The following is a 57,470-nucleotide window of genomic DNA, read 5'->3' as shown; positions in this document are numbered from 1 at the left end:
TGGTAAAATAGCGAATACATAAGTTTTTTGCAACATGGGATGGCGAGACATGATACATAACGCAGGTGCGATTTTGTTAGCAAGGGGTGAATGACATGTTTAAATTTAATGATGAAAAAGGGCAGCTAAAGTGTTCGTTTTGCGGCAAAACGCAAGACCAAGTGCGCAAGCTCGTCGCCGGCCCGGGCGTTTACATTTGTGATGAATGCATTGAATTGTGCACGGAGATCGTCGAGGAAGAGCTTGGAAACGAGGAAGAATTTGAATTTAAAGACGTGCCGAAGCCGATGGAGATCAGGGAAATTTTAGATGAATACGTCATCGGCCAAGATGAGGCGAAAAAATCGCTCGCCGTTGCGGTTTACAACCATTATAAACGGATCAATTCCGGCAGCAAAATCGATGATGTCGAGCTGTCGAAAAGCAACATTTTGATGATCGGGCCGACCGGGAGCGGGAAAACGCTGTTGGCGCAAACATTGGCGCGCATTTTAAACGTGCCGTTTGCCATCGCCGATGCGACATCGCTCACGGAGGCAGGCTATGTCGGCGAGGACGTCGAAAACATTTTGCTGAAGCTCATCCAAGCGGCCGATTATGATGTGGAACGGGCAGAAAAAGGCATTATTTATATCGATGAAATCGATAAAATCGCCCGCAAATCGGAAAACCCTTCCATCACCCGCGATGTTTCCGGTGAAGGGGTGCAACAGGCGCTGCTCAAAATTTTGGAGGGAACGATCGCCAGCGTTCCACCGCAGGGCGGCCGCAAACATCCGCATCAGGAGTTCATCCAAATCGACACAACGAACATTTTGTTCATTTGCGGCGGGGCGTTTGATGGCATCGAGCCGATCATTAAGCGCCGCCTCGGCAAAAAAGTGATCGGATTCGGTGCGGAAATGAACCAAGCCGATGTTGATGAGAAAAACTTGCTGTCGAAAGTGCTGCCGGAAGACTTGCTCAAGTTCGGGCTTATTCCGGAGTTCATCGGCCGTCTGCCGGTCATTACGACGCTTGAGCCGCTTGACGAACAGGCGTTGATCGATATTTTGACGAAGCCGAAAAACGCGATCGTGAAACAATACCAAAAAATGCTGGAGCTTGACGGCGTTGAACTCGAGTTTGAAGAAGCGGCGCTCCGGGAAATCGCGAAAAGAGCGATCGAACGGAAAACGGGTGCGCGCGGCCTCCGTTCGATCATCGAAGGAATTATGCTCGATGTCATGTTTGAGCTTCCATCGCGCGAAGATGTGCAAAAATGCATCATTACGCTCGATACCGTGCGCGGCACAAAACCGCCGAAACTCGTCCGCCACGACGGCACGGTCATTGAGCATGAACGGAAAACATCCGCTTAATCAAGAAACCGCCATAAACGGCGGTTTCTTTTTTTGGCCGGCGCCATGCCCCGGGCGCCGGCCGGCGCTTTTTTGTTTATTCCCGACAGTTCGCGGGGATACTATCATACTACATACTAAATCGAAGTCAGGAGGATGTCGGGGCATGGACTGGACAAACATCGTGCTTGTCATTCAGCTGTTTTTCGGCGTCATTATCGGCCTTTACTTTTGGAACTTGTTAAAAGGACAGCGCGTACAAAAGGTATCGATCGATAAAGAGTCGCGCAAAGAGATGGAGCAGCTCCGTAAACTGCGGTCCATTTCCCTTACCGAACCGCTTGCTGAAAAGGTGAGGCCGAAAAGTTTTGACGATATCGTCGGCCAGGAAGACGGCATTAAGGCGCTGAAAGCCGCGCTATGTGGGCCGAATCCGCAGCATGTCATCATTTACGGCCCGCCTGGCGTCGGCAAAACGGCAGCCGCCCGGCTCGTGTTGGAAGAAGCGAAAAAAAACCCGCTTTCTCCGTTCAAAAAAAATGCGGTGTTCGTCGAGCTCGATGCGACGACGGCGCGTTTTGACGAGCGCGGCATTGCCGATCCGCTCATCGGTTCGGTGCACGATCCGATTTACCAAGGGGCCGGGGCGATGGGCCAAGCGGGCATTCCCCAGCCGAAGCAAGGGGCGGTGACGAACGCCCATGGCGGCGTTTTGTTTATTGATGAAATTGGCGAACTTCACCCGATCCAAATGAACAAGCTGCTAAAAGTGCTCGAGGATCGGAAAGTGTTTTTTGAAAGCGCCTATTACAGCAAAGAAAACCCGCAAATCCCAAGCCATATTCACGATATTTTTCAAAACGGGCTGCCAGCCGATTTCCGTCTTGTCGGGGCGACGACGCGCACGCCGAACGAAATTCCCCCGGCTATCCGCTCCCGTTGTTTGGAAGTGTTTTTCCGTGAACTCGATCAAGACGAGATCGCCTTAATCGCCAAAAAGGCGGCGGAAAAAATCCGCCTGAACGTGTCAGAAAGCGGAATTCGCCTGCTTGCCGCCTATGCGCGCAATGGGCGGGAGGCGGTGAACATGATGCAAATCGCCGCCGGTCTTGCCATTACGGAAAACCGTGACAAAATTTTGGATAAAGACATTGAATGGGTCATTCATTCAAGCCAAATGGCTCCGCGCTATGAAAAGAAAATTGCGTCCACCCCGGCGGTCGGCGTCGTCAATGGCCTTGCCGTGTACGGCCCGAACACCGGCGCGCTTCTTGAAATTGAAGTGACAGCCTTGCCGGCGAAAGGAAAAGGGACGATCAACGTCACGGGCATTATTGAGGAAGAGAGCATCGGCAGCGCCGAAAAATCGGTGCGCCGCAAAAGCATGGCGCGCGGTTCAGCAGAAAACGTCATCACCGTGCTGCGGGCGATGGGGGTGCCGGCCGACCGTTACGACATTCATGTCAACTTCCCGGGCGGCGCGCCGGTCGACGGGCCGTCAGCCGGGGTGGCGATCGCCGTTGGCATTTATTCAGCCATTTACCAGCTGCCGGTTGATCATACGATCGCGATGACGGGGGAAATCAGCATCCGCGGTTATGTCAAACCGGTCGGCGGTGTATTTGCCAAAATCAAAGCGGCAAAACAAGCGGGGGCGAAAAAGGTGATAATTCCGCTTGAGAACATGCAGTCGCTGCTGCGGGAAGTGAGCGGCATTCAAATTATTGCTGTCCGCCGTCTTGAAGAAGCGCTGATGCACGTGTTCGGCGAGGAGGCGCTTCGCCGCGGGCCTGCCTTTTTGCCGGCGGCGGCCGACCGTCCAGGGAAAAAGCTTGTATAAAGGCAACGCGCCAACGGAGGGTTGATGGCGAATAGAAAGCGGCTGTTTTTTAGGTGGTCCATGTACGGCTTCGGCGCCGGCGAATCGCCGCCGAAGTCGGTTTTTGTTTGCCTGCAAACGTCAAATTTTACAAACCCCGCTACCGTACTATACAATAAACGAATAGAAGCGAGAGATGGAGGTGTTCGGCGTGAACGGAAAGAAAAAGGAGACGGTCGTTCCGCTTTTGCCGCTGCGGGGGCTGCTCGTGTTTCCGACGATGGTGCTCCATTTGGACGTCGGGCGCGAGAAATCGGTCAAAGCGCTCGAACAGGCGATGGTGGAGGATCATATGATTTTGCTGACGTCGCAAAAAGATGTCGCCGTCGACGATCCAGACATGGACGACTTGTATAAAATGGGGACGATCGCGCGCGTCAAGCAGCTGCTCAAATTGCCGAACGGCACGTTCCGCGTGCTTGTGGAAGGCATCGCGCGGGCGCTTATCACTGAAGTCGTCAGCGAGGAGCCGTATTTTTCGGTCAAGTTTGAGAAGTTTGCCGACCGGTCGGTGAAAGACTTGGAAGATGAGGCGCTCAAGCGGACGATGCTCGAATACTTTGAGCAGTACATAAACTTGTCGAAACGGCTGTCGGCCGATATTTACGCGTCGATCGTCGACATTGACGAGCCGGGGCGCATGGCCGACATCATCGCCTCGCATTTGCCGCTCAAACTCGAGGAAAAGCAGCGCATTTTGGAAACGATCGACGTGAAAGAGCGCCTCAATAAAATCATTCAAATTTTGCACAACGAAAAAGAAGTGCTTCAGCTCGAGAAAAAGATCAGCGCCCGCGTCAAGCAATCGATGGAGCGGACGCAAAAAGAATATTATTTGCGCGAACAAATGAAAGCCATCCAAAAAGAGCTCGGCGAAAAAGAAGGAAAAACGGGCGAAGTGGAAGAGTTGAAAGAAAAAATTGAGGCGGCCGGCATGCCTGAACATGTGAAAGAAACGGCTCTCAAAGAGCTTGACCGGTATGAAAAAATTCCGGCGACCTCAGCGGAAAGCGCGGTCATCCGCAACTACTTGGATTGGCTTCTCGCCTTGCCGTGGTCGAAGGAGACAGAAGACATTCACGATATTAAGCGGGCGGAAGCCATTTTAAATGAGGAACATTACGGACTCGATAAGGTGAAAGAGCGGGTGCTCGAGTTTTTGTCGGTGCAACAGCTGACGAAATCGTTAAAAGGTCCGATTCTTTGCCTTGCCGGACCGCCGGGGGTCGGCAAAACGTCGCTTGCCCGCTCGATCGCCAAAGCGCTCGGCCGTCGCTTTGTCCGCATGTCGCTCGGCGGCGTGCGCGACGAATCGGAAATTCGCGGCCATCGCCGCACATACGTGGGGGCGATGCCGGGCCGCATCATTCAAGGAATGAGAAAGGCGGGCACGATCAACCCGGTTTTTTTGCTCGATGAAATCGATAAAATGTCAAGCGATTTTCGCGGCGATCCGTCGGCCGCTATGCTCGAGGTGCTCGATCCCGAACAAAACCATGCGTTCAGCGACCATTATATTGAAGAGCCGTACGATTTGTCGAAGGTAATGTTTATTGCGACTGCCAACTATTTGGCGGCGATTCCGCAGCCGCTGTTGGATCGGATGGAAGTGATCGAGATTCCGGGCTATACCGAAGTTGAAAAGCTCCATATTGCGAAGCGGCATTTGCTGCCGAAGCAGCTCGATGAGCACGGCTTGAAAAAAGCGGCGCTGCAAGTGCGCGATGATGCGATGCTTGCCATCATCCGCCATTATACGCGCGAAGCTGGAGTGCGGGAGCTGGAGCGACAGTTGGCGGCGATTTGCCGGAAGGCGGCCCGCCTCATTGTCTCCGGTGAGAAAAAACGGGTCGTCATCACAGAAAACAATCTCGAAGAATTTTTAGGAAAACGAAAATACCGCTATGGACAGGCGGAAGCGGAGGACCAGATCGGCGTGGCGACCGGTCTTGCGTACACCGCGTTTGGCGGCGATACGCTCGCCATTGAGGTGTCGCTCGCGAAAGGTAACGGCAAACTTGTGTTGACCGGAAAACTCGGCGATGTGATGAAAGAATCGGCGCAGGCGGCGTTCAGTTATGTTCGATCGCGCGCTGAGGAACTCGGCATCGATCCGAAATTCCATGAAATGTACGATATCCATATCCATGTCCCGGAGGGTGCGGTGCCAAAAGACGGGCCGTCTGCAGGCATTACGATCGCCACCGCACTCATTTCCGCGCTGACGGGCAAGCCGGTGAGCCGCTTTGTTGGCATGACCGGCGAAATTACGCTGCGCGGCCGCGTGCTTCCGATCGGAGGCTTGAAAGAGAAAACGTTAAGCGCCCACCGCGCCGGGCTGAAAACGGTCATTTTGCCAAAAGACAATGAAAAAGATTTAGCGGACATTCCGGAAACGGTGAAGCGCGACTTGCGCTTTGTGCTCGTCTCCCATCTCGATGAGGTGCTGCCGCATGCGCTCGTGGGGTGGAAGCGATGAACGTAACAAAAGCGGAGCTCGTCATCAGCGCTGTCAAGCCGGAGCAATATCCGGACGGCGGGCGGCCGGAAGTGGCGCTCGCCGGCCGCTCAAACGTCGGCAAATCGTCATTTATCAACAAAATGATCAACCGGAAAAACTTGGCACGCACCTCATCGAAGCCGGGCAAAACGCAGACGTTGAACTTTTATTTGATTAACGATTCGTTTTACTTCGTCGACGTGCCCGGCTACGGCTTTGCCCGCGTTTCAAAGCAGGAGCGGCAAAAATGGGGGAAGATGATGGAAACATATTTTACGACGCGCCAGACGCTCCAGGCGACGCTCTTGCTCGTTGACTTGCGCCACCCGCCGACAAAAGACGATGTGATGATGTACGAGTTTTTGAAGCATTATGACATTCCGGTCGTCGTCATCGCCACGAAAGCGGACAAAGTGCCGCGCGGCAAGCAGGCAAAGCATGCGAAAATCGCGCGTGAAACGCTGAACATAGCAGACGGCGACCCGCTCATTTTGTTCTCCGCCGAGACCGGACAAGGAAAAGAGGAAGCATGGGCAGCGATCATGCCGTTTTTAGCTGGATGATGGAAAAAAGGCGTCCCGTTTTTTGGAGCGGGACGCCTTTTTAGAAGGCTGATGACGGAGGGGAGACACGGTCTCCCCAAACGGTTTTTTCGGGTTGAACCGCTTGGCGGCGCTATAGCGTCATTTTCGTGCGATGTTGACAAATTCAGCGAGTCTATTGTTCTTCACCAGCCTTTTCCGCCCGCGGGCTGGCCGTTCTGTTGGCGGAAACCGCTTTTTCGCCTGCTTACTTCCGTTTGGCCCATAGCACATACACTCCAACGGCGATCAGCCCGAGCGGCCAAAATGTCCAGACTGAAGAAAGCCCGGTCTGCAACAGTTGAAAGAGCGGCTGGCCGCGGCCGGAAAACGTCAGTACAACGGCGAGAAAGAAAAAAAAGACGCCAAAGCCGGCCCCGCCTTTTTGCTTGCGGCTGCTGGCCAAAAAGGCAAGCGCCGTAATGAAAAAAAACACGTTCATCCCGTGCGGCCAGGACGGAAACGCCTCAACGAGCAGCAGTTCGACGCCGAAGCCGAGCAAAAGGAAGCCAGGGAAGACATACTGGTATTCGCGCGCGGAATACGCTTGGCCGAGCAGGGCGGCGCCGCAAATGGCAAGCAAAGCCGGCCAGCCTTGAAAAAGGCGCAAAAACGGGATTGACAGCTGCCCGGCGAGGAAATACAGCCCAAGGCCGATGAACAGAATGCCGGAGAAAGCGGCTTTTTGTTTCATAGTCATATGTCCCCCGTTTCCCATATAGACATGTTTATGGTAGAATGGTCACTGTATACAGTTTATCATAGCTTTCGACGGATGTTCACAATTTTTTCAAACTGGAATGACTGACAGCCATGATATAATAGTAGAAGGGATTTGGCTAAAAGGGGGGATGGCATTGTGCAAGTCATCGTTGTCGGCGTGAATTACAAAACCGCCCCTGTAGAAATTCGTGAAAAGCTGGCGTTTGGCGAGGCAGAGCTTGGAGAGGCGATGCGACGGCTCGCCAAGCAAAAAAGTGTGCTCGAAAACGTCATCGTGTCGACATGCAACCGGACGGAAATTTACGCGGTCGTCGATCAACCGCATACCGGCCGTTACTATATTAAAGCGTTTTTGGCTGAATGGTTTGGCCTTGAGGCGGAAGCGATCGCTCCGTATTTGCTTGTCTTTGAAGGGGAGGCGGCCGTTGGCCATTTGTTCCGCGTCGCCGCCGGCTTAGATTCGATGGTGCTCGGGGAAACGCAAATTTTAGGACAAGTGAAAGACAGCTATTTGCTCGCCCAAGAGATTGGGACGACTGGCACGATTTTCAACCATCTGTTTAAACAGGCGGTGACGTTCGCCAAGCGCGCCCATTCAGAAACAGGCATCGGGGCGCATGCGGTATCGGTCAGCTATGCAGCCGTTGAGCTGGCAAAGAAAATTTTCGGTCGTCTGGCGGATAAGCATGTGTTGATCATCGGCGCCGGCAAAATGGGTGCGTTGGCGGCGCAAAACTTGTATGGCAGCGGCGTTGGCAAAGTCACAGTCGTCAACCGGACGCTCGAAAAAGCGAAGCAGCTCGCCAAGCAGTTCGCCGGCGAAGCAAAGCCGCTCAGTGAGCTGTCGTGTGCGCTTCTGGAAGCTGATATCGTCATCAGCTCGACTGGATCAAAAGGCTATATATTGACGAAGGAAATGGTGGCGCCGCTTGAGAAAATGCGCAAAGGCCGTCCGCTTTTTATGGTTGATATTGCGGTGCCGCGCGATTTGGATCCGGCGTTGGCCGAGTTGGAGACGGTCTTTTTGTACGATATTGACGATTTGCAAGATGTGGTGGCCGCCAATTTGGCCGAGCGGCAAAAGGCAGCGGCCCGCATTGAAACGATGATGGAGGCCGAACTCGTTGCGTTCAGCCAATGGCTGCAGACGCTCGGAGTCGTGCCGGTTATTGCGGCGCTGCGTGAAAAAGCGCTCGCCATTCAGGCGGAAACGATGAAAAGTTTGGAGCGGAAATTGCCGCACTTGTCGGAGCGCGACCGGAAAGTGTTGAACAAGCATACGAAAAGCATCATTAACCAGCTGCTCCGCGACCCGATTTTGCAGGCGAAAGAGCTTGCCGCCGGCCCGAATGCCGGGGAAGCACTCGAGCTGTTTATGAAAATTTTTAATATCGAAGATGCGGTGAAAGCGCAGCAGCAAGGGATGAAACGGGAAGAAACCGTGCGGAACGACCGGCAGCAAGCGGAAGCGGCCCGCCCATCGTGGCAGCTGTAAGGTGGGATTGGTTGTGGCGCCGTTGTACGAACTGTCGATTTTGCTTTACATTGCGTCCATCCTGCTATACTTCATTGACTTTTTGCAGCAAAACCGGAAGGCGAACGAAACCGCCTTCTGGTTGCTTTCTGTTGTCTGGCTGCTGCAAACGCTGGTGTTCGCCTTTCGTATCATCGAAACGAAGCGCTTTCCGATTTTGACGATGTCGGAAGGGCTTTATTTTTACGCTTGGCTGCTCATCACGCTGTCGCTCGTGATCAATCGGCTGCTGCGCGTTGATTTTATCGTTTTTTTCACGAATGTTCTTGCCTTTTTTATTTTGGCCATTCACACGTTCGTGCCGTCGTCGCAGTCGCCGGCCATCGCCGAACGGCTCGTCTCGGAGCTCTTGATCATCCATATTACGCTCGCGCTCGGAGCATACGCCGCGTTTTCGTTGTCCTTTATTTTTTCGGTGCTGTACATGTTGCAATACAGTTTGCTGAAAAGAAAAAAATGGGGGGCGCGCCTATGGCGGATGGCCGATTTGGCGAAGCTCGATTTTTTGTCGTATGTTTTAAATTTGCTCGGTTTGCCTATGTTGTTACTAGGGCTGATTCTCGGCGTCATCTGGGCGTACATCCAAATTGACCACTTCCATTGGTATGACGCGAAAGTGCTCGGATCGTTTGTCGTTCTTCTTGTTTATGGCATCTACTTTTACAAACGGGTCGTCCGGCAGATGCAAGGAAAGGCGATCGCGTTATGGAACATCGGCTCGTTTTTATTTTTGCTTGTCAACTTTTTCTTGTTTGGCAGTTTGTCAAAATTTCATTTTTGGTATGCGTAACTGGGGAGGAACGAAATGCGGAACATTGTCGTTGGCTCGCGGCGCAGCAAGCTCGCCTTGACCCAGACAAACTGGGTCATCGCCGAATTGAAGCGTCTCGGGGCGCCGTTTACGTTTGAGGTGAAAGAAATCGTCACAAAAGGGGACCGCGTCCTTGATATCACGCTTTCCAAAGTGGGCGGAAAAGGGCTGTTTGTGAAAGAGATCGAGCATGAACTGCTCACCGGCGGCATCGATATGGCGGTTCACAGCATGAAAGACATGCCGGCGGTGCTGCCGGACGGATTGGTGATCGGCTCGGTGCCGCGCCGCGAAGATGCGCGCGACGTGCTCGTGAGCAAGGGAAAGCGGACGCTGTCTGACTTGCCCCCGGGAGCGGTCGTCGGCACGAGCAGTCTGCGCCGTTCGGCGCAGCTGCTTGCCTATCGTCCGGATTTGACGGTCAAGTGGATTCGCGGCAATATTGATACGAGGCTGGCGAAGCTGGAGAACGAAGATTACGACGCGATCGTGCTGGCGGCCGCCGGCCTGGCGCGCATGGGCTGGAGCGATGAGGTGATCAGCGACTACTTGTCGCCGGACATTTGCGTCCCGGCGGTCGGCCAAGGGGCGCTCGCTGTGGAATGCCGTGAAGACGATGAGGAGCTGCGCGAATGGTTACACCGCCTGAACGATGAGCGAACCGAACGGGCGGTGCGGGCGGAGCGCGCCTTTTTGCAGCAAATGGAAGGCGGCTGCCAAGTGCCGATTGCCGGCTATGCGGAAGTGCAAGGGGAAACGGTGCGTCTCACCGCGCTTGTTGCCTCGCCGGATGGCAACGAAATGTACAAAGAAATCGTGGCCGGCGTTGATCCGGAGGCGGTCGGCCGGCAGGCGGCCGCCATGTTGAGCGAGCAAGGGGCGAAGGCGCTCATCGAGCGAGTGAAAAAGGGGTTGGACCATAATGCCTGAGAGCCCGCTTGCCGGCAAAACCGTGCTCGTGACCCGCGGGCAGGAGCAGGCAGCGCCGTTTTCCGCCAAGCTGCGCGCTGCCGGCGCTGTGCCGGTGGAGATTCCGTTCATTGCCATCAGGCCGGCCGCCGCGCCGGAAGACATCGCCGCTGCAGCCGAACGGCTCGATTGTTACCGTTGGCTTATTTTTACAAGTGCCAATGCGGTTCGCTTCTTTTGCCCGCATATCGCTTCGCCGGCGCCCGTGCCGGACATCGCTGTTGTCGGTCGGAAGACGGCGGCGGCGCTTGCTGAGTTCGGCTTTTCGCCTGCGCTCATGCCGGACGATTTCACTGCCGAACAGCTGGCAGCCGCCCTTGCGCCCCGCCTCCGCCATGGAGACCGGGTGTTGTTTGTCAAAGGGGATTTGGCCCGCCCGACGTTGCCTGAAGCGCTAAGGGAAGCGGGGGCGTTGGTCGATGAGCTGACGGTGTACCGCACGGTGCCTGATGCAAGCGGACGTGAGCGGCTGTTGGCGCTGCTATGCGAGCGGAAAATCGATGTGATCACGTTGATGAGCCCTTCGGCCGTCCATAGTCTTGTCCGTCTTCTCGGCAGCAACGCGCCGACTCTTCTTGAAGGCGTCACCATTGCCTGCATCGGGCCGGTGACGAAAAGAGCAGCTGTGCAGGAAGGGATCACCGTACATATTTGTCCAACCGATTATACAACTGATGGTATGATAAAAGCGATGGAACAATATTTTTCAGTGGAGGGACGATAAAATGCCGTTGACATTTGACCGTCACCGCCGCCTGCGGCAAACGGCTGCCTTGCGGGCGATGGTGCGCGAGACGCATCTTCGCGTCGAGGATCTCATTTATCCGCTGTTTGTGGTCGAGGGAAGTGGCATTAAGCGGGAAGTGCCGTCGATGCCAGGGGTTTACCATTTATCGCTTGACCGTTTATCCGAGGAAGTGGACGACATCGCCAAGCTTGGCATTCCCGCCGTCATGGTGTTTGGCGTGCCAAATGAAAAAGATGAAGTCGGTTCGCAGGCGTATTGCGAAACAGGGATTGTGCAGCGGGCGATCCGCCAAATCAAAGCTGAACACAAAGATCTAGTCGTCATTGCGGATACGTGTTTATGTGAATATACGAGCCACGGCCATTGCGGCGTCGTCGAAAACGAGCGCGTGCTGAACGACCCGTCGCTCGAGCTCCTCACCAAAACGGCGGTGAGCCAAGCGCAAGCCGGCGCCGACATCATCGCGCCGTCGAACATGATGGACGGCTTTGTCGCCGCCATTCGCCGTGGGCTTGATGAAGCAGGGTTTGAGTATGTGCCGATCATGTCGTATGCAATCAAATACGCTTCGGCATTTTACGGCCCGTTCCGCGATGCGGCCAACAGCGCGCCGCAGTTTGGCGACCGGAAAACGTATCAAATGGATCCGGCCAACCGCCTTGAGGCGTTTCGCGAAGCGGAGTCGGATGTGAAAGAAGGCGCCGATTTCTTGATGGTCAAGCCGGCGCTTGCCTACATGGACATCATCCGCGACATCAAAAACCGCTTTCCGCTGCCGCTTGCCGCTTATAACGTCAGCGGCGAGTATGCGATGGTCAAGGCGGCGGCGCAAAACGGCTGGATTGATGAAAAAGCGGTCGTCATGGAAATGCTGACCGGCATGAAGCGGGCCGGCGCCGATTTGATCATCACGTATTTTGCGAAAGACGTCGCCCGTTGGCTGGCAGAATAAAGAGAGGAGGCGGAACGGTGCGAAGCTATGAACGGTCAAAAGGCGCCTACAGCGAGGCGCTCAAGCTGATGCCGGGCGGGGTGAACAGCCCGGTGCGCGCCTTCAAGTCGGTCGGCATGACGCCGATCTTTATGGCGCGCGGCCAAGGTTCGAAAATTTATGATATTGACGGCAACGAATATATCGACTATGTGTTGTCGTGGGGGCCGCTCATTTTAGGGCATGCCCATCCGCACGTTGTGGAAGCGTTAAAGCGCGTGGCGGAACAAGGGACGAGCTTTGGCGCCCCGACGCTGCTCGAAAATGAGTTGGCCAAACTCGTCATCGAGCGGGTGCCGTCGGTTGAAATCGTGCGCATGGTCAACTCCGGAACGGAGGCGACGATGAGCGCGCTTCGTCTCGCGCGCGGCTACACGAAGCGCAACAAAATTATCAAATTCGAAGGCAGCTACCATGGCCATGGCGATTCGCTGCTCATTAAAGCCGGCTCCGGCGTGGCGACGCTCGGCCTGCCGGACAGCCCGGGCGTGCCGGAGTCGGTCGCCCAGCACACGATCACCGTTCCGTATAACGATTTAGACAGCGTTCGCTACGCGTTTGAGCGGTTTGGCGAAGACATCGCCGCGGTGATCGTCGAACCGGTCGCCGGCAACATGGGTGTCGTGCCGCCGGTGCCTGGTTTTTTGGAAGGGCTGCGGGACGTGACGAAACAGTATGGCGCCCTGCTCATTTTTGACGAGGTCATGACCGGCTTCCGCGTGGACTACCATTGCGCCCAAGGGTATTATGGCGTTGAGCCGGATTTGACGTGTCTCGGCAAAGTGATCGGCGGCGGCCTGCCGGTTGGAGCTTATGGGGGAAAAGCAGAAATTATGGAGCTCGTCGCACCGAGCGGGCCGGTGTACCAAGCAGGCACGCTGTCCGGCAACCCGCTTGCCATGATCGCCGGTTACGAGACGCTTCGCCAGTTGACGCCGGAAACGTATGAAGAGTTCAAGCGCAAAGCGGCGCGCCTTGAAGAAGGGTTGCGCCAGGCCGCCGAAAAATATGACATTCCGCATACGATCAACCGTGCCGGGTCGATGATCGGCTTGTTCTTCACGAACGAACCGGTGGTCAATTACGAAACGGCGAAAACGTCCGACTTGGAGCTGTTTGCCGCTTATTACCGGGAAATGGCGAATGAAGGCATTTTCTTGCCCCCGTCGCAATTTGAAGGGCTGTTTTTGTCGACGGCGCACAGCGATGAGGATATCGAGTACACGATTGCCGCAGCGGAGCGGGTGTTTGCCCGTCTGCGCAAGGAGTGAACCAAATCAGGCTGCTGATCGACGGCAGCCTGATTTTTTTATCATACCGTCTCTTTTTCACTCATACAATGGATAATGTCATAGAATCCATTAGGCGAAGGGACGGAAGGAGGAGGCCCGGTTGGAGCAATCGTATTTGCGGTTTTCATTGGAAGAATCGGTCTGGTTTAAAAACGGACAGGAAGTCGCCGAATTTTTGTCGATTTCTCTTGATCCTGTGATCTCTGTCGACGAGTACGATCAATATATTACGATTCGCGGGGCGCTGGAATTAAACGGAGAGTTTCGTCCGGGGGACGGGGGAGAGGCCACGGAAGCAGACAGTGATGCGTTCGAATTTGCCAGCTACCGCTACATCCAGCATATTTCCGTGCGCGAGGATGGCATTAGCGAGCTGTCGCACCGGTTTCCGATCGATATTACCATTCCGCGAAACCGCATTCGCGACCTTGACGATGTATATGTCACAGTGGAATCGTTTGACTATGATCTTGGCGACAACGGCAGGCTGCTTGTGACCGCCGACATTTCGATCAGCGGCATTAGCGAAGCGCCGCTTGTCGATGACTTGCCTGCTGATGACGAAGAGGAAGAGCTGCTTTTGGCCCCGTTTGAGTCGATCGCCCGCAAGGAGGCAGCCGGCGACGAAGCGTTCATACCCGAGGATCGTCCCGCCGCTGCAGGCGAGGAACTGCCGGCTTCCGCCTTTGAACCGACGGCTGTGCGTCATGAAGAAACGCCGCCTGATGAAGAGGCGGGTGTAAAAGAGCCGTTTTTGCCAATCGAGACGGAAACGAAAGCGGTGAGTGCGGAAGCGGAAGAAGACATGGCGACTTTGCTGCCGCCGACCGAGGCGAAAGTGTCGATCGGCGCCGCGAAAAAAACCGCCGAGGAAGACAAGGAAGAGCAAGCAACGGAAACGAAAAGCGAAAACGCCCTGTATTTAACAAAGCTGTTTGCGAAAAGCGAGGCGGAAGAGTTTACACAAGTCAAAATTTGCATCGTCCAGCAAGGGGACTCGTTGGACAAGATTGCCGAACGATATGATGTCACCGTTTCCCAACTTTTGCGCGCCAACGATTTGGAAAGCCCGGATGATGTGCACGAAGGGCAGCTGTTATATATTCCGGCCATGGCGGGAAGCCGTCCTTTCGCCTGAAAGGAACGCTTTCCGTTTCTTTTGCCGGTGAGGGGGCGTAACGATGGCCATACGGTCTGAAACGTACCGCGCTGTGCTCAGGCAATATGGGCTTCGGCCGCGGCATATCGAGCAGTGGGGCAAAGCGGCTAAAGTATACACCGACAGCGGGCTGTTTGCTTTAAAGCCGCTTGAGAGCGAACAAGAGGCAGCCGCCATTTGGCAGTCGCTCCATTATTATGGCCGCCACTGCCCCCCGCTTTATGGGACGAGGCAGCGGTCGTTGTTTGCAGCGGAGGGAGGGCGCCTTTATTACTTGCAAGCATGGCGTGAAGATGAAGCGGGGTCGAGAGAGACCGCTGTTCGCCCTTTTTTTCGCGAACTCGCCCGCCTTCACCGCATGACGGTCCGCACCGTGCAAGCGAGCGAAGAGGAGATCGACGCCTACCAAAAACAAAAAAAAGACGAATGGCAACGGGCGCGGGCCGTTTGGGAGGAGCGGGTCGAACGGTACGAGACAGCGTGGTACATGTCGCCGTTTCAGCTGCAATGCTGTACGTATTTCCATGAAGTGATGCGCGCGTATTGGTTTGCCGAGGAGCAGCTTGCTGCTTGGGAGGAAGCGGTGAAGGAAACGAAGCAATGGCGAATCGTCTGGGTGCACGGAAAGGCGCGCCTTTCTCATTACGTGGCGCCGTATTGGATCAGCTGGGAGCGGGCGCATTGGAATTCTCCGGTATACGATTTAGTTTCTATTTTTCGCAACCATGTGCGCACAATTTCACCGCTTGAACGGGAATGGTTCGATGGGCTTGCTGAGTATGAAACGGAACTGCCGTTGTCCGCCGCAGAACGGGCGTTTCTCTACAGCCATTTGGCCGAACCGTGTGGGTTTGTCCGCTGCCTCGAACGCTATGAGGCCGTTTCACATAAGGAACGGAACGAGCGTGAGCACGTTGCTGCCCTGCTGCGCTGCTATATGGCTTTTAAAAACATGGAGGCCGTTGTCATGCATCTTGTCCAACGCGATGCTGCGCAGCCGCAGGATGAAACGGCCGGCTCTGAAACGCCAGCGGAAGAGGACGGCAGCGGTTAAATCCATTCCAAGTGGAGCGCCACAGCGAGCAAAACAAAAACAGCCAGCAAAATGACGTCAAATGTCGTCGGCAAAAAAATGGTGCGAATGGCTTGAAAAATGGTGAGCGGGATGATCACTTGGGCGCAGACGGCGCGCACTTGCCTCAGCCAAGGCGGCCATGAATACGGGTTGAATCGCCGCATCGGTGTTCCCTCCTTCCCGGGTTTACTATACAATATGAAACAACAAAATGTTTGTCACCAACCGCCGGCCAATGGAATAAATAAATAAAAACTTGGCAAAGATGATGGACAATGGTAGTATAATAATCGAATCATGACGACAAAAGCGAAGACGGGGAGGAGTACAGCGGTCCGCGCCTGCAGAGAGGGAAATCGGAAGCTGCGAGATTTCCTAGGATGACGGTTGCTGGAAGGTCGCCCTTGAGCTGCTTCTTTGAAAGGCGCTGCTGCCGAGTAGAGGAAGCCGGCATCATGCCGTTATGCCAATGAAGCGCTTAAGCTTCTAGAAGGCCGGTCAACCAAACTGATTGTGGGCTCGCCAGCCGATGTTTCACCGGTGGGTTGGCCGTGTTGCGGTTCTCTTCATCACCAGCCTTCTAGGCTTAAGAAAAAAGGTGGTACCGCGAAAGCAGCTCCTTTCGTCCTTTTTGGATGAAAGGGGCTTTTTTGCTTGCCGGCTGTGCGGCATTGCTTAGTGGGAAGCCGCCGTCGGCCGCATTGTCCATCATGTTGAAGGAGGGAAATGAAACATGGCACAGCACGAAGTGTCGATGCCGCCGAAATACGACCATCGCGCCGTTGAAGCGGGGCGCTACGAATGGTGGCTGAAAGGAAAATTTTTTGAAGCGACCGGTGATCCGAACAAACGACCGTTTACGATCGTCATTCCACCGCCCAACGTCACCGGCAAACTGCATCTGGGGCACGCGTGGGATACGACGCTGCAAGACATCATTACGCGCATGAAGCGGATGCAAGGGTATGACGTTTTGTGGCTTCCGGGAATGGATCACGCCGGCATCGCCACCCAGGCGAAAGTCGAGGAAAAATTGCGCCAGCAAGGGCTGTCGCGCTACGATTTAGGCCGGGAAAAATTTTTAGAAGAAACGTGGAAGTGGAAGGAAGAATACGCCGGCCATATTCGCAGTCAATGGGCGAAGTTAGGGCTTGGGCTTGATTACACGCGCGAGCGGTTTACGCTTGACGAAGGGCTTTCCAAAGCGGTGCGCGAAGTGTTCGTCTCGCTCTACCGGAAAGGGCTCATTTACCGCGGCGAATACATCATCAACTGGGATCCGGTGACGAAAACCGCGTTGTCGGACATTGAGGTTGTTTATAAAGAAGTGAAAGGCGCGCTCTACCATATGCGCTATCCGCTCGCCGACGGCTCCGGCTTCATCGAAGTGGCGACGACCCGTCCGGAGACGATGCTCGGCGATACGGCCGTTGCCGTGCATCCGGATGACGAGCGGTACAAGCACTTGATCGGCAAAACGGTCAAGCTGCCGATCGTCGGCCGTGAAATTCCGATCATTGCCGATGAGTACGTCGACATGGAGTTCGGCTCCGGGGCGGTCAAAATTACGCCGGCGCACGACCCGAACGACTTTGAAATCGGCAACCGCCACAATTTGCCGCGCATTCTTGTCATGAACGAAGACGGCACGATGAATGAAAACGCCATGCAATACCAGGGGCTTGACCGGTTTGAATGCCGGAAGCAAATCGTCCGCGATTTGCAAGAGCAAGGCGTTTTGTTCAAAATCGAAGAGCACGTGCACTCCGTCGGTCATAGCGAGCGGAGCGGCGCGGTCGTTGAGCCGTATTTGTCGACGCAATGGTTCGTGAAAATGAAGCCGCTCGCCGAAGCCGCCATCAAGCTGCAGCAAACGGACGGCAAAGTGCAGTTCGTGCCGGAGCGGTTTGAGAAAACGTATTTGCATTGGCTTGAGAACATCCGCGACTGGTGCATTTCACGCCAGCTTTGGTGGGGGCACCGGATTCCGGCGTGGTACCATAAAGAAACAGGCGAAATTTACGTCGACCATGAACCGCCAGCGGACATTGAAAATTGGGAACAAGACCCGGATGTGCTTGATACATGGTTCAGTTCGGCGCTTTGGCCGTTCTCGACAATGGGATGGCCGGATGTGGAATCGCCGGATTACAAGCGCTACTACCCGACCGATGTGCTTGTCACCGGCTATGACATCATTTTCTTCTGGGTGTCGCGCATGATTTTCCAAGGGCTTGAATTCACCGGAAAGCGTCCGTTCAAAGACGTGCTCATCCACGGCCTCGTCCGCGACGCCCAAGGGCGGAAAATGAGCAAATCGCTCGGCAACGGCGTCGATCCGATGGATGTGATCGATCAGTACGGCGCCGATGCGCTCCGCTATTTCTTGGCGACCGGCAGCTCGCCGGGGCAAGACTTGCGCTTCAGCACCGAAAAAGTCGAAGCGACGTGGAATTTTGCCAACAAAATTTGGAACGCCTCGCGCTTTGCCTTGATGAACATGGGCGGCATGACGTACGAGGAGCTTGATTTGAGCGGCGAAAAAACGGTCGCCGACCATTGGATTTTAACACGTCTCAACGAAACGATCGATACGGTGACGAAGCTCGCTGAGAAATACGAATTCGGCGAAGCGGGGCGTACGCTGTACAACTTTATTTGGGACGACTTGTGCGACTGGTATATCGAAATGGCAAAGCTGCCGCTGTACGGTGATGACGAGGCGGCGAAAAAGACGACGCGTTCGGTGTTGGCGTATGTGCTCGACAACACGATGCGCCTGCTTCACCCGTTCATGCCGTTCATTACCGAGGAAATTTGGCAAAACTTGCCGCATGAAGGCGAATCGATCACCGTCGCTCCGTGGCCGCAAGTGCGCCCTGAGCTGTCGAACGAAGAAGCGGCTGAAGAAATGCGGATGCTCGTCGACATCATCCGCGCCGTCCGCAACGTCCGCGCCGAAGTGAACACGCCGCCGAGCAAGCCGATTGCGCTCTATATTAAGACAAAAGATGAACAAGTGCGGGCGGCGCTCATGAAAAACCGCGCCTATTTGGAGCGGTTCTGCAACCCGAGCGAGCTCTTGATTGATACAAACGTTCCCGCGCCGGACAAAGCGATGACGGCGGTCGTCACCGGCGCCGAGCTCATTTTGCCGCTTGAAGGGTTGATCAACATCGAAGAAGAAATCAAACGGCTCGAAAAAGAGCTCGACAAATGGAACAAAGAAGTCGAACGCGTCGAAAAGAAACTGGCGAACGAAGGCTTTTTGGCGAAAGCGCCGGCCCATGTCGTCGAAGAAGAGCGGCGCAAGCGGCAAGATTACATCGAAAAACGCGAAGCCGTCAAGGCGCGCCTCGCCGAGCTCAAACGGTAGACAAACGATCTGGCGGTTGATTATGATGAAGACGAATCCGCTTGCGGGCGGGTTCGTCTTTTTCGATAGGGATGATGATGCCGAAGGAAAATGCCTTCGACATATACGATCGAGTCTTGGCCCCGATTGCCGCATGAAACCGGAAGCAGGACAAGACAACAACGAACAAGGAGGAGGATGAACATGGTTCGAACTTATGACGAAGCGGTCTCCTGGATTCACGGGCGGCTGCGGCTCGGCATGAAACCGGGATTGAAACGGATGGAATGGATGATGGAACAACTCGGCCACCCGGAACGCCGCGTCCGCGCCGTCCATATCGGGGGAACGAACGGAAAAGGGTCGACCGTCGCCTACCTGCGCTCCATTTTGCAGGCGGCGGGCTATTCGGTCGGCACGTTCACCTCGCCGTATGTCGAGCAGTTTAACGAACGAATCAGCATCAACGGCGAACCGATTTCCGATCAAGAGATCGTCGAGCTCGTGCGAGTCATTCAGCCGCTTGCCGATGAGTTGGAACAAACAGAGTTTGGCGGACCGACCGAGTTTGAAGTGATCACGGCGATGATGCTGTATTATTTTGGAAAACAGAACATTCAAGACATCGTGCTCGTCGAAGTCGGGCTTGGCGGCCGCTTGGACTCAACCAACATCATTTATCCGCTCGTTTCTGTCATTACAAACGTCAGCTACGATCATATGAACATTTTAGGCGATACGCTTGGGCAAATCGCCGCGGAGAAAGCCGGAATCATCAAATCGGGCGTGCCGCTTGTGACGGCGGTGAAGGAACCGGAGGCGTGGGAAGTGATCGCCAAAACGGCGGCGGAGCGGAAGGCGAAAACATATCGTCTCGGCGTCGATTTCACCGTTTCCGACCGGCAGGCGACGGTGGAAGGGGAGCAGTTTTCGCTTGTCACGCCGTTTGCCGAATATCGCGATTTGCGCATTCAAATGCCCGGCGCCCATCAAGTCGAAAACGCGGCGGTGGCGGTGATGGCGGCAGAGTTGTTGCGCCTTGGCTATTCGTTTTTGATCGATCCGGAGCATATCGCCGATGGGCTGGCCACTGCTGCTTGGCCCGGCCGGTTTGAGCGGGTGAGCGGCAAACCGCTCATCATTCTCGACGGCGCCCATAACGAAGCCGGCATTCGCGCCCTTGTCGAGACGGTGCGCGCTCATTATCCCGACAAGCGCGTCCATGTCTTGTTCGCCGCGCTGACAGACAAGCCGCTTGAACGAATGATCCGGCCGCTTGACGAGCTGGCTGAGACGATCACGTTTACGACGTTTGATTTTCCGCGCGCGGCGGCGGCGGAACAGTTGTATGCTCTTTCATCCCATCGGCATAAGGCGACTGTTCATCGTTGGAAGAAGTGGATCGGTGAGCAGAAAACACGTTTGTCCGCTCAAGAAATGTTGCTGATTACGGGGTCTTTATACTTTATTTCCGAAGTGAAAAAAAGCTTGTGTAAGAAAAATTTGCTATCAACAACGTCTATGAAATGGTATAATGAAGATAAAGAAAAATAGGTAATTTGTCATGAAACGGGGAGAGGAACATGAGGAAAAGGAGGTTTTTCCAAGCTCTTACAGCGTTGATCTGGGCATTTTTGCTCATGTTTTGCACAGGTGGGAAGGAGGTTGCCGTTCAAGCCGCTTCTTCCTCTCTGCCATCGCTTCAATTGCAGTTTTCTTCGTCACAATCAGAGTACGCCAAGCCGCCAAACGGCGATGCCCAAGGCCGGCTCGATGTGACGCTCGTTCCACAAGGGGCTGTTTCAGGAATCATCCGCCCGCCGATCGATGTCGTGTTTGTCATGGACGTGTCGGGGTCGATGACGGCAATGAAGCTGCAAAGCGCCAAATCCGCTCTGCAAGCGGCGGTCAACTACTTTAAGTCCAATTACAACCAAAATGACCGCTTTGCTCTTATTCCGTTTTCCGATGGAGTGCGGGAAGCAAGTGTGGTTCCGTTTGGGAAGTACTCGAATGTTGCAAGTCAGCTTGATGCCATTCTCAATACCGGCAACAGCTTGACCGCCGGCGGCGGAACGAACTATTCGGCTGCTTTGTCTCTTGCTAAATCGTATTTCACGGACCCAACGAGGAAAAAGTATATCATTTTCTTAACCGATGGCATGCCGACGGTGTTGAATACAGTCGATACGATTACGTATCGGGAGGTCAAGCAGAATTTTTGGGGTGGATATTCCTATACAAGGAATAGAGTAACCGATTCTCTTTCGGTCACATACGAATTGTACAGCGATGGACGGACTGCCGGTATCCGTTTTACCGACAACAAAGGATATTCTCGCCAATTTTACAGCGACGGGCAAGATTATGTCAATGGATGGTGGGTGTCTTGGGATAACGGCTATTCGTTCACTTACAGCAGCATCGAAGGGAAAATCCGAGCCGATGCCACAGCGGTGGCGAAAATGCTTGGAATGAACAATATTACCCTTTATTCGATCGGTTTTGGCAGCAACACTGAAGTCGATATGAGCTTTTTGCAGACGCTGTCCGCGACTGCTGGCGGCGAGGCACGGCAAGGAACGATGCAAAATTTGACCGCTTTGTTCCAACAGTTTTCCCAGCTTGCCACCACGCCAGCGATCACAGGAACGATCCGCATCCCGCTTTCGTCGTTTGGCGGCAATGTCGCCGTTGCGGAAAACGGCCAAGTATGGCTGGATGAAAACAAGCAAAACGCGTATATTTCGTTTTCCATCCCATACCAAGTTGGTCAAGGCACTCCGGCGCCGGTGACGATTCCGATTCCCGTGTCATTTAAAGCAAAAGGGATATATACGTTCAATGCTGAACTGACGTATCGGGATGTGTATGGCCAACCACAGCCGGTTGTGACGAAAACGGTGACCGTCACGGTCAAAGACGAAGCGCCGCCGTCGTTTACTGGAACGGTGAAGCTGCAAGGGCTGACCAATGATGTCACAAGCTTAATCAAACGGGGGGCAACCGATGGCGACGACAACCGCTTCCGTGCCACGTATTCGTTGTCGCTTGTCGGGTATGTCGGCAATGCGACCGGGACGATCAGCAATGTGAGCATTGTCCAAGAACTGCCCGATGGCATCTCCGTTGTTCCCGATGGCAAAGTCACAACCTATGTGGAGAATGGCAAGCGTTATGCCAAATGGTCTTTCACCAATCAAACGTTCGACTACAGCCAGCTCAACAAACTGACGCTCTCGGCGCAATGGGTGATGCAGGCTGATTTTGCCATGAACAGTGTTCAATTGCCGCCAGCTTTGGTGACATTCACCGACAGCCGTTATGGTACCAAAACATCGACGCTCGTTCCGCCGGCGGAACGGATCGGCATGACAGTTCGCTTGGATGATTTTCCGAACGTTTACTATGAAGGGAATGGAATGGGGACTATTACCAAACACAAATTTTCTGCTTTATCAGACGACATCGTCGGGCGGGCGGATCCTAATGCAAATGGATTATTGCCGTTGCCTGTCAAAGCGCTGCAATATGACCCAAATGATGACGGCGTGCTGCTTGTCACGTACAGCAATGGCCGGACGGTGCGCGTCGCCTTGAAACCGCAGCTGTCGATCATAACGGAAAGCGGTGTGGCGGAAAGCGGCGCTGTGATCACGGAAGCGCCGACTGTCAAAATGGTGGGGCTTGTCGCTGGCGAAGGGGTGAAGTACGAGTACCAAGTCGTACGAAATGGCGTGGTTTCAGACTGGCAGCCGCTCGCTTCGCCGTATATGATTTCCATTTCCGATGACGGTGAGTATACTGTCGCGGTGCGTTCGGCTGGGGGGCTGACGCGCGGTGACGGAACGACGAAGGTAGCGTTCCGTTATAAGAAATTAATCCGCCGCTTAGTGCTTGGCGATTACGACCCGACGATGAATGTCGGAGATACGCAGAAGATTTCAGTGACGATCGTTCCGAGCGATGCGACGAACAAAACGCTTGCGTGGACATCAAGCGACCCGAGTGTCGCATCCGTAGATCAAAACGGCATGGTGACAGCGCGAAAGCCTGGAACGGTGACGATCACCGTCCGCGCGACTGACGGCAGCAACGTGCAAGAGTCGGCGACGATTACGGTCATTGTGCCGCTCGAACGGATGGCGTTCCGCAATCCAATTCTATACATGAATGTCGGCGATCCACTACTCGAAGTGGCGCCAGAACTCCATTTCATTCCGGAAAATGCAACGGACAACAAGGCGCTTCGCTCTGTTGTAACGTCTGACGATCGGTTTGTCAAAGTGGTTCAAGAAAACGGGAAATGGTATTTGCAAGCGGTTGATGTCGGATATGCCATCATCACGGCGACAGCCGAGGTGAAAGCGCTGGATGGCCGGGATATTCAAGCTGAGGCGACCGTCATTGTCCGATCGCCTTCCACCAACCAAAATGGCGGGAACGGCGGCAAATGGTAGCCATGAATAAAGCGCGGCCTCCCTTTCGGGAGCGCCGCTTTCCGTTTTGAATCAAAAATGCCTCCTTCATTCTACTTCCAATCGGTCGACCACGAGCGAAATGCGATTGACAAAAGGAAGTCCTGTCCCTTGTTCAACAAGCATTTCAGGACGATAGCGGATGACGAGGCGTGAGGATAACGGATCACTTCCTGGCGTAAACCGGTCCGGTTCTCCGTTTTCCCCATTGACTTGACCGCGGAATGCGTTGACGACAAGCCCATTGATGTCTGTGTCTGGAGCTGTTGCTCTGTTTCCGTGGGCGAACAGCCCGCCTTCGATATACAAGTAGGATCCAACGGCATAAATCGTGGCGCTGCTGTCTGTGTAAAAGTATCCTTTCAAATTCGGTGTCGGAATGGTTGGGTTATTGAATTCATTAATACGGGAAATATCGAGCGGACCTTTCGACAGCAACACAACACCTTTGTTGTTTAGCGCCCGTTCGATCCGGCTTTGGTAAATTTTCGTGCTCCCGGTGACGTAGATGCTTGCGTCAAGCCGCAAGTTGCCTGTCAAAGTTAAATCACCGAGGACGATAAAATTTCCGCGTACGCTGACAAATGTACTGGGATTTGTCGGCCCATCAAGGCGAAGATCGCCGTTGACAATGAGCCATTGGTTGACTCCGCTGTTCTGAATATCGACATCTCCTCTCAAAACGCTGTTTCCATCGAGGTAGAGCGGTTTGGTTTTGGACTGCTCTTTGATCACTTCTTCAAGCGTTTTACGTGGATCGTTTGGATCCGGTTGATTCGATTGGATCGAGGTCCATTGATTGGACAACTCTGCCACTAACGTGTGAAGTTGGCTATTTTTGTCCCCGGCTTCTTGAATGGATTCCATTCGCTCAATGTAATCGGATGACGGGGGCAAAATTCCCGATGCTTGCAACAGTTTGTCGGCCACAGTAAGGTCAAAATCGACATCGATAAAATCTTCGTTTTCTTGCCTGATGGTTGGCGCCGGTTCTGGCACATCCGTCGACCAACGAGGCGCCCAATTGGTCTTCATGCGAAAACGGCCTTGTGATGCTTCCCAGCAACCGGTCGTTTGCCCGCATGCATTCAATTGTCCGTCGTTTGTATACCAAATCGAGGAAGAGGATAAAAGCGGCATGCCGGCGTTAGACGAATTGACGGTCAGCTGTCCGTTTGCCTTCACATAGTTGGTCGCGTTGCTGGCATAGGCGTTTTGCCCTGTGTATACATTCCCGTTTTCGACATAAACCCCGCCGTTGAGGACCACTGTTTCCTTTGAGCCAAGCGCATATTTCAAAAAGCTTGGCGTATTGGTCACAAAGACGAGCCGCTTGACGGTTCGCGTCCGATGGCCGTCATTGAACGTTTTCGTTAAACGAAGGGCGCGAAGAAACACTTGGTTTTTGGGAATATCATATTGCTCGCTTTCATCTTCCATGATCACCCCGTAGCGGTCGCGCAGGCGGCCGGCGATCGTGTCTTCTCCAGGAGACGAGCTGCCAAGCCCGAGAAACTGATCCCATTGGTCAGGCGCAAAAATACGATGGCGGACCAAAAAATTTGGATCCGATAACTCTGCTTTCAGATCGGCGACTGCCTCGTTGACATCCGTCTTCGCCTCATGCAGCGATTGTACGTCATCCACGCGCACGGTGGTGAATTGGGCGTGCTCGACGGCGGTGGTGACAATGGTTAGACCTAGCAATAAAAAGACGGTGATGACCAACAATGTTGTAATCAAACTATATCCTCGCTGATCTCGGCGCATAGGGCCTCCCCCCTAAAAACCGAATTCCGTCTGTAAAGTGAAAGGTTTTATCGAAAGCATCCCGTTGTTATTCCCATCTTTGATCGTTAAGATGATGGTGATCACCCCACTTCGGCAAATTTCTCCGTCTCTGCGCGCGCAACGGAACGAAAAGGAGGAAGAATCGTCCAGCAAAAGGCGTGTGGATGTAATCGCTTCCCCGTCCATCATCAGTTTTCCGTCTTTAATCGAAATGATTTGATGGACCGATTGCGCCGCGGTTTCGCGGGAAACAAGACCGACTTGGTTGTTCGTTTTGAATTGCTCGTTTTTGACAAACGACAGTTGACTAAGCGTTTTGTTTTCTTGGCTCCGATCGGCTTCAAGGCCGTCCGGCGAGAACATGTATAAGGCATTCATGATGCGTGCCACCGCGTAATCCGCCTCGCTCCGTAATTCACTTTCAATGCCGATGTGCTGATAAACGCGAATGCCCGCTAGAAAAACAGTATAGATGGCGCCAATGATCAACATGGAAATGGAAATGGCGGCCAACAGCTCGACAAGCGTCATCCCATCTTGGGTGTTAACGGATCGTCTCATCGGTCACCACTCCTTCCACCCATGTGATGTCGCCGTTTCGTTCTCCCCAACGGACAACGGCGTACAGTTTCGCCATGTAGGTGCCGGCTTCGGAGGAGATCATGTTGTTTCGTTCACGACGGATCTCTTCTTTGAGCCGCTCCGGCAATGACGCAAATTCAGAGGAGGTGAGGAATCCGTCCCATCCTTTTTGATCGCAGCGGATGATGTACACCGTTGTTTCGTATTGAACATCATTGATTGTTGGGGCGAGCTGGGCGGTGCATGATTGTTGAGAGCTTATCGTTTCGCCCTGATTTCCGCTTGGAAACAATAAAGAGGACAAGGCTTCATGGCTGCAGCTGTTTTTCTCTACTTTAAGAAATGAAAGATTGTTCTCTGTCATGTAATTCGATAAGGAAGAAAAGAGAACATTTTTTTCAAAGTACGCCATCGTTCCACGCGCCACGTTGATGGCCACCGTTCGTCGTTCGTTATCGGCTGTATACGTCATAGCGTGGGTGAAAAAGGAAAACAAGCCGATCGCCACCGCAGACAACAGCGTGATGGACAACAATGTCTCGATAAGGGTGAACCCTAAAGTGCGTCGGCAGGAAAAAAAATTCTTGTCCGTCATTGATCACAACCTTCTTTCAAAATATGTAACTTTATTATACAATAAGTAAGAGTCGAATGTTGCAGATTTTTAGTATAAAAGAGGTCTTTTGTCATAGAAGAAACGGGGGGGCATGATGAAAGAGGCGCTCATGTATGCCGGTGCTTTTGTCGTGGCGCTGCTGCTGATTTGGCTTCTTCCGCTTGGCTTCAGCCGGCTTGGGGGGCTTACAGCGGTTGTTATGGCGCTGTTGGCTGCGCTTTTGGCCGAATTTGCTAGTTCGATCATTCCGCTTTGGCAGGCCGGGCTTCTTGTTCTTTTGTTGTTGGCGGCTGCATCGTATTTGCTTGACCGCCGATTTGGCGCTGCTCTTTACCGCGCCGGGGCTTCTCGTGAATCAAGTTTTGTAAAAGAAGAAAAAGAGGAGCGGTCGGCGCCGGAATCTTTGGCTTCTGTCCCTGTTTTGCCAAAGGCGCCGTTGCCGTCGATCCAGTTTGATCAAGCGCCGCCCCTTTCTGAACCTAATGAATCATCATCGATAGAGCAGACAGCAGAACGGTCGGAAGAAGTGAACCATTCTCCCGCTGACTTGTTGATGGAGGCAGCGGCAGAAACTGTTCCACCGTGGGAGCAAGCGGAAGAAATCGTTGGAGCGTCCGAACCGCTGCGGCGTGTTTCCGATTGGTTGGATCAGTGGCCGGGCGCTGTGACGCCGGACCTTGAGACAGCGGTGCTTGATGAAGTGTCAAAAGAGAGCGGAAATGAAGGATCGCAAGCCGATGAGCCGGTTCTGAATGCAGCAGAAATCGTTAAGGGTGAGAGCCGCGGCGAGAATGAATGGGATGCATGGATGAGCATGGATGATCGTTTCTCAGAGCGCGTGGAAGGCGGAGAATACGAGTTCTCTTCAACGGACAGCGTCAAACGGGAGCACGGAGGCGTCTTTTTCGAGGCGGCCGTGGCTCCGGATGAGGATGGATTTGCCGGAATCCATGACATCTGGCATCATAAAGAAGGACAACGCGTGGAGGCGGAAAGCTTCGAGGACGATGGCGTGATGTTTGCTGATGGCCTTGAGATTGGACATGATCAAGACAGCGGTGCGGTCGATTGGATGGATCGGCTCGTGGATGATGCCGTTTCGTTGAGATCAGCTGCTGAAGCGATGGTCAGCGAAAAAACAGCGGACGCTTCCGAGCAGCAAGAGGAACAAAAGGCGGATTCCGAAGAGAATCCTCAATATGAAGAATGCGTCGAGGCGGCAGATGAGCCGTTTGCTGAAGAACCAATGCATTTGGTTGCTTCGGAAAAAGCGCAAATGGCGGCAGCGGAATTGATGCTGAGCCGCCGCCGTTTGACGGCCGATGCGTATGAACAATGCCTGCATCAATGTTTGCAAGCCCCGCTTTCCGATCGCGATTACTACGTATTCGCCCGCCTGCTGTTGGAGCATTATGCACTGGAACAAAATGGCCAACAGCTTCGTGCGTGGGTTGACCAGCTCGAGCGACGTTTTTCAAACTATCCAGCTATCGCGGCTGAACTGGCATTCTGGCGGGAAATCGCCGCTACATTAGCAAATGGTTGAGGTGAAGAGGATGAAAGCGAGCGCGCAAATCATCGGATTGCCGATCATCAGCATTGCGGATGGGATGCAAATCGGCGCCGTGAAAAGCTTTGTCATTAATCCTGATAAAGGTTCCATCGATTTTTTGACTGTCGAGCAAGAAGATGTGCAACTCAGTTTAAAAGCGATTCCGTTTAAAAAAATCGTCGGAATCGGCGAATTCGCCGTTACGGTGGCAAGCAGCCATGATGTCATTGATTTGGCGGAAATTCCGATTGCCAACCAGCTTGTCAACAAGCAAATCCGCATCAAAAATACAAAAGCCATCACGCGCAAAGGACAGCTTTTGGGGGAAGTCCATGAGTTTTTCCTAAACGAAGAGACAGGGGATATTATCGGCATCTCCCTTCGCCTTGAAAGTGGAGAAGCGGTGTTGCCATCCGCCCAAGTGTTGACTTATGGAAAGGATATATTGATCGTCAGCGACGACGCTTCGGGAGCTCTCCTTTCCGATGCGTCGATGCTCATTCAAAAGAATGAAAAAGAAACAGAGGCCAGCAACATTCCTGAACAGATCCAAGCTATGTCGGAGACAGCGGAAAATGTCGAAGCGCTTGAATCGCTCCGTGAAAAGCAAGTGGCGCTTCTTGCGGGGAAACGGGTGACCAAGGATATTTATGATTTGAACGGCGAACTTCTGTTTCCAGCGGGAACGACGCTTCGCGAAGAAGATGTGAGAAAAGCGCAAGAGGCGGGTCCAAGCGTCATTGTTGATGTGTCGATGAATATCGAAGCTGAGTGAAAAAGGGGGAGCTCGAGGTGAGAGCGGCTTCCATAGGAAAACTGTTTATCGTGATGGCGGTTTGCACCGTTTATTTCCTCACCTTTGCCCGCTTGGGCGTTTTGGCTTATGAGTCGTTTGGCCCTGATCAAGACCGCTATCGCTCCGGGACGTACGTCGGGCCGATTTCGCTTGCTGGGATGACGAGAGCGGAAGCCCAACAGGCGGTGGCAGACAAGGTGAGCGACTGGCGATCGACAGCTTCGATTTCGGTCAGCTATCAAGAAAAGAAAGCCGAGCTGCCGGCTGACATCTTTACATTTCGCTTGTCGGAAAGCACAAAAAACGTGGTCAACGGCCGTTCCTCGCCGCTTCTTGTGTTGGCTGACATGAGCGCTTGCATGGAAACCGTTGAACGCCTTCTCCCGCCGGCGGCAGTCCCCGCCTTGGATCTCAAAGCGTTGGAAGCGGATTTGGAGGCGGCGGCGTCCCAGCTTGCCGTTCCGAACAAGCCGCTCGACTTGGCCCATTATCTTCCCTCTTCCGGGAAGGGGCAGACGGTCGTGAGTGAAGCGGCTGTTGCCATTCGCGATCAAAGTCTCTCCCGTTTTCTTGCTTCGGAACGCCGTGTCGTCCTCCGCTCCAATCAATTGGTCTCGTTGCGCGCCGTGATTCAGCAGGCTGGTGGCGGGCTGTCGAATCAGGCTGTCGACGCATTGGCATCAGCGGTGTATCGTGCTGTGCTGTCGACGAATTTTTTGTTGATGGAACGGTATGCGGGAAGTTCGCTTCCAGATGGCATTCCTCCGGGATTTGAGGCCAAGGTGGATGACAAACGCGATTTACAATGGTTGAATCCGAACTCGACGGACTATACGCTCATTCTTCGCTACGATGGCCGCCAAGTGAAAGCGTTAGTGTACGGTTGGCCGTTTGCGTATCAATATATCGTGCGCACGAGCGGGCTAGAGCGGATCGAACCGCGCAAAATCATTCAATACGATGCCCGGTTGGCGCCGGATGAAACCGTGACGAAACAAGTCGGCCGTTCTGGATTGCTTGTAAAAGTCGAACGCGAAGTGCGCGATGGCTCCCGGCTGATCCGCAAAGAGACGGTGAGCGAGGATTTTTACCCTCCGACGTATGCGGTTGAGGTAAGAGGGCTTGAAGTCCCAGAATCTTCATCCAATACAACGGGGGAAGGAAGCGAAACGCCATCTTCACCGTCTGATGCAACGAATAGCGGTCAGACTGAAGCGGAAAGCGGTCAAGAGAAATCAGAAGTCCAAAACGGCGAAGGGCAAAGCGGCAGCGACCAGACCAACGCAGCCCCTTCAACCGAATCGAAGCAAAGCGGGGAAAGCGGGGGAAGCCGATGAACAAAAAACGTGAGCGGAAACGCCTCGGTGATTTGTTGGTGGAAGCGGGGCTGATTACGGAAGAACAGCTGGCTGAAGCGTTGCGTGAGAAAACGCCTGGGCAAAAGCTTGGCGATGCGTTGCTGCAGCGAGGTTACATCACAGAGCAGCAGCTGATTGAGGCGCTTGAGTTTCAGCTCGGCATTCCTCATGTCAGCTTGTATCGCTACCCGATTGATCCGAAAGCGACGAGCCTAGTGCCAAAAGAGTTTGCTCGCCGCCATCTGATCATGCCCCTTAAGGTGGAAGACGATCGATTGCTCGTTGCCATGGCTGATCCAATGGATTTTTTTGCTATTGATGATTTGCGCTTGTCAACGGGGTTTCAGATCGAAACAGCGATCGCTTCAAAGGATGATATTTTGCGGGCGATCAATAAATATTATGACATGGACGAATCGTTTGATGATTTGCTGCCAGCGCCGCCGACGGAGATGCGCGAAGACGGTCGGACGGCCGAGGACGATTCCCCGATTGTTCGCCTAGTGAACCAAATTTTGCAGCTTGCTGTCGAACAGCGGGCAAGCGATATTCATATCGATCCGCAGGAGACAAAAGTGCTCATCCGTTATCGAATTGACGGCTTGCTTCGAACGGAGAGGGCGCTGCCGAAACATATGCAAAGCATGTTGACGGCGAGGATCAAAATTTTGGCCAACATGGACATCACCGAGCATCGTGTGCCGCAAGACGGGCGGATCAAAATGAACATCGATTTTCATCCCGTTGATTTGCGCGTGTCGACATTGCCGACGGTGTATGGGGAGAAAATCGTGATGCGCGTCCTCGATTTGGGTGCGGCGTTAAACGATATTCATAAACTTGGCTTCAACCCGGTCAATTTAGATCGGTTCATCCGTTTGATCGAGCGTCCGAACGGCATCATTTTGATCACCGGGCCGACCGGTTCGGGGAAATCGTCGACGCTTTACGCGGCGCTCAATCATTTAAACAGCGAACATGTCAACATCATTACGATCGAAGATCCGGTTGAATATCAGATCGAAGGCGTCAACCAAATTCAAGTCAACCCGAATGTCGGCTTAACGTTTGCCCAAGGGCTTCGCTCGATTTTGCGCCAAGACCCGAACATCATCATGGTCGGGGAGATTCGCGACCGCGAGACGGCGGAAGTGGCGATCCGCGCCTCACTCACCGGGCATTTAGTGTTAAGCACGCTCCATACGAACGATGCGTTAAGCACGATCACCCGCCTGATCGATATGGGGATTGAGCCGTTTTTAGTGGCCACATCGCTCGCTGGCGTTGTCTCGCAGCGGCTTGTGCGCCGCATCTGCCGCGACTGCCAGGAGGTGTATGAGCCGACGAAGCGGGAGCGGGACATTTTCGCCCGTCGGGGCATCGACATCCGCCAACTCGTCCGTGGCCGCGGCTGCCCGACGTGCAATATGACCGGTTACCGCGGGAGACTCGCGATCCACGAATTGCTTGTCATGACGGACGAGATGCGCCGCGTCATTTTAAACAATGAGCCGTTTTCGAAGTTGCGGGAACTCGCCGTTCAAAACAAAATGATCTTTTTGCTCGATGACGGGCTGTTGAAAGTGAAGCAAGGGTTGACGACGCTTGAAGAAGTGCTGAAAGTGGCCATTTTGCATTGATGGGTGAGACGGATGAAGGAAAAGCTTGAGGCGTTGTTGCGTGCGGCTTTTGAATACCGTGCGTCTGACGTACATTTGACGGTCGGGGCGCCGCCGATTTTTCGGGTGAATGGGGAACTGAAGGCGTATGGGCAAGAACGGCTGAACCCGGAGGACACGGAACAAATGGCGAAAGCCATCATTCCGCCGCCGCTTTGGCAGCAGTTTCAAGAAACGGGGGAGCTTGATTTTTCGTACGGTATTGCGGGTGTCTCCCGCTTCCGGATCAATGTGTTTAAGCAGCGGTCGTGCGTGTCGCTTGCCGTGCGCCTCATCCCGCCGCGCATTCCGACATTAGAAGAGCTCGGCTTGCCAAGCGTGTTAAAGCGCATCGCGGAAAAGCCGCACGGGCTTGTGCTTGTCACCGGGCCGACCGGCAGCGGCAAATCGACCACATTGGCGGCGATGATCGACTACATGAACAAAACGATGTCCAGACATATCATTACGCTGGAAGATCCGATTGAATATTTGCATCAGCACGGAAAATCGATCATCGACCAGCGGGAAGTTGGCTTTGACACGAACAGTTTTGCCGCCGGATTGCGCGCTGCGCTTCGTCAAGATCCGGATGTGATTTTAGTCGGGGAAATGCGCGATTTGGAAACGATCCAAACCGCGATCACTGCCGCGGAAACGGGTCATTTAGTGCTTGGCACCCTTCATACGGCGAGCGCCCCAGCGGCGATCGAACGGATGATTGACGTCTTTCCGTCAGCCCAGCAGGCGCAAATCCGGCTGCAGCTCGCTTCCGTCCTTGTTGCCGTCATGGCCCAACGTTTATTTCCCGACGGTCGGAAGAGAGGACGGACGGCGGCTATGGAAATTTTAATCAACAATGCCGCAGTGGCCAATTTGATCCGCAATGAAAAAGAGCATCAAATCATCAATATTATGCAGACGGGCCGCAGTGTGGGCATGCAGACGATGGAAATGAGCGTCAGGGAGCTTGTGGCCGCTGGCCGTATTGATCCATTGGCCGCGGAAGCGTATTTGACAAGGGAGCGTGGAGCGGATGGCGCAATTTAAGTATGAGGGGCGCGACCGAAGCGGACGGAAAAAATCCGGGACGATTGCCGCAAACTCCCGCCGTGAGGCTGTCCTGAAATTGAGGGAGAAAGGCATTCGCCCCATTGTGATCGCCGAGGTGCCGTCATCTGTTTGGAACAAAGAAATTTCCATAGGACGAGCCGTCAAGCTGCAGCACTTCGTCGTCTTTTTGCGCCAGTTCGCAACGCTTGTGCGCGCCGGGGTGACGATCGTTGATTCAATCCGCATTTTGGCGGAGCAAACGGAAAGTAAAGCGCTTGCTCGTGCACTCGACGATATGGAACAGCATCTCCGAGAAGGGAATCCGCTTTCTGCCGCAGCCGCAAAGCATCCCCGCATTTTCCCGCCATTGTTTGTCAATATGGTGCGCGCCGGTGAAGCGAGCGGGACGCTTGATGAAACGCTCGACCGGCTTGCCGACCATTTTGAAAAAATGCATCGGACGCGGCAAAAAATCGCCTCGGCGCTTGCTTATCCGGTGGCTGTCGCCATCATCGCCGTTGCGGTTGTCATTTTTTTGCTTGTCTCGGTCGTGCCGACGTTTGTTGACATGTTTGCCGATTTTCACGCCGAATTGCCGGCGATCACAAAGTTTGTGCTGAAAGCGAGCGCATTTATGCAGCATTATTGGTGGATGATAACGTTGCTGGCGATCGGGGTGTTCCTTTTGTTCACCGCGCTGCGCCGGCAAAAGCGCACGAAATATTATTTGGACTATGCGGCCATGCGGCTGCCCATTTTCGGAACCCTTGTCCAAAAAGCGGCATTGGCGCGCGTCACGAGGACATTGAGCTCACTCGTGTCAAGCTCCGTGCCGATTTTAGAGGCGCTGTCCATTTCCGAGCGCGTCGTTGAAAATGAAGTGATCGCATCTGTGCTGGCTGAAGCGCGGACCTCCCTCGAGCGCGGGCAATCGCTCTCGGAGCCGCTCCGCCGCCATTGGGCGTTTCCGCCGCTTGTTGCGCAAATGATCACGATCGGCGAACAGACCGGTGCGCTTGACGCCATGCTTGGCAAAGTCGCCGACTTTTACGAAGCGGAAGTCGACGCCGGCACCGATCGCCTCAAGTCGCTCATCGAGCCGCTGATGATTGTGCTGCTTGCCGGCGTCGTCGGGACGATCGTCACGTCGATTATCGTTCCAATGTATGATATCTTTAATCACATTCAACAATAATTTATTTAAGAATGTCTTCCTATTTTTGTAGTGATATTGTAGAATAATAGGGAAATCGTTCTAAATCAATCAAGAGAAAGGGAGAGGAAAGGCATGTTCAAACGTCTTCTCAAAAACGAGCGCGGCTTGACGCTCATCGAACTGCTCGCCGTCATCGTCATTTTAGGGATCATCGCGGCGATTGCGATTCCGGCGATCGGCGCCATTATGGACAACTCGAAAAAAGACGCCCATATCGCCAATGCGAAGCAAGTGGCCAGTGCGGCGCGATTGGCCATTGCAGCGGATAAAAACACGAAGACGCAATACCAATTGAAGGAGTTGTACGAAGGCGGTTATTTAGAAAACATTCCGAAGTCGCCAGGGAAAGTGTCTACGAATAAATATGATGCAGAAAAAAGTATCGTGAAAATTGTAAAAGATTCCAATGGGGTTACGTATAAAGTAACGCTTGTTGATGCGAACGGTACATTTAAGTATATTGATGACAAAGATGTAAGTGAATTGACACGAAACGACGTGAACCTAGAACAAAAATCAGAACAAAAACCAGAACAAAAACCAGAACAAAAACCAGAACAATAATCATAATTTTTAGGAAGTCCGGTATAAATGACGGCAATCGCCTATTGTTTCGTTTTCCTTTACTCCCTCCTCCTCGCCTCGTTCTTTAACGTTGTCGGGCTGCGGGTGCCGGTCGGGGAGTCGATCGTCCGCCCGCGGTCGCATTGCCCGGCGTGCGGACGGACGCTATCGGCTGGGGAGCTCATCCCGGTTGTTTCGTATGTCGCGCAAAAAGGAAGATGCAAAGGGTGCGGGGGGCGCATCTCCCCCCTTTACCCTTTGATGGAATTGACAACCGCCGCTTTGTTGACGGCCGCGCCGATGTGGGTCGGCTGGGGCGGGCGGCTCGTTGTGGCGTGGACGTTGATCAGCTTGTTTGCCATCATTGTCGTCTCCGACCTTCGCTACATGCTCATCCCCGACCGGGTGCTTTTGGTGTTTGCCGGTTTGTTTTTGATGGAGCGGCTTGTGATCCCGTTTTTGCCGTGGGTCGATATGCTCCTTGGGGCGGCGGTCGGATTTTCGCTTTTATGGCTGATCGCCGTTTTGTCCAAAGGCGGGATGGGGGGCGGCGATGTGAAGCTGTTTGCCGTGCTTGGGTTTGTGCTCGGTTGGAAAATGGTGTTGCTCGCCTTTTTTTTGGCGACGTTGTATGGAACGGTGATCGGGCTTGTCGGCATGGCGTTGGGCCGCGTGCGGCGCGGCAAGCCGATGCCGTTTGCGCCGGCGATTGCGCTCGGGTCATTGACGGCGCTGTTTTTCGGTGATCAGCTTGTCGATGCGTATATGGATCTTTTTGTGTAAGGATGGGAAGAAAGGGGGCGAACGAGAATGGCGTTATGGTGGGGAAAGTCCAAATATGTGAACATCGTCGTAAAAGATCATGCCATTCGCTATGTGGAAGTCAAGCTAGGGCATCCGCCTGAAGTGAAACGATGGGGCGAACGGGCATTGCCAGTAGGGGTTGTTCGCGACGGCCGCATCGTCGATGGGGAAACATTGGCCATGATTTTGGACGAATGCGTGGAGGAATGGAAAATAGACGGCCATCGCGCGCGCTTTGTCGTCCCTGATCCATTCGTCATGATCCGCAGTTTGCCCCTTCCTTCTCATTTGTCGGATGAAGAAATTCGCGGCTATTTATTTCTGGAGCTTGGCGAGTCGATTCCGCTTCCTTTTGCCGATCCGGTGTTTGATTATGTGGTGATGGAGAGAACGAGCGAGGCGGTGTCGATTTTGCTGTTTGCGGCGCCGGAAGAGGCGGTGTCGGAATATGCGGCGCTTTTGGAAGAAGCCGATTTGCGCCCGGTGGCCGCGGATGTATCGCCGCTTTGCGCTTATCGTCCGTTTTATGCGGCGGGACAAGCTGCGCCGGACGATCATATTTTGCTTGTGCAGTTTGACGAATCCGCCGTGAATTTGAGCGTGTTTCATCGTCATTTGCCGTTGTTTATGCGCCATTTGCCGCTTGAAGCCTATCGTGACCGGACGGCGGCGATTGTGGATCCGTTCGTCGATGTGTATAAGGAAATGGAACGGATCATGAGCTTTTATTCGTTTTCCCTCCAACAAGGCAAACAGTCCATCACACGCCTGTTTCTCGCCGGCGATCATCCAGAGTTGGGCCATGTGTTCACGGCTTTGACAGAGCGGCTTGAAGTGCCTGTAGAACGGCTCAGCGCGTCTCTTGATCCGCTGCCGGACCGCTTTCATCTCGCCTGGGGATTGGCGTTGAAAGAAGGAAGGGCTGACGATGATCGCTGAAATCAATTTATTGCCGAAAAAAGAAACGAGGCAGCCGATCCGTCTCGTTTTGTTGTTCGGGGCGGCGCTGCTTCTCCTAGCCGGTTCGGTGCTGTATTGGTTGATCGATCGTGCGGATCATCGCCAGGCCATGTTGGAGGCGGAATTAAAAAAAGTGCGAGCGGAGCAAGATGTACTGGCGGCGAAAATGAAAAATATAGACGAACAGAAGGAGCAAGAAGAGCTGGCGAAGGCGGTGAAATGGGCGGAACGCTATCCGCTGAAATCAGTGCCGTTGCTGCGGGCATTGACAAAGCAGCTTCCCGAACGCGGATTCATGATGAATGTGACGTACTCGGATCAGACAAAGATGACCATGGTGGTGCAGTTTGATGCGCCGGAAGAGGCGGCCTATTATTTGGATCGATTAGAGAAAGTGAGAATGGTGAAAAACGTCAAACTGGTCAATGTGGCGGCCAATAGCGAGGCGAGTGGCGAACCGGAAGATCATCAAGTCGTGCCAAGATATATGGCGCAATATGAGCTGGAGCTGCAACAGGCTGATGGGGAGGGAAAAAAATCATGAGCCGCTTTGGCAAATGGCCGCTTCTTGTTGCGGCAATGGCTGCGGTCACCGCGCTTTTGTTTGCGGCTGCCTATTCATGGCTGGTCATGCCTCGCTACAGCCAGCTCGAGCAGATGGAGCAAACGGTGCAAAGCGAGAAAAAGGTGCTCGCCGCTTTGAAGCAAAAGCTGCCTCCTTCTTCAGAGGAAACAGCACAAACCGTTGCTTCATTGCAAAAAAAAGTCCCTGTCCATCCGCTTACGGACCAGTTGTTGCTCTTGTTTCAGAAAGCGGAATATATCGCTGACAGCCAGCTGGTGAGCGTCAATTTTTCTGATGAAGGAGCAGCATCTTCACAGCAGAACGACAGTGGAACGAACAACGGAAGCGAAGGAAATCGAGCGGTTTCTCCGTCAAGCAGCATTCAATCCATCACCGCCCAACTGACCGTGCAGTCGCCTTCCTATTATCAACTTGAACGGTTTTTAGAGGTGTTGGAGCAGTCGGAGCGCATCGTGGCGATTGAAGGGTTGACCGTCACTGGGCCTCCGGAGCTGATGTCCATCGCTGATGAAGTCCAACCGTTGACGTATTCGGTGACCGTTCGTGCGTTTTATGCTCCGAAGCTTGAGAAATGGAAACAGTTGTCTCCCGTTCGCGATGTCCCTCCGCCAAGCGGCAAAGACAATCCGCTCGTGGAAATGGCGCCGTCTTCGGGCCGGTAGCGGGGATGGTGGAAGTCCGATATGCTCATTCGCATGAAGCGGGGGATGACCCTCATCGAGCTCTTGGCTGTGCTCGTCATCATCGGCATTGTGGCGATGATCGTCGGTCTTGCCATGTGGACGGTGATTGATCGGGCGCGCGAGCGGGCGTTTGTTTCCAATGCATATGGACTATATGAAGCGGCGCGACTGTATGTCGGCGCGGAAAAAGTGGAGTTTTTGCCAGCCCGTTCTTCTGCCATATTGTTGTATGGCGAATTGGTGGGCAACGGTTTGTTGGATCCAATCGAAGATCCGTTTACCGGAAATGTATTGCCGCCGGAAACAAATCCATCGTACGTGCTTGCCACAAAGCGGGAAGACGGCGGGATCGATTACGCCGTTTGCTTGAAAGGGGAGACGAAGCAGCTTTGCACCTATGAGGGGCGCGAGCAGCCGATTCCTGTCGAAGCGCTGGGGACGGAGATGATTCGTGACCGATAATGTCGGAAAATGAAGAAAAGAAGCAGGAACAAGGCGACAAATGTCTTGTTCTTTTTTTTTCTCTTTATGGTAAGATAGGCGAAAGAAATCGAAGTGTGAAAAAGGACGGTGGCAAAATGGACAAGCAGCGTCTGGGCATTACGGTGAACATTAACGGACAATCGCGGCCGTTTACCATTGAACAACCATCGGACGAGCAACAGGATGAACCCGGCGGACAGAAGCACAGAGCGGCTTCGCCGACCGCTTCTTCCGTTGGTGGAACCTCGGTCGGACATCTTTCGCTCAGCCCTCGGCAGGGGGGCAGCCTTCCAGACGGTGGAGACGCAACGGATCGCGGGCGCAACGGCGGACAAGAAACAGAAGTGATGGCCGTTGCTGAAAAGGAGGGGGCTGCCGCTATGGAAGCCGATGAGCCGATCTTTTCCGTTTCAGAGGCAGTCCCCAAGAAGAAAGTCGGCAAAACGCGCCGGCCGTGGCTGCCGTCGCACGTCAAGCCGCTGTTTCTCGCGGCGGCAGTCGCGGCGCTTGTCGGCATGGCATTTGGCATGGTGATGCTTCGTCTTGTCCCGAAGGAAAAAGCGGAGCCATCGCCGGCGGCGGAAGCGTTGACAGAACTGACGGAGGATGGAGCGGTTTCGGACGGAGGACGTGCGGAAAGCGAGTTGCCCGCCCCGTTTTCGGTCGCTGTCATTCAGGCCGGCGTCTACTCAAATGCGGATTCGGCGGCGCGGGCAGCCGAATCGATTCGACAGGCCGACGTGCCGGTCGTGGTGGCTGGAAAACAGCCGGCGGCGCTCTATATTGCGGTTGGCGCGGATAAGGAAGCGCTGCGGGCGGTCAACGACCAATACCGAGGAGCGGTGCCGAGCACGTACGTGAAGGAGCTGTCGTTTGCGGCCGACACGAAGGCGCGCCGGTCGGATATCGTCCAAAAAGGAGAGGCGCTATACGGAAGCATGGCAGCAGTCTCCGCCGCTTTGCTCGCCGGCAAGGATGTGAGCGACGGGGAATGGAAGGCGCTGAGCAAGGTGTACGGCTCGTTTGAAAAAAGCGAAACACCCAACGACAACACGGTCAAGAAATATGCCGAGTCGCTGAAGCAGGCGTATTTGGCGCTTGTTGCCTACAAGGAGGGGGAGGAAAAAGAGCTGCTGAACAAAACCCAGCAGCAGCTGCTTGAGGCGCTTGCCGTTTACATGGAGTTGGTTCCGCTGCGGAGCTGAACGGCTCCGTTTTTTGTTTTTTCGCCCGCCTGCAGAAATTGCCTTTCACCGCAAAATTTGCTACGATACAAATGAATCTTCCGAACCGAAACGAAGAAAGGAGAATGACGATGCCCCCACGGTTCGTGCTTGCCTCTCGTTCCCCGCGCCGCAGGCAAATCCTCGAGCTGGCCGGCTGGGCGTTTGACGTGCAGGAAAGCCAGGCCGATGAGACGATCCCCCCCGGAATGCCGCCCGACGCAGCCGTTCAATTGCTGGCCCGCCGGAAAGTGGAAGCGGTTGCGCCGTCTGCGCCCGGTGCCTTCGTTCTTGGCGCCGACACGATCGTCGTGTGCAACGGACGCTTGTTGGGAAAACCGCGCACCGAAACAGAAGCGTTTGACATGCTGCGGCTTTTGTCCGGACGAACGCATGATGTTTGGACCGGTGTCGCGATCGCGGCGCCGCACGGGAAGACTGTGTCATTCGCTGAAAAAACAGCGGTGACGTTTTGGGAGTTGAGCGATGAGGAAATCACATCCTACATCGCCACCGGAGAGCCGATGGACAAGGCGGGGGCGTACGGCATTCAAGGCCGGGCTGCCTTGTTTGTCAGGCGGATTGAGGGGGATTATTTGACGGTCGTCGGCTTGCCGCTGTCGCGGACGGTACGGGAGCTGCGCCGGCTTGGATGGCCGCCTTACGGAATGGAGACGTGATTGTTTCAGCAAAGGATGTTCAGTCTGGGGCTTCGCCATGGCCGCGAGACGGCATGGGGGACGCGATGTGGCCAAGCAGCTGGGCGCCTGCAGCGCGCCAGCCGTTTGGTCGAACAAAAATACGAAAAGGGAGGAATACAATGGCGTGGATGATCCGCGATGTGCCGAAAGACAGCCGTCCGCGCGAACGGCTGTTGTCGTCGGGGCCGGAAAGCTTGGCAGACCATGAACTGCTGGCGATTTTGTTGCGCACCGGAACGAAGGACGAGTCGGTCGTGCAGCTCGCCCAGCGTCTCCTTCGCCATTTTGAGGGGCTGAGACCGCTCAAAGACGCAACGGTCGAAGAAATGACAAACATCAAAGGAATCGGGCCGACAAAAGCGGCGCAAATTTTGGCGGCATTGGAACTCGGCCGCCGCATCCACCAATCCGGCTACAACGACCGCTATGTGATCCGCTGTCCGGAGGACGGAGCCAAATATGTGATGGAAGATATGCGGTTTTTGTCGCAAGAACATTTTGTTGCGATTTATTTGAATACAAAAAACCAAGTTATTTATCGCAAAACGGTGTTCATCGGCAGCTTAAACGCTTCAATTGTCCACCCGCGCGAAGTGTTTAAAGAGGCGATCAAACGATCCGCCGCCTCTGTCATTTGCGTGCACAACCACCCCTCCGGTGATCCAACCCCAAGCCGCGAAGACATCGATGTCACCAAACGGCTCGCGGAATGCGGCCGCATTATCGGCATCGAGCTGTTGGACCATCTTATCATCGGCGATCAAAAATTCATCAGTCTGAAAGAAAAAGGCTATGTCTAACGGTTCTCATTTTTTGTCGAATCAGTTATAATATCAACTATGAGTTTTTCCGAATCCGTTTAGGCGGTGCTGTACAATTTATAAATGACTGACATCCGACCAATTTGGCCAATAGAAAAATGATAATACGCATTTCGTTTCGGAAAGGAAGATCAACGATATGTTTGGGATTGGAACGAAAGATCTTGGGATCGATTTAGGGACAGCGAACACGCTTGTTTATGTCAAAGGAAAAGGGATCGTCTTGCGCGAGCCGTCCGTCGTCGCCATTCAGCGCGACACGAAGCAAATTGTTGCGGTCGGCAACGAGGCGAAAAACATGATCGGGCGCACGCCCGGCAACATCGTGGCGCTGCGGCCGATGAAAGACGGCGTCATCGCCGATTATGAGACGACAGCGACGATGATGAAATATTATATTCGCAAAGCCATCAAGACGAAGGGATTGTTTGCCGGCAAGCCGTATGTGATGGTATGTGTGCCGTATGGCATTACAGCGGTCGAGGAGCGGGCGGTCATCGATGCGACGCGCCAGGCCGGAGCGCGCGACGCCTATACGATTGAAGAGCCGTTTGCGGCTGCAATCGGCGCTAACTTGCCGGTATGGGAGCCGACTGGCAGCATGGTCGTCGACATCGGCGGTGGCACGACCGAAGTGGCGGTCATTTCGCTCGGCGGCATCGTGACGAGCCAGTCGATCCGCATTGCCGGTGATGAAATGGATGAAGCGATCATCCAATACATTCGCAAGTCGTATAACCTCATGATCGGCGAACGGACAGCCGAGGCGATTAAAATGGAAATCGGTTCAGCCGGAAATCCGGAAGGAATCGGAAACATGGAAATTCGCGGCCGCGATTTATTGACGGGCTTGCCGAAAACGATCGAAATCAGCGCCGAGGAAGTGGCTGAGGCGCTTCGCGACACGGTTTATGCCATTGTGGAATCCGTGAAAAACACGCTTGAAAAAACGCCGCCGGAGCTAGCGGCCGACATTATGGACCGCGGCATCGTCCTGACGGGCGGCGGAGCTTTGTTGCGCAATTTGGACAAGGTCATCAGCCAAGAAACGGATATGCCGGTCATCGTCGCCGAAAATCCGCTCGACTGCGTGGCCATCGGCACAGGAAAAGCGCTCGACCACATCGACTTGTTCAAAAACAAGGCGATAGACCATCGCTGACAGCAAGAAGGTGCCGACGCATGCCACAGTTTTTCGGAAATAAGCGCCTCATTTTTTTGCTTGTCAGCATCGTCATTCTCGTCATGTTGATCGGGTTTTCGCTGCGCAGCCGCGAGCAACTGACGTGGCCGGAGCAGTTTGTGAAAGACACGGTTGGCTTTGTCCAGCTTCTGTTCGGGAAGCCTGCGCAAGTGGTCGCGGGCTTCCTTGAAAATGTGAGCGACCTTCGCCATACATATGAGGAAAATCAATTGCTGAAGGCGAGGCTTGAGGAGTATGCGGCGCTGCAGGCCGAAGTGGAGTCGCTGCGCCAGGAAAACGAACGGTTGCGGGCGCTTCTCGATAAAAAAGAGAGTTTGCGCGATTTTATCCCCATTCAAGCGACCGTGATCGGACGGAATCCAGACCGTTGGCGGGAGACGGTGATCGTCAACAAAGGTGCGCAACACGGGGTGAAAAAAGATATGGCCGTCATTACCCCGGCTGGACTTGTCGGCAAAGTGCAGCATGCTTCCCAATTCACATCCACCGTCCAGCTGTTGAGCGCGCTTGACCAAAACAACCGCATTTCCGCGTATGTCCAAGGAAACGAAAATGTATTCGGCTTAATTGAAGGGTATGACAGCAAACGACGCGAACTGATCCTTGGCGAAATTCCAATTGACGCCAAAGTGAAGGAGAAGCAAAAAGTATTGACTTCCGGCCTCGGCGGCGTGTTTCCAAAGGGATTGCCGATCGGTGAAGTGACGGAAGTCAAACCGGATCAGTACGGGCTGACGCAAGTCATCTATGTCAAGCCGTTTGCCAACTTGTACGATGTGGACGACGTTATGATTGTGAAACGGACGATCGATGCAACACTGCAAGAAGAGGAGGAGGCAAAGTGAACAAGTGGCGTCTCCCTTTCCTTGCGGTGTTATGTTTTGTCAGTGAAAGCATTTTGGTTGATGTATGGCCGAAAGGCGATGTATACATCCGGTATTTTTTTGTTCCCCGCTTTTTTCTCATTTTTTTGGTGCTGATGGCTGTGCACTTCGGCGGAACGCGGGCGATGGGATACGGGGTTGTTTTCGGGTTTCTGTATGATTGCGTCTATACGGAGCTGCTCGGCGTTTACGCGTTTGCCTATGCGCTCATCGCCTATGGAGCGGGCAAAGTGATGAGATGGTTTCACCAGAACTGGCTCGTTCTTTTTTTGTTGTCGTTGTTGGCTGTCGCGGTGCTTGACAGTTATGTGTACGGCATCCAGCTGTTGATCGGACGGACGGATTGGCCGTTTGCCGTCTTTTGGGGGCGCCGCTTATGGCCAACGCTGCTGTTAAACGCCGTGTTTTTGCTCGTCTTTTTGCACCCGCTTGAACGGTGGATGGCAAAAATTCGCCGGTCGGAGCAGGAAGAATAAAAGAGGAAAAACAGCCCGTTTTGTAGAATTATTCGTTGGGGTGAACGTTGTGGCAAAGCAAAAGCAGCAGTACGTGACGATTAAAGGGACGAAAGACGGGCTGACGCTGCAGTTGGATGACCGCTGTTCGTACGAGGACTTGTTGAAAGAAATCGAAGAGCGGCTCATCAAACGCGCCGGCGTTGCGCCAAACAGTCCGCTCGTCTCCGTGCATCTCAAAGTCGGGAATCGTTACTTGACGCCCGAACAAGAAGAGGAGCTGCGCGCGCTCATCCGCCGTTCCAAAAACTTGGTCGTCGATTCAATCGAAAGCAATGTCATATCGAAAGCGGAAGCGCTCGAATGGGTGCAAAAAATGAAAATTTCGGCTGTCCCGCGCATCGTCCGTTCCGGGCAAGTGCTTCATGTCGAAGGGGATTTGCTGCTGATCGGCGACGTCAACCCTGGCGGAACAGTCATCGCCGGGGGGAACATTTTCATCCTCGGCGCTTTGCGCGGCATCGCTCATGCTGGGTATAGCGGGAACAAAGAAGCTGTCATCGCCGCGTCGGTGATGAAGCCGATGCAGCTGCGCATCGGCGATGTGATGAACCGCGCTCCCGACTACAAAACGGACGAAGGAAATGAAATGGAATGCGCTTATGTTGATGAACATAACCAGATTGTTGTCGACCGCTTGCAGCTGCTCATGCATTTGCGGCCGAATTTGACGCGCTTAGAAAGGAGAATGTGACCGTGGGAGAAGCGATCGTCATCACTTCCGGGAAAGGCGGCGTCGGCAAAACGACGACGACCGCGAACCTTGGGACGGCCCTTGCCATTTTGGGGAAGCGGGTGTGCCTGGTCGATACGGACATCGGGCTGCGCAACCTTGATGTTGTGCTGGGGCTTGAAAACCGCATTATTTACGACTTAGTCGATGTCGTCGAAGGGCGCTGCACCGTGCAAAAGGCGCTTGTCAAAGATAAGCGGTTCGAGAACCACTTGTATTTGCTGCCGGCTGCGCAAACGAGCGATAAATCGGCGGTCAATCCGGGGCAGATGAAAGAGCTGATCGAGCAGCTGAAGCAAGAATACGACTATGTGCTCATCGACTGTCCGGCTGGCATTGAGCAAGGATACCGCAACGCCGTCGCCGGCGCGGATGAGGCGATCGTCGTCACGACGCCGGAAGTGTCGGCCGTCCGCGACGCCGACCGCATCATCGGCTTGCTTGAAGCGGAAGAGCACGTCAAGCCGCCGCGCTTGATCATCAACCGCATTCGCAGCCATATGATGAAAAACGGAGATATGCTCGATGTCGATGAAATCGTCATGCATTTGTCGATCGAGCTGCTCGGCATTATTGTCGACGATGAAAACGTGATCAAAGCGTCGAACCGCGGCGAACCGATCGTGCTCGACCCTAACAGCAAGGCGTCGATCGCTTACCGCAACATCGCCCGCCGCATCCTCGGCGAATCGGTGCCGCTGCCGCCGCTTGAGGAAGAGGAGAAAGGGTTGTTCTCAAAGATTCGAAAAATATTTAGCCTGAAATAGAGGAATGAGGGCAATTCCGGTAGGGAAATTGCCCTTTTTGTTTTGCCCCTCGTCTGTGCCAAGCGCCGCCAAGCTGTGCGAAAAGCCTGCTTTTCACCGCCTTTTGAGTCGCAAACCATCATTTTTCGCCGCCGCGGCTGATCACGTCTGCACCGATGGGCAGATTCAGCGCCGCGAAAAACGCCTGCTCATATTCAAACGGGTTGTCTCATAAACTAGTACAAACGTTGTTAGAAAGGTGGAGGGGGGACGTATGGACCGACGCGTTCGGGAGATGAAAAAACGGATTGAACAGCGGCGGAAAGAGCGCCGTTACCAGGTGCGGGAACGAAGGGAACCGGAGTGGGGGATGGCGGATGAAGAGCGGTACGGGATGCCGGTCGTTACGTACGACCGCTATTCGTTTGAATCGGGGCCGCACCCGCTGTTCCGCAAAGAGTGGTTTCTTTTTCAAACGCTCATCGCCGCTTGCCTTGTGCTCGTCACCGCCATTTTGTTCAAACATCCGTCCACTTCGCTCGAGCCGGCCCGGCAGTTTGTCGCTCGGACGATGGAGACGGAATTTCAGTTCGCCGCTGTCTCGGCTTGGTATGAACAAACGTTTGGCGAGCCGCTCGCCTTTTTTGCACCGAAAAAAGAACAAGAAACAAAAACTGCCTCATCATACGCGGTGCCCGCATCCGGCCGCGTGCTGGAGAGCTTTGAAAAAAACGGCCAAGGGGTGATGATTGAAACCGCAAACGGCGAAAGTGTGGAAGCGATGAAAGAAGGGATCGTCACCTTTGCCGGCATGAAAGAGAATCTCGGGAAAACAGTCGTCATTCAGCATGCCGACGGCAGCGAGACGTGGTATGGCCATTTAGGGACGATATCGGTGAAACTATACGATTTTGTCGAAATGGGAAAAGAGATCGGCACCGTCCAAGCGAGCGAAACGGATAACCAAAAAGGGCTGTTTTATTTTGCCATTAAGCAGAGAGATAAATTTATTGACCCCATCCAGGTGATCTCCTTTGAATAAGTATATCGGGCTGCTTGGCAAACTGCACGTTCATCCGTTGTTATGGCTGATCGGCGGCATGGCGGTGCTGACCGCCCATTTTAAGCAGCTTTGTTTGTTGTTTTTTATCGTCCTTGTTCATGAGCTCGGCCATGCGGCGGCCGCGGCGTTTTTTTCGTGGCGGGTGAAACGGATTTTGCTGCTGCCGTTTGGCGGGGTAGCGGAAGTGGAAGAGCATGGAAACCGGCCGTTTCGCGAGGAGTGGATCGTGACGCTCGCCGGGCCGGCGCAGCATCTTTGGCTCGGGGCCGCAGCGTTTTTTTTCTGGAAGGCCGGTTGGATGGATGACGGGAGCTGGGAATTGTTTTTTCGCTATAACGTTGCTGTCTTCGGGCTGAACCTGCTGCCGGTTTGGCCGCTTGATGGCGGCAAACTGTTGTTTTTGCTGCTTTCGTATCGCCGCCCGTTCAGTGAGGCGCACCGGAATATGGTCGCCATCTCAGCGGCGGTGCTCGTTGCCGGCGTGATCCTTTTGCTCGTCGCGGCGCCGCGCCAGTTGGAGTTGTGGGTGATCGCCACTTTTTTGGCGCATGCCGTCTGGCAGGAGTGGAAGCAGCATCCGTATATCGTGATGCGCTTTTTGCTTGAACGGTATTACGGAAAAAAAGGCGACTATACAAGGCTGCAGACGATCACCGCCTCCGCCGAGGAGCGCATCTCGGCCGTGCTGCACCGCTTTTACCGTGGACAAAAGCATGCGATCGTGGTCACTGGCGGGAGCGGCGAGCGGATGACGCTCGATGAAAATGAGCTGCTGCATGCGTTTTTTGCGGAAAAGCGGACCGATGCGCCGCTAGGTGCACTCATTTATTAAAGCGGCGACCGCCGCTTTTTTGTTGGCTTTTGTGGGGAAAATAGTGGTTGACGATGGGCTGTTTCTATGTTACTATAAATGACGTTGTAGACTTTTTGTCCCTTTCGGAAAGGACAAAAGAGGGCGGCTGTCGCAAAAAGACGCACCCGTACTACAACCGCTCAGCGCGGGTTGTGAAGCGTTCCATCCGGAACCGCCTTGACGCTGGCGAGTCTGAGTATTATGAAGGAGGTGCGATGCATGTACGCAATTATCGAAACTGGCGGCAAACAATTGAAAGTGGAAGAAGGCCAAGAAATTTACATTGAAAAATTGGATGCCAATGAAGGCGATACGGTCACGTTTGACAAAGTGTTGTTCATCGGCGGGGAAACGGTGAAAATCGGAAACCCGACGGTCGAAGGCGCAACCGTGACGGCGAAAGTGCAAAAACATGGCCGGCAAAAGAAAATCATCGTCTTCAAATATAAAGCGAAAAAGAACTATCGCCGCAAACAAGGCCACCGTCAGCCGTACACCAAAGTCGTGATCGAAAAAATCAACGCATAAGATGATTCGCGTCACGATTGAACGGGAGGCGGACGGTTGCATTCGCGCGTTTACGATGGAAGGGCATGCCCATTTTGCGAAACGCGGAGAGGACATTGTATGCGCCGGTGCTTCGGCGGTTTCGTTCGGCACGATCAACGCCATTGAGGAGCTCACCGGCGTCCGCCCGAATGTGTCGCTCGGCCAAGACGGCGGCTATCTTCGCTGTGAGCTTCCGGAGCTGGAAGAAGCAGCGACGGCAGAAAAAGTGCAGCTTTTGCTCAAAGCGATGGTCGTCTCGCTGAAGACGATCGAACGCGATTACGGAAAATTCATCCGTGTAACATGGAAGTAGCAGGAGGTGACTGCCATGCTGAGACTCGATTTGCAATTTTTCGCTTCGAAAAAAGGGGTCGGTTCGACGAAAAACGGCCGCGACTCGATCGCGAAACGCCTTGGCGCGAAACGCGCTGACGGCCAATTCGTCACGGGCGGCTCGATTTTGTACCGCCAACGCGGAACGAAAGTCCATCCGGGCTTGAACGTCGGCCGTGGCGGCGATGACACGCTGTACGCCAAAATCGACGGCATCGTCCGTTTTGAACGGCTCGGCCGCGACCGCAAACGCGTGAGCGTCTATCCGGTCAGTCAAGAAGCGTAATATTGTTTCGAAAAACTCTAACCGTGGCGGTTAGAGTTTTTCTTTTTCCCCTCGAAAAACCGCTCCCGTTCGCTGTCAGAAAATGCTATAGTAAAAGTAAACTGTCCTCTCTAAAAAGGGAGAAGGAAACAACAGGCGGCGCGGGAAGCTGCGCTGCATTGAATAGGGGAGCGTTGCATGGAAAAGCGATGGACTGTCGTCGAAGTGATGCGCCATGCCCGCCATGACTGGCTGAACAAAATCCAGCTCATTAAAGGCCATTTGGCGCTCAATAAAGTGGAGCGGGTGCAAGAAATCATCAACGGCATTATCGGCGAAGCGCAGCAGGAAACGCGGTTAACGAACTTAAAGGCCGAACGGTTTGCTGAGCTGATGATGACGTACAACTGGGAGCCGCACCCGATTTTTCTTGAGTATGAAATTGTCGGCGGCGAGGCTGATTTGTCGCCGTATGACGAACAATTGAGCGAATGGTGCCGCCGGTTTTTTCGTCTGCTTGAGGCGCAGGCCGATGAGCAGGCGGAAAACCATTTATGCGTGACGATTGAGATTGCGGATGGGCGGGTGGGGCTCTTTTTTGACGGCCGCGGCGCATGGCGGGATGGTGATGCCATTCGCGCCTGCCTCGAGCGCTGTGAGCCATCAGCACCGCTTCGGCTCGTGTCGTTTGCTGTCGGGGCGGACGAATTGACGGTGGAGCTCGAGCTGCCGCTCGGCTCCGGGTCGCCTTATTGGTAAGCACATATTGACAGCATTGAATTGGCTCTGTATACAATAATAAATATTAGCTACACTCATTTTGTCATGATGGAAGCGAATCGGAGGAACAGCCATGTTTGTCGATCAAGTGAAAATTTATGTAAAAGGCGGGGACGGCGGCAACGGCATGGTCGCGTTCCGCCGGGAAAAATACGTCCCGAAAGGCGGTCCGGCCGGCGGGGACGGCGGCAAGGGCGGCGACGTCGTCTTCGTCGTGGACGAAGGGCTGCGAACGCTAATGGATTTTCGCTACCAGCGCCATTTTAAAGCGCCGCGTGGCGAAAACGGCATGTCGAAAAACCAGCATGGGAAAAACGCGGAAGACCTGCTCGTCAAAGTGCCGCCTGGGACGGTCGTTATCGATGCCGATACAAATGAGGTGCTCGCCGATTTGACGGAAGCCGGACAGCGGTTTGTCGTCGCCAGAGGCGGGCGCGGCGGGCGCGGCAACACCCGGTTCGCGACTGCGGCCAATCCGGCGCCGGAAATCGCCGAAAACGGCGAGCCGGGCGAAGAGCGAAACGTCATTTTGGAATTGAAGCTGCTTGCCGATGTCGGGCTTGTTGGCTTCCCAAGCGTCGGCAAATCGACGTTGCTGTCGGTTGTTTCCGCCGCGCGGCCGAAAATCGCGGAATATCATTTTACAACGCTTGTGCCCAACCTAGGCGTTGTCGAAACAGAAGACGGCCGCAGCTTTGTCATGGCCGACTTGCCGGGGCTGATTGAAGGCGCCCATCAAGGGGTGGGGCTTGGGCATCAGTTTTTGCGCCATATTGAACGGACACGCGTCATCGTCCATGTCATCGACATGGCGGCGGTGGAAGGACGCGACCCGTATGATGATTACGTCGTCATCAACGAGGAGCTGAAGCAATACAACTTGCGTTTGACGGAACGGCCGCAAATTGTCGCCGCCAATAAAATGGACATGCCAGGTGCCGAAGAAAACTTGCGCCGCTTCAAAGAGAAAGTCGGCGAGGCGGTGCCGGTCTTTCCAATTTCAGCCGCGACAAGGCAAGGGGTGCGCGAGCTTTTGTTTGCCATTGCGGATTTATTGGAAACAACGCCGGAGTTCCCGCTCCATGAACCGGAAGAGCCGGCTGTGCAGCGTGTCGTCTATAAGTATGAGAAAGAGAAGCCGCCGTTTACGATCACCCGCGGCAGCGACGGAGCGTTTATTCTATCTGGCGATAAAATCGAAAAGCTGTTGAAAATGACCGATTTCTCGCGTGAAGAATCGGTGCGCCGCTTCGCCCGCCAGCTGCGGGCCATGGGGGTGGACGATGCGCTGCGCGAGCGCGGGGCGCAAGACGGCGACACCGTCCGGCTGCTCGATTACGAGTTTGAGTTTGTCGACGACTGGGATGAACGGTAAAAAGCGGGGGAAGGTGCGGTGGAGAAAAAATTTTACTTGGTGCGCGAAGATGTCCTGCCGGAAGCGATGAAAAAAGTCGTGCTGGCTAAGCAGCTGCTTGAGCGGAAAAAAGCCGCCTCGGTCGCCGAGGCGGCGCAACTTGCGAACATCAGCCGCGGCGTCTTTTACAAATACCGCGACGCCATTTTTCCGTTTCAGGCGGTGACGAAAGAAAATATCGTGACGTTGTTTTTCCATTTGGAAGACCGCTCGGGCACGCTGTCACAGCTGCTTGGCGTCGTGGCGGCGGCCGGCTGCAACGTGTTGACGATCCACCAGACGATCCCGCTGCAAGGGCGGGCGAACGTGACGCTTTCCGTCAGTACGAACGATATGCATGAAGACATCGATGACCTGTTGGGGAAGTTGAGAAGGCTTGAATTTGTCGAAAAAGTGGAAATTGTCGGTTCAGGAGTGTATTAAAGCAAGGGAGAGGCAAACGAAATGAAAATCGGCTATTTAGGACCGAAGGCGACGTTTACCGAAGCGGCGGTCGCGGCGCTGTTTCCGTCGGAGCCGCGCGAGCCGTACAATACGATTCCCGACTGCATCGACGCCGCCGCCGCTGGGGAAATTAAGGCGGCCGTTGTGCCGCTTGAGAATGCATTGGAAGGGTCGGTCAACTTAACGCTCGATTATTTGATTCATGAACAGCCGCTGCCGATCATCGGCGAAATTGTCGTCCCAATCGAGCAGCATTTGCTTGTGCACCCGTATCATGCCCCACACTGGCGCGAAGTGAAAGAGGTGTACTCGCACGCACACGCCATCGCCCAATGCCGCAAATTTTTACATACGGTGCTCAAAGGCGCCAGTCAAGTGCCGATGACATCGACGAGCGCTGCCGCCAAATTTGTGAGCGAACACCCGCACTTGCCGGCGGCCGCGATCGCCAACCGGCTCGCTGCCAACGAATATGGGCTGGTGATCGTCCAAGAGAATATTCACGACTATGACTACAACCATACGCGCTTCATCGTTGTCAGCCGGCGGAATGAGCCGCTTTCGCCCAACTCGCCGCTTTATGCCGGCGACAAAACGACTGTCGTTGTGATGTTGCCGCAAGACCATCCTGGCGCGCTCCATCAGGTGCTGTCGGCGTTTGCCTGGCGGCGGCTCAACTTGACGAAAATTGAGTCGCGTCCGGCGAAAACAGGTCTCGGAAACTACTTTTTCATCATTGATATCGACGCGCCGCTCGACGAGGTGCTCATTCCGGGGGCGATCGCCGAAATCGAAGCGCTCGGCTGCACGGTGCAGCTGTTGGGCAGTTATCCATATTATTTTGCCTAAAACAGGTGAAAAACGCGAACGGTGTGTTCCTGTCCGCGTTTTTTTTCTTTACGTGCATGCGGTTTCCGTTTAGGCTTCAATTAAAAAGCCGGCTTGTTTCAAAGCGCGGCAGGCGGCATCCAGTTTCAGCGGCGAGTCGGCCTCAAGCGTATGCAAATGCGTCCCATCCGTCAGCTGGAGCAAATACGACGATTTCGTCGCTTCGATTTTGGCGATAAACTGGTCCACTTCCAGGCGGTTGCTGACCATGATCGACGCGGTCAAGTCGCCGTAGACCAGATGTTCGATTTTGACGTCTTTCACCGTCACGCCGCAGTCCACGAGCAAATACAGCTCTTCTTTCGTCCGCTCGGGCGTATGGAAGCAGGCGACCGTTCGCGTATACGTTTTGGCCGGCTCAGCCGGCTTTAAATACAGATATCCTTGGCTTGTCGCGATAATCGGTTCGTTGCGCGCCTTTAACAGCGAAATGTCTTGGACGATCACCTGGCGGCTGACGTTCGTTTTCGCCGCCAACTCGGCGCCGGTAAGCGGTGTGTCGCTTTCTTTCAGCCACTGCAAAATGAGCTGGCGCCTTGCTTCCCCTAAAATTTTCTTTTCCTCCTTCATCCTGTCCATCCCCCCTTTTGCGGCAAGATCATCTGTTCGAGCGTGGATACGAGTTCGTCAATGTCAGATTGTGTCGTCGCCATGCCGAAGGAGATGCGGACGAACTGCTTCGCTTCTTCCGGCGTTTTTCCGACGGCGAGCATCGTCCGCGACGGCGCCTGCTGTCCAACCTGGCAGGCGCTGCCGGTGGAAATGGCGATGCCGGCGCGGTTGCATTCGAGCATCACCAGCTGCCCGTCCAACCCGTTAACGGTCAAACCGACAATGTGGGCGAGCCGGTAGTCGGGATGGCCTTCGACCGTGATCGGCAGCTGTTTGACGGTGATGGCGTCAAGCAGCCGGCGGCGCAGCCGTTCGAAGTGCGCTTGCTCGCTTTCCATCCGATCGTACAGCTGCTTTGCGGCTGTGATGAAGGCGGCGATGCCCGGCACGTTGACCGTTCCCGGGCGAAAGCCGGATTCATGCGTCGCTCCCCGAAACACCGGACTCCAATGGCGGCGCGGATCGATATACACCGCTCCGACGCCTTTCGGTCCGTACACTTTATGGGCGGACACCGAGATGCTGTCAATCGCCATGGCTTTGACGTCTAGCTGTATTTTAGCAAAAGTTTGGACGCAATCGCTATGGAAAAGGACGCCGCGCGCCCGCAGCAGGCGGCCGATGTCGGCAAGCGGCTGGGTGGTGCCGATTTCCGAGTTGGCGTGCTGGATGGAAGCGAGAATCGTCTGCGGCGTGATCGCCCGCTCCAAATCTTCGAGACGGATGCGTCCAAAACGGTCGACCGGCAAGTAAGTGACACGGTACCCCTCTGTTTCCAACTGTTTGAACAGATGATGGAGAGAGGCGTGCTCGATTTCCGTCGTAATCAAATGATTTCCGTTCTGCCGGCGGGCGGCGACGAGCGAACGGACCGCGAGCACGTTCGCTTCCGTGCCGCCGCTTGTGAAATACACCCCTTCCGCTTCCCCGTTGATCATGGCGGCCAACTCGCGCCGGCATAAGGTGAGCAGTTGTTTTGCTTTCGTTCCGATGTCATGCAGGCTGCTTTCGTTGCCAAAATAAACAGCTGCTGCTTCGGCGTAGGCCGCAATGGCTTCTTGGCACATCGGTGTAGTCGCTGCGTAGTCCAAATAAATCATCGTTTCCCGCCTCACTTCATTTTTTTCAGCCAACCTCTTGCCATTAGTTTAAATATGTGTAAATATAGATGTCAAGACAGGTGGAAAGAAAGGGGCGTCCAAACATGGGAGAAGGCGGCGTTGTGATTGTCGGCAGCGGACTGGCGGCGTTAACGGTCGCTTACTATTTGCCGCGGCATGAAAATGTGATGATCTTCACAAAGAAAGGCCGATCGGACAGCAACTCATGGCGGGCGCAAGGCGGGGTGGCGGCGGCGTTGGCGGAAGGAGATGGTTGGCGCAGCCATTTTCACGATACAATGACCGCCGGTTGTCTCCATAACGATGAACGAATGGTTGAGCTCATCGTCCGCGAGGGGCCGGAGCGGCTGCAGGAATGGATGAACGCCGGCATGGCGTTTGATCTCGACGAATCAGGCCGGATTTCTGTCGGTCTTGAGGGCGGGCACAGCTTCCGCCGCATTTTGCATGCCGGCGGCGACCAAACCGGAAAGGCGCTCGTTTCGTTTTTGCTTCAGCAGCTGAATGACCGTGTGCCGATCGTCGAGGGGGAACAAGTAATTGACTTGTTGATCGAAGACGGCCGTTGCGTCGGGGTGAAAACGAAGCGGGAAGACGGCCGTGTTTCGGTCTGGCGTGCGTCCGCTGTCGTATTGGCGTCCGGCGGCTGCGCGGGGTTGTACACGTTTACTTCGAATGCGCCAACGGCAACAGGCGACGGCATTGCCATGGCGTATCGCGCCGGTGCGGCGGTGGCGGATATGGAGTTCATCCAGTTTCATCCGACGATGTTGGCCGCCATGGGAAAAGCGGTCGGGCTTGTATCGGAGGCGGTGCGCGGCGAGGGAGCGGTGTTAGAGACGGAAGACGGGCGGCGCGTGATGGACGGCGTCCATCCGCTTGGCGATTTGGCGCCGCGCGATATCGTCGCGCGCGCCATCGCTGCCGAGATTGACCGCGGCGGCTGCGTCTATTTGAATATTTCCGCTGTCCCCCATTTTCGCCGCCGCTTTCCCACGATTGCCGCGCTGTGCGAAGCGCATGGGATCGATTGGGAAGCCGGCCGGCTTCCGGTCGTGCCGGGCGCCCACTTTGTCATGGGCGGCATCGTCGTCAATGAGTGGGGGCAGACGACCGTACCCGGTTTATACGCTGTCGGGGAAGCGGCATGCACCGGCGTGCACGGCGCCAATCGGCTCGCGAGCAACTCGTTGCTTGAAGCGATCGTCTTTGGATTCCGTGCGGCCTGCGCCATCCGCCGTCAAGCGGCGTGGCCGGAAACGGTGCACCGAGCGGATTCATCCAGCCCGCGTCGTTTGATTGTACCACGGCTGCCAGAGCGGGCGTTGCTCCGCGAACAGCTGTCAACGTTTGTCGGCATCGTCCGCAACGGCGATCGGCTTCGCGAAGCGGTCGACTGGTTGGAACAGTTTTCGTTGCCGGATTGGCTGGATGGCGACCTTGAACGATTGTCGGCAGAGGAGATTGAAACAGGATATATGTTGCTAGTGGGCTGGCTTGTCGCTTCATCAGCGCTTGGGCGCACGGAAAGCCGCGGCGGCCATTACCGGAGCGATTTTCCGCGTGAACGCCCGGAGTGGCGGGGGCGGCGCCTCGTGCGGACGAAAGAAGAGTGGGCCCGCCTTGGGGCTGGGAGGTAAAGCGGCAAAGAAAACGGAGGGATGAAAGATGAACCGGTTGAAGCTCGAACAACTGTTGCGACAGTTTTTTCTTGAAGATATTGGCGACGGCGATGTGACGAGCGAGACGATTTTTCCGGCTCATGAACGGGCATCAGGCATGTTTATGGCCAAAGCGGACGGGGTGGTGGCCGGCGTCGGCATTATTGCGGCGGGCTATCAGCTGCTGGATCCGCGCGTCGAAGTAACCATCATGAAACGGGACGGCGAGCGGGTCGCAGCCGGCGAAGCGATCGCCGCTGCATCCGGCCCGGTCAGAGCGCTGTTGTCCGGCGAGCGCGTCATTTTGAATTTGCTTCAGCGCCTAAGCGGCATCGCCACCGTGACGCGCCAAGCCGTCGATTTGCTCGGTGACAGTCATACGCGCATTTGCGACACAAGGAAAACAACTCCCGGGCTGCGCATGCTTGAAAAGTATGCCGTCACGTGCGGGGGCGGCTACAACCATCGCTTTGGCTTGTATGATGGCGTCATGATCAAAGACAACCATATCGCCTTTTGCGGATCGATCGCCGACGCGGTCAAAGCGGTGCGGGAGCGGCTCGGCCATATGGTGAAAATCGAGGTGGAAACGGAAACGGAAGCGGAAGTGCTCGAGGCGGTCGAAGCGGGGGCAGACGTCATTATGTTTGACAACCGGACGCCGGATGAAGTGCGTTCGTTTGTCCGGCTCGTGCCAAAGCCGATCATCACCGAAGCGTCCGGGGGAATTACGCTCGCCAACGTAGCAGCGTACGGCGCGACCGGCGTTGACTACATTTCGCTCGGATTTTTAACCCATTCCGCTCGAGCGCTTGACATTAGTTTTGATTTACAATGACGGGGGGAGAAAATAATGAACGTACTGGAGCAGCTAAAACGGCTCGATGACATGCCAGAGCGCTATAGAACGATGGAAAAAAGCGAGCTCGAGGCCCGCGCTCGGTCGATAAAAGAGCGGCTCGGCCGCCGCTTGTTTATCCCTGGGCATCACTACCAAAAAGATGAAGTCATCCAGTTTGCCGATGCGACCGGCGATTCGCTTCAACTGGCCCAACTGGCGGCAAAAAACGATGAAGCGGAGTATATCGTATTTTGCGGCGTCCACTTTATGGCGGAAACGGCCGACATTTTGACGAGAGAGGAACAAGTGGTCATTTTGCCCGATATGCGCGCTGGCTGTTCGATGGCCGATATGGCTGATCTTTTCCAAGTCGAGCGGGCGTGGACAGCGCTCACGGATTTATTTGGCGAAACGATCATCCCGCTTGTGTATGTCAACTCGACGGCGGCGATTAAAGCGTTTGTCGGCCGCCAAGGCGGGGCGACGGTGACGTCGTCCAACGCGAAAAACATGGTCAAATGGGCGTTTTCGCAAAAAGAGCGGGTTTTCTTTTTGCCGGATCAACATTTAGGGAGAAACACCGCCTATGCGCTCGGCGTCAGTCTCGATGAGATGGCGGTCTGGGATCCGCGTGAAGAGTCGCTGCAATGCAGCGGGCCGGTTGACAATGTCAAAGTCATCCTTTGGAAAGGGCATTGCTCGGTGCATGAAAACTTCACCGTCCGGCAAATCGAACAAATTCGGAGGACGAAACCGGAAATGAACATTATCGTTCACCCGGAATGCAGCTGGGAAGTCGTCCAGCAGGCGGATTACGCCGGATCGACGAAATATATTATCGAAATGATCCGCAACGCCCCGCCCGGCAGTCAATGGGCCATCGGGACGGAAATGAACTTGGTCAACCGGTTAAAGAACGAACATCCGGATAAGGAGATTATTTCTTTAAATCCGTACATGTGTCCGTGTTTGACGATGAATCGGATTGATTTGCCGCATTTCGTTTGGGCGCTTGAATCACTGGAACAAGGTGTGGTCGTCAACCGCATCACCGTTCCGAACGAAGTGGCCTGTCAGGCGAAAGCGGCGCTTGACCGCATGCTTGCTCTTGCCTAGTTCCCCAACCCGGCGTGACGGAATCGCTTCCGTCCGGCCGGGGATTTTTTTATCATAAATGGGCGCTCATCGTCATACATTGTGTTGAAAGACGATATCGGGAAACAAGCATCGGTCGGATAGAGTGCAAACAGTCTCGGTGTAGGAGGGGGAGCGGAGTGAAAATCCATATTGTTCAGAAGGGAGATACTCTTTGGAAAATAGCCCAAAAATATGGGGTTGATTTTGAACAATTGAAAAAAATAAATGGGCATGTAAGCGACCCGGATATGATTATGCCCGGAATGAAAATCAAAGTGCCGACGGCGGGAGTGCCGGTCAAAAAAGAAACAAAATGGCAGGCGCCGCCGAAAAAAGCGAAAATAGAAGAGCACCCATACGCGGAAGCCAAACCGTTCGTTTCGATCGACATTGATACAGAGTTCGGCGCCGTTGCTCCAGAAGGCAAAACGCCGGCGAATGACGCACCGGCCAACGAAGCGCCGAAAGCGGCGGGGAAGGAAGCACCGAAGGCGCCGGCCAACGAAGCGCCGAAAGCGGCGGGGAAGGAAGCACCGAAGGCGCCG

The 57,470-nt window shown here is 54.4% G+C and carries 55 protein-coding genes and 2 other annotated features; of the genes, 48 read left to right on the top strand and 7 right to left on the bottom strand.

Annotation, left to right across the window (positions count from 1 at the left end):
* Window positions 1–95: 95 nt before the first annotated feature.
* The 4 genes from clpX (at window position 96) to yihA (ending at window position 6,282) form a co-directional block, all read left to right on the top strand.
* Entirely contained in the window at window positions 96–1,361 is a 1,266-nt protein-coding gene (clpX, locus tag CV945_RS01230; protein WP_047758126.1) for an ATP-dependent protease ATP-binding subunit ClpX, read from the top strand.
* 145 nt (window positions 1,362–1,506) lie between these two features.
* Window positions 1,507–3,180, top strand: coding sequence for an ATP-dependent protease LonB (gene lonB, locus CV945_RS01225; protein WP_100658960.1), 1,674 nt, complete (start codon window positions 1,507–1,509; stop codon window positions 3,178–3,180).
* 175 nt (window positions 3,181–3,355) lie between these two features.
* The gene (gene lon, locus CV945_RS01220; protein WP_100658959.1) at window positions 3,356–5,698 is read left to right on the top strand and encodes an endopeptidase La; all 2,343 of its coding nucleotides are present in this window, start codon (window positions 3,356–3,358) and stop codon (window positions 5,696–5,698) included.
* Complete coding sequence (gene yihA / locus CV945_RS01215; protein ID WP_100658958.1) at window positions 5,695–6,282, top strand: ribosome biogenesis GTP-binding protein YihA/YsxC; 588 nt, start codon at window positions 5,695–5,697, stop codon at window positions 6,280–6,282. The genes lon and yihA overlap by 4 nt, the downstream gene beginning before the upstream one ends.
* A gap of 226 nt (window positions 6,283–6,508) precedes the next feature.
* Here yihA and CV945_RS01210 read toward each other — a convergent pair whose 3' ends face one another.
* Entirely contained in the window at window positions 6,509–6,994 is a 486-nt protein-coding gene (locus tag CV945_RS01210) for a LiaI-LiaF-like domain-containing protein (RefSeq protein WP_033010625.1), read from the bottom strand.
* A gap of 165 nt (window positions 6,995–7,159) precedes the next feature.
* Here CV945_RS01210 and hemA point away from each other — a divergent pair, with 165 nt between their 5' ends.
* The 8 genes from hemA (at window position 7,160) to ysxE (ending at window position 15,581) form a co-directional block, all read left to right on the top strand.
* Window positions 7,160–8,518, top strand: a complete 1,359-nt coding sequence (hemA, locus tag CV945_RS01205; protein ID WP_033010624.1) for a glutamyl-tRNA reductase — start codon at window positions 7,160–7,162, stop codon at window positions 8,516–8,518.
* A gap of 13 nt (window positions 8,519–8,531) precedes the next feature.
* A complete protein-coding gene (gene ccsA, locus CV945_RS01200; RefSeq protein WP_100658957.1) occupies window positions 8,532–9,347 on the top strand; it encodes a cytochrome c biogenesis protein in 816 nt (271 codons plus the stop codon).
* 15 nt (window positions 9,348–9,362) lie between these two features.
* Window positions 9,363–10,298 carry a hydroxymethylbilane synthase gene (gene hemC, locus CV945_RS01195; RefSeq protein WP_063330743.1) on the top strand — a complete coding sequence of 312 codons (936 nt, stop codon included), beginning with the start codon at window positions 9,363–9,365 and terminating at the stop codon, window positions 10,296–10,298.
* Window positions 10,291–11,061 (top strand): uroporphyrinogen-III synthase, encoded by a 771-nt coding sequence (locus CV945_RS01190; protein WP_033010616.1) that lies wholly within the window; start codon window positions 10,291–10,293, stop codon window positions 11,059–11,061. Before hemC ends, CV945_RS01190 begins: the two co-directional genes overlap by 8 nt.
* A gap of 1 nt (window position 11,062) precedes the next feature.
* Window positions 11,063–12,037 (top strand): porphobilinogen synthase, encoded by a 975-nt coding sequence (gene hemB / locus CV945_RS01185; RefSeq protein WP_100658956.1) that lies wholly within the window; start codon window positions 11,063–11,065, stop codon window positions 12,035–12,037.
* Between the two features lie 17 nt (window positions 12,038–12,054).
* Entirely contained in the window at window positions 12,055–13,347 is a 1,293-nt protein-coding gene (gene hemL / locus CV945_RS01180) for a glutamate-1-semialdehyde 2,1-aminomutase (RefSeq protein ID WP_033010614.1), read from the top strand.
* Window positions 13,348–13,468: 121 nt separating this feature from the next.
* Complete coding sequence (gene spoVID, locus CV945_RS01175; protein WP_100658955.1) at window positions 13,469–14,506, top strand: stage VI sporulation protein D; 1,038 nt, start codon at window positions 13,469–13,471, stop codon at window positions 14,504–14,506.
* Window positions 14,507–14,549: 43 nt separating this feature from the next.
* On the top strand, window positions 14,550–15,581 hold the full coding sequence (gene ysxE / locus CV945_RS01170; RefSeq protein WP_033010610.1) for a spore coat protein YsxE: 1,032 nt from the start codon (window positions 14,550–14,552) through the stop codon (window positions 15,579–15,581).
* On the opposite strand, the gene CV945_RS01165 is transcribed toward ysxE, so the two are convergent.
* On the bottom strand, window positions 15,578–15,766 hold the full coding sequence (locus CV945_RS01165; protein WP_020960766.1) for a hypothetical protein: 189 nt from the start codon (window positions 15,764–15,766) through the stop codon (window positions 15,578–15,580). The genes ysxE and CV945_RS01165 overlap by 4 nt on opposite strands.
* Window positions 15,767–15,905: 139 nt before the next feature.
* Window positions 15,906–16,235 (top strand) — a binding site (T-box leader).
* Window positions 16,236–16,335: 100 nt separating this feature from the next.
* On the opposite strand from CV945_RS01165, the gene CV945_RS01160 reads away from it, so the two are divergent.
* From CV945_RS01160 to CV945_RS01150, 3 genes are all read left to right on the top strand, one after another.
* Entirely contained in the window at window positions 16,336–18,978 is a 2,643-nt protein-coding gene (locus CV945_RS01160; RefSeq protein ID WP_100658954.1) for a valine--tRNA ligase, read from the top strand.
* 183 nt (window positions 18,979–19,161) lie between these two features.
* Entirely contained in the window at window positions 19,162–20,511 is a 1,350-nt protein-coding gene (locus tag CV945_RS01155; RefSeq protein WP_100658953.1) for a bifunctional folylpolyglutamate synthase/dihydrofolate synthase, read from the top strand.
* Between the two features lie 29 nt (window positions 20,512–20,540).
* Window positions 20,541–23,417, top strand: a complete 2,877-nt coding sequence (locus tag CV945_RS01150; protein ID WP_100658952.1) for a VWA domain-containing protein — start codon at window positions 20,541–20,543, stop codon at window positions 23,415–23,417.
* 66 nt (window positions 23,418–23,483) lie between these two features.
* On the opposite strand, the gene CV945_RS01145 is transcribed toward CV945_RS01150, so the two are convergent.
* From CV945_RS01145 to CV945_RS01135, 3 genes are read right to left on the bottom strand one after another with little or no spacing between them, the layout of a single operon-like run.
* On the bottom strand, window positions 23,484–25,205 hold the full coding sequence (locus tag CV945_RS01145; protein ID WP_100658951.1) for a hypothetical protein: 1,722 nt from the start codon (window positions 25,203–25,205) through the stop codon (window positions 23,484–23,486).
* A 12-nt stretch (window positions 25,206–25,217) separates the two neighbouring features.
* On the bottom strand, window positions 25,218–25,787 hold the full coding sequence (locus CV945_RS01140) for a PilW family protein (RefSeq protein ID WP_011232110.1): 570 nt from the start codon (window positions 25,785–25,787) through the stop codon (window positions 25,218–25,220).
* On the bottom strand, window positions 25,771–26,403 hold the full coding sequence (locus CV945_RS01135) for a type IV pilus modification PilV family protein (RefSeq protein WP_061580781.1): 633 nt from the start codon (window positions 26,401–26,403) through the stop codon (window positions 25,771–25,773). Before CV945_RS01135 ends, CV945_RS01140 begins: the two co-directional genes overlap by 17 nt.
* 115 nt (window positions 26,404–26,518) lie before the next feature.
* On the opposite strand from CV945_RS01135, the gene CV945_RS01130 reads away from it, so the two are divergent.
* From CV945_RS01130 to pheA, 29 genes are all read left to right on the top strand, one after another.
* Window positions 26,519–27,970, top strand: coding sequence for a hypothetical protein (locus CV945_RS01130; RefSeq protein WP_025038971.1), 1,452 nt, complete (start codon window positions 26,519–26,521; stop codon window positions 27,968–27,970).
* A gap of 10 nt (window positions 27,971–27,980) precedes the next feature.
* The gene (locus CV945_RS01125; RefSeq protein ID WP_011232107.1) at window positions 27,981–28,751 is read left to right on the top strand and encodes a PRC-barrel domain-containing protein; all 771 of its coding nucleotides are present in this window, start codon (window positions 27,981–27,983) and stop codon (window positions 28,749–28,751) included.
* A 17-nt stretch (window positions 28,752–28,768) separates the two neighbouring features.
* Entirely contained in the window at window positions 28,769–30,109 is a 1,341-nt protein-coding gene (locus tag CV945_RS01120; protein ID WP_021321854.1) for a VanW family protein, read from the top strand.
* Entirely contained in the window at window positions 30,106–31,770 is a 1,665-nt protein-coding gene (locus CV945_RS01115; protein WP_100658950.1) for a GspE/PulE family protein, read from the top strand. The genes CV945_RS01120 and CV945_RS01115 overlap by 4 nt, the downstream gene beginning before the upstream one ends.
* 12 nt (window positions 31,771–31,782) lie before the next feature.
* The gene (locus CV945_RS01110) at window positions 31,783–32,838 is read left to right on the top strand and encodes a type IV pilus twitching motility protein PilT (protein ID WP_011232104.1); all 1,056 of its coding nucleotides are present in this window, start codon (window positions 31,783–31,785) and stop codon (window positions 32,836–32,838) included.
* Complete coding sequence (locus CV945_RS01105; RefSeq protein ID WP_100658949.1) at window positions 32,825–34,036, top strand: type II secretion system F family protein; 1,212 nt, start codon at window positions 32,825–32,827, stop codon at window positions 34,034–34,036. Before CV945_RS01110 ends, CV945_RS01105 begins: the two co-directional genes overlap by 14 nt.
* A 93-nt stretch (window positions 34,037–34,129) precedes the next feature.
* A complete protein-coding gene (locus tag CV945_RS01100) occupies window positions 34,130–34,621 on the top strand; it encodes a prepilin-type N-terminal cleavage/methylation domain-containing protein (protein WP_100658948.1) in 492 nt (163 codons plus the stop codon).
* Between the two features lie 27 nt (window positions 34,622–34,648).
* On the top strand, window positions 34,649–35,404 hold the full coding sequence (locus CV945_RS01095; protein ID WP_100658947.1) for a prepilin peptidase: 756 nt from the start codon (window positions 34,649–34,651) through the stop codon (window positions 35,402–35,404).
* Between the two features lie 27 nt (window positions 35,405–35,431).
* On the top strand, window positions 35,432–36,364 hold the full coding sequence (gene pilM, locus CV945_RS01090; protein WP_011232100.1) for a type IV pilus biogenesis protein PilM: 933 nt from the start codon (window positions 35,432–35,434) through the stop codon (window positions 36,362–36,364).
* Window positions 36,354–36,929 (top strand): DUF2681 domain-containing protein, encoded by a 576-nt coding sequence (locus CV945_RS01085; RefSeq protein ID WP_100658946.1) that lies wholly within the window; start codon window positions 36,354–36,356, stop codon window positions 36,927–36,929. The genes pilM and CV945_RS01085 overlap by 11 nt, the downstream gene beginning before the upstream one ends.
* The gene (locus tag CV945_RS01080; RefSeq protein WP_033010596.1) at window positions 36,926–37,633 is read left to right on the top strand and encodes a hypothetical protein; all 708 of its coding nucleotides are present in this window, start codon (window positions 36,926–36,928) and stop codon (window positions 37,631–37,633) included. Before CV945_RS01085 ends, CV945_RS01080 begins: the two co-directional genes overlap by 4 nt.
* 21 nt (window positions 37,634–37,654) lie before the next feature.
* Window positions 37,655–38,116, top strand: a complete 462-nt coding sequence (locus tag CV945_RS01075) for a type II secretion system protein (RefSeq protein WP_100658945.1) — start codon at window positions 37,655–37,657, stop codon at window positions 38,114–38,116.
* A 116-nt stretch (window positions 38,117–38,232) separates the two neighbouring features.
* Complete coding sequence (locus tag CV945_RS01070) at window positions 38,233–39,342, top strand: stage II sporulation protein D (RefSeq protein ID WP_100658979.1); 1,110 nt, start codon at window positions 38,233–38,235, stop codon at window positions 39,340–39,342.
* A 110-nt stretch (window positions 39,343–39,452) separates the two neighbouring features.
* The gene (locus tag CV945_RS01065; RefSeq protein ID WP_033010594.1) at window positions 39,453–40,040 is read left to right on the top strand and encodes a Maf family protein; all 588 of its coding nucleotides are present in this window, start codon (window positions 39,453–39,455) and stop codon (window positions 40,038–40,040) included.
* A gap of 140 nt (window positions 40,041–40,180) precedes the next feature.
* Window positions 40,181–40,861 carry a RadC family protein gene (radC, locus tag CV945_RS01060; protein ID WP_033010593.1) on the top strand — a complete coding sequence of 227 codons (681 nt, stop codon included), beginning with the start codon at window positions 40,181–40,183 and terminating at the stop codon, window positions 40,859–40,861.
* A gap of 160 nt (window positions 40,862–41,021) precedes the next feature.
* Window positions 41,022–42,044 carry a rod shape-determining protein gene (locus tag CV945_RS01055; RefSeq protein WP_100658944.1) on the top strand — a complete coding sequence of 341 codons (1,023 nt, stop codon included), beginning with the start codon at window positions 41,022–41,024 and terminating at the stop codon, window positions 42,042–42,044.
* A gap of 20 nt (window positions 42,045–42,064) precedes the next feature.
* Complete coding sequence (mreC, locus tag CV945_RS01050) at window positions 42,065–42,931, top strand: rod shape-determining protein MreC (RefSeq protein ID WP_033010591.1); 867 nt, start codon at window positions 42,065–42,067, stop codon at window positions 42,929–42,931.
* On the top strand, window positions 42,928–43,446 hold the full coding sequence (mreD, locus tag CV945_RS01045; protein ID WP_049624755.1) for a rod shape-determining protein MreD: 519 nt from the start codon (window positions 42,928–42,930) through the stop codon (window positions 43,444–43,446). The genes mreC and mreD overlap by 4 nt, the downstream gene beginning before the upstream one ends.
* Before the next feature lie 40 nt (window positions 43,447–43,486).
* Window positions 43,487–44,179, top strand: coding sequence for a septum site-determining protein MinC (gene minC / locus CV945_RS01040; protein WP_033010588.1), 693 nt, complete (start codon window positions 43,487–43,489; stop codon window positions 44,177–44,179).
* A 2-nt stretch (window positions 44,180–44,181) separates the two neighbouring features.
* Window positions 44,182–44,985 (top strand): septum site-determining protein MinD, encoded by an 804-nt coding sequence (gene minD / locus CV945_RS01035; protein WP_095859726.1) that lies wholly within the window; start codon window positions 44,182–44,184, stop codon window positions 44,983–44,985.
* Between the two features lie 253 nt (window positions 44,986–45,238).
* The gene (locus CV945_RS01030; RefSeq protein ID WP_100658943.1) at window positions 45,239–46,006 is read left to right on the top strand and encodes a M23 family metallopeptidase; all 768 of its coding nucleotides are present in this window, start codon (window positions 45,239–45,241) and stop codon (window positions 46,004–46,006) included.
* Window positions 45,999–46,859 (top strand): M50 family metallopeptidase, encoded by an 861-nt coding sequence (locus tag CV945_RS01025; protein ID WP_100658942.1) that lies wholly within the window; start codon window positions 45,999–46,001, stop codon window positions 46,857–46,859. Before CV945_RS01030 ends, CV945_RS01025 begins: the two co-directional genes overlap by 8 nt.
* Window positions 46,860–47,004: 145 nt before the next feature.
* Window positions 47,005–47,084, top strand: a sequence feature (ribosomal protein L21 leader region).
* A 15-nt stretch (window positions 47,085–47,099) separates the two neighbouring features.
* On the top strand, window positions 47,100–47,408 hold the full coding sequence (rplU, locus tag CV945_RS01020) for a 50S ribosomal protein L21 (RefSeq protein WP_033010949.1): 309 nt from the start codon (window positions 47,100–47,102) through the stop codon (window positions 47,406–47,408).
* Between the two features lies 1 nt (window position 47,409).
* Window positions 47,410–47,742 carry a ribosomal-processing cysteine protease Prp gene (locus CV945_RS01015; protein WP_033010951.1) on the top strand — a complete coding sequence of 111 codons (333 nt, stop codon included), beginning with the start codon at window positions 47,410–47,412 and terminating at the stop codon, window positions 47,740–47,742.
* A gap of 15 nt (window positions 47,743–47,757) precedes the next feature.
* A complete protein-coding gene (gene rpmA / locus CV945_RS01010) occupies window positions 47,758–48,048 on the top strand; it encodes a 50S ribosomal protein L27 (protein ID WP_008881065.1) in 291 nt (96 codons plus the stop codon).
* Window positions 48,049–48,225: 177 nt separating this feature from the next.
* Window positions 48,226–48,786: a sporulation initiation phosphotransferase B gene (locus CV945_RS01005; RefSeq protein ID WP_033010953.1), complete on the top strand. Its 561-nt coding sequence runs from the start codon at window positions 48,226–48,228 to the stop codon at window positions 48,784–48,786.
* A gap of 94 nt (window positions 48,787–48,880) precedes the next feature.
* Complete coding sequence (gene obgE, locus CV945_RS01000) at window positions 48,881–50,182, top strand: GTPase ObgE (RefSeq protein WP_033014266.1); 1,302 nt, start codon at window positions 48,881–48,883, stop codon at window positions 50,180–50,182.
* Window positions 50,183–50,200: 18 nt separating this feature from the next.
* Complete coding sequence (locus CV945_RS00995; RefSeq protein ID WP_033010955.1) at window positions 50,201–50,644, top strand: ACT domain-containing protein; 444 nt, start codon at window positions 50,201–50,203, stop codon at window positions 50,642–50,644.
* Between the two features lie 21 nt (window positions 50,645–50,665).
* Window positions 50,666–51,514 carry a prephenate dehydratase gene (gene pheA, locus CV945_RS00990; RefSeq protein ID WP_033010956.1) on the top strand — a complete coding sequence of 283 codons (849 nt, stop codon included), beginning with the start codon at window positions 50,666–50,668 and terminating at the stop codon, window positions 51,512–51,514.
* Between the two features lie 69 nt (window positions 51,515–51,583).
* Here pheA and CV945_RS00985 read toward each other — a convergent pair whose 3' ends face one another.
* Both CV945_RS00985 and CV945_RS00980 read right to left on the bottom strand, forming a co-directional pair.
* Window positions 51,584–52,123, bottom strand: coding sequence for a transcription repressor NadR (locus tag CV945_RS00985; RefSeq protein WP_100658941.1), 540 nt, complete (start codon window positions 52,121–52,123; stop codon window positions 51,584–51,586).
* Entirely contained in the window at window positions 52,120–53,265 is a 1,146-nt protein-coding gene (locus tag CV945_RS00980; RefSeq protein ID WP_047819372.1) for an IscS subfamily cysteine desulfurase, read from the bottom strand. Before CV945_RS00980 ends, CV945_RS00985 begins: the two co-directional genes overlap by 4 nt.
* A 104-nt stretch (window positions 53,266–53,369) precedes the next feature.
* On the opposite strand from CV945_RS00980, the gene nadB reads away from it, so the two are divergent.
* The 4 genes from nadB to safA form a co-directional block, all read left to right on the top strand.
* Window positions 53,370–54,926, top strand: coding sequence for an L-aspartate oxidase (nadB, locus tag CV945_RS00975; protein WP_044744808.1), 1,557 nt, complete (start codon window positions 53,370–53,372; stop codon window positions 54,924–54,926).
* 28 nt (window positions 54,927–54,954) lie between these two features.
* Window positions 54,955–55,785: a carboxylating nicotinate-nucleotide diphosphorylase gene (gene nadC, locus CV945_RS00970; protein WP_044744807.1), complete on the top strand. Its 831-nt coding sequence runs from the start codon at window positions 54,955–54,957 to the stop codon at window positions 55,783–55,785.
* Window positions 55,786–55,800: 15 nt separating this feature from the next.
* On the top strand, window positions 55,801–56,904 hold the full coding sequence (nadA, locus tag CV945_RS00965; protein WP_047818800.1) for a quinolinate synthase NadA: 1,104 nt from the start codon (window positions 55,801–55,803) through the stop codon (window positions 56,902–56,904).
* A 158-nt stretch (window positions 56,905–57,062) separates the two neighbouring features.
* The coding region (safA, locus tag CV945_RS00960) for a SafA/ExsA family spore coat assembly protein (RefSeq protein WP_157807501.1) at window positions 57,063–57,470 on the top strand (408 nt) is incomplete at its 3' end.

This window comes from Geobacillus sp. Manikaran-105, assembly GCF_002809955.1.
In the GTDB taxonomy this organism is placed as follows: domain Bacteria; phylum Bacillota; class Bacilli; order Bacillales; family Anoxybacillaceae; genus Geobacillus; species Geobacillus thermophilus.
Note: the sequence above shows the minus strand (reverse complement) of the source record. Positions and strands in the feature narration are given on the sequence as shown.

What these genes read in the sequence shown, in the direction of transcription:
- clpX (WP_047758126.1), top strand. Translation starts at nt 96, where the DNA reads ATGTTTAAATTTAATGATGAAAAAGGGCAGCTAAAGTGTTCGTTTTGC.
- lonB (WP_100658960.1), top strand. Translation starts at nt 1,507, where the DNA reads ATGGACTGGACAAACATCGTGCTTGTCATTCAGCTGTTTTTCGGCGTC.
- lon (WP_100658959.1), top strand. Translation starts at nt 3,356, where the DNA reads ATGGAGGTGTTCGGCGTGAACGGAAAGAAAAAGGAGACGGTCGTTCCG.
- yihA (WP_100658958.1), top strand. Translation starts at nt 5,695, where the DNA reads ATGAACGTAACAAAAGCGGAGCTCGTCATCAGCGCTGTCAAGCCGGAG.
- CV945_RS01210 (WP_033010625.1), bottom strand. Translation starts at nt 6,994, where the DNA reads ATGAAACAAAAAGCCGCTTTCTCCGGCATTCTGTTCATCGGCCTTGGG.
- hemC (WP_063330743.1), top strand. Translation starts at nt 9,363, where the DNA reads ATGCGGAACATTGTCGTTGGCTCGCGGCGCAGCAAGCTCGCCTTGACC.
- CV945_RS01190 (WP_033010616.1), top strand. Translation starts at nt 10,291, where the DNA reads ATGCCTGAGAGCCCGCTTGCCGGCAAAACCGTGCTCGTGACCCGCGGG.
- hemB (WP_100658956.1), top strand. Translation starts at nt 11,063, where the DNA reads ATGCCGTTGACATTTGACCGTCACCGCCGCCTGCGGCAAACGGCTGCC.
- ysxE (WP_033010610.1), top strand. Translation starts at nt 14,550, where the DNA reads ATGGCCATACGGTCTGAAACGTACCGCGCTGTGCTCAGGCAATATGGG.
- CV945_RS01165 (WP_020960766.1), bottom strand. Translation starts at nt 15,766, where the DNA reads ATGCGGCGATTCAACCCGTATTCATGGCCGCCTTGGCTGAGGCAAGTG.
- CV945_RS01160 (WP_100658954.1), top strand. Translation starts at nt 16,336, where the DNA reads ATGGCACAGCACGAAGTGTCGATGCCGCCGAAATACGACCATCGCGCC.
- CV945_RS01155 (WP_100658953.1), top strand. Translation starts at nt 19,162, where the DNA reads ATGGTTCGAACTTATGACGAAGCGGTCTCCTGGATTCACGGGCGGCTG.
- CV945_RS01150 (WP_100658952.1), top strand. Translation starts at nt 20,541, where the DNA reads ATGAGGAAAAGGAGGTTTTTCCAAGCTCTTACAGCGTTGATCTGGGCA.
- CV945_RS01145 (WP_100658951.1), bottom strand. Translation starts at nt 25,205, where the DNA reads ATGCGCCGAGATCAGCGAGGATATAGTTTGATTACAACATTGTTGGTC.
- CV945_RS01140 (WP_011232110.1), bottom strand. Translation starts at nt 25,787, where the DNA reads ATGAGACGATCCGTTAACACCCAAGATGGGATGACGCTTGTCGAGCTG.
- CV945_RS01135 (WP_061580781.1), bottom strand. Translation starts at nt 26,403, where the DNA reads ATGACGGACAAGAATTTTTTTTCCTGCCGACGCACTTTAGGGTTCACC.
- CV945_RS01130 (WP_025038971.1), top strand. Translation starts at nt 26,519, where the DNA reads ATGAAAGAGGCGCTCATGTATGCCGGTGCTTTTGTCGTGGCGCTGCTG.
- CV945_RS01125 (WP_011232107.1), top strand. Translation starts at nt 27,981, where the DNA reads ATGAAAGCGAGCGCGCAAATCATCGGATTGCCGATCATCAGCATTGCG.
- CV945_RS01115 (WP_100658950.1), top strand. Translation starts at nt 30,106, where the DNA reads ATGAACAAAAAACGTGAGCGGAAACGCCTCGGTGATTTGTTGGTGGAA.
- CV945_RS01110 (WP_011232104.1), top strand. Translation starts at nt 31,783, where the DNA reads ATGAAGGAAAAGCTTGAGGCGTTGTTGCGTGCGGCTTTTGAATACCGT.
- CV945_RS01105 (WP_100658949.1), top strand. Translation starts at nt 32,825, where the DNA reads ATGGCGCAATTTAAGTATGAGGGGCGCGACCGAAGCGGACGGAAAAAA.
- CV945_RS01100 (WP_100658948.1), top strand. Translation starts at nt 34,130, where the DNA reads ATGTTCAAACGTCTTCTCAAAAACGAGCGCGGCTTGACGCTCATCGAA.
- CV945_RS01095 (WP_100658947.1), top strand. Translation starts at nt 34,649, where the DNA reads ATGACGGCAATCGCCTATTGTTTCGTTTTCCTTTACTCCCTCCTCCTC.
- pilM (WP_011232100.1), top strand. Translation starts at nt 35,432, where the DNA reads ATGGCGTTATGGTGGGGAAAGTCCAAATATGTGAACATCGTCGTAAAA.
- CV945_RS01085 (WP_100658946.1), top strand. Translation starts at nt 36,354, where the DNA reads ATGATCGCTGAAATCAATTTATTGCCGAAAAAAGAAACGAGGCAGCCG.
- CV945_RS01080 (WP_033010596.1), top strand. Translation starts at nt 36,926, where the DNA reads ATGAGCCGCTTTGGCAAATGGCCGCTTCTTGTTGCGGCAATGGCTGCG.
- CV945_RS01075 (WP_100658945.1), top strand. Translation starts at nt 37,655, where the DNA reads ATGCTCATTCGCATGAAGCGGGGGATGACCCTCATCGAGCTCTTGGCT.
- CV945_RS01070 (WP_100658979.1), top strand. Translation starts at nt 38,233, where the DNA reads ATGGACAAGCAGCGTCTGGGCATTACGGTGAACATTAACGGACAATCG.
- CV945_RS01065 (WP_033010594.1), top strand. Translation starts at nt 39,453, where the DNA reads ATGCCCCCACGGTTCGTGCTTGCCTCTCGTTCCCCGCGCCGCAGGCAA.
- radC (WP_033010593.1), top strand. Translation starts at nt 40,181, where the DNA reads ATGGCGTGGATGATCCGCGATGTGCCGAAAGACAGCCGTCCGCGCGAA.
- CV945_RS01055 (WP_100658944.1), top strand. Translation starts at nt 41,022, where the DNA reads ATGTTTGGGATTGGAACGAAAGATCTTGGGATCGATTTAGGGACAGCG.
- mreC (WP_033010591.1), top strand. Translation starts at nt 42,065, where the DNA reads ATGCCACAGTTTTTCGGAAATAAGCGCCTCATTTTTTTGCTTGTCAGC.
- CV945_RS01030 (WP_100658943.1), top strand. Translation starts at nt 45,239, where the DNA reads ATGGACCGACGCGTTCGGGAGATGAAAAAACGGATTGAACAGCGGCGG.
- rplU (WP_033010949.1), top strand. Translation starts at nt 47,100, where the DNA reads ATGTACGCAATTATCGAAACTGGCGGCAAACAATTGAAAGTGGAAGAA.
- CV945_RS01015 (WP_033010951.1), top strand. Translation starts at nt 47,410, where the DNA reads ATGATTCGCGTCACGATTGAACGGGAGGCGGACGGTTGCATTCGCGCG.
- rpmA (WP_008881065.1), top strand. Translation starts at nt 47,758, where the DNA reads ATGCTGAGACTCGATTTGCAATTTTTCGCTTCGAAAAAAGGGGTCGGT.
- CV945_RS01005 (WP_033010953.1), top strand. Translation starts at nt 48,226, where the DNA reads ATGGAAAAGCGATGGACTGTCGTCGAAGTGATGCGCCATGCCCGCCAT.
- obgE (WP_033014266.1), top strand. Translation starts at nt 48,881, where the DNA reads ATGTTTGTCGATCAAGTGAAAATTTATGTAAAAGGCGGGGACGGCGGC.
- pheA (WP_033010956.1), top strand. Translation starts at nt 50,666, where the DNA reads ATGAAAATCGGCTATTTAGGACCGAAGGCGACGTTTACCGAAGCGGCG.
- CV945_RS00985 (WP_100658941.1), bottom strand. Translation starts at nt 52,123, where the DNA reads ATGAAGGAGGAAAAGAAAATTTTAGGGGAAGCAAGGCGCCAGCTCATT.
- CV945_RS00980 (WP_047819372.1), bottom strand. Translation starts at nt 53,265, where the DNA reads ATGATTTATTTGGACTACGCAGCGACTACACCGATGTGCCAAGAAGCC.
- nadB (WP_044744808.1), top strand. Translation starts at nt 53,370, where the DNA reads ATGGGAGAAGGCGGCGTTGTGATTGTCGGCAGCGGACTGGCGGCGTTA.
- nadC (WP_044744807.1), top strand. Translation starts at nt 54,955, where the DNA reads ATGAACCGGTTGAAGCTCGAACAACTGTTGCGACAGTTTTTTCTTGAA.
- nadA (WP_047818800.1), top strand. Translation starts at nt 55,801, where the DNA reads ATGAACGTACTGGAGCAGCTAAAACGGCTCGATGACATGCCAGAGCGC.